Consider the following 57671-nt stretch of genomic DNA (forward strand, 5'->3'; position numbering starts at 1 on the left):
GCTGTTACTTCTTTTGTATCTACTACTTTACCGCTTTGTAAAAGATCTACTTTGATCATTTCCGGACGATCTTTCGCGTTATCGTCTTTCCATGTTTTCGTTCCTTCTACTTTTGTTTCGCCTACTTTTGTATTTGTGATATCATAACCATTGACTTTGGATTCGTATCCATCTACCGGTTGTTCTTTCACTTCATACTTGTATGCTTTTCCATTTGCATCGAACGCTACTAAATCTTTAAATTCATACTTCCAGCCTGTTTCTTTGCTGACTTCTTGTGTCGCAATCACTGTACCGTTTTGTAGTAAGTCTACTTTGATGGCTTTATGCTCTTCCTCTGTGCCACCTTTCCACGTCTTCGTTCCTGCAACTGATGTCTTGCCTACCTTTGTATTCGTGATATCATAACCATTGACTTTGGATTCGTATCCGTCTACTGCTTGTTCTTTCACTTCATACTTATATGCTTTTCCGTCTGCATTGGTTATCGCCAAATCTTTAAATTCATATTTCCAACCTGTTGCTTCGCTTACTTCTTGCGTCGCAATCACTGTACCGCTTTGTAGTAAGTCTACTTTAATCATCGTTGGACGACCTTCCGCATTTCCGTCCTTCCATGTTTTCGTTCCTTCTACTTTGGTTTTTTGTACCACTTTTGTATTTGTAATATCATAACCGTTTACTTCTGTTGTGTATCCATCTATCGGTTGTTCTTTTACTTCATACTTGTACGCTACTCCATTTGCATCATACGTTGCTAGGTTGTCGAATTTGTATTTCCAACCATCTGCCGCTGTTACTTCTTTCGTGTCTACTACTTTCTCATTTTGTAGTAATTCTACTTTGATTGAACTTGGACGATCTTTCTCGTTATCGTTTTTCCACGTCTTCGTCCCTGCAATAGATGTAGTTTTCACCTTATTCGAAATTGGCAACTTAACTCCATTTACAGCATCTGATTTAACTTCAAAAATTACTTTTGCTTGAGGATCGAAATCAACATAGTCTGGAGCTGAAACTTCTTTCACATAATATTTACCTGGTTGTAAATTAGGGATTTCAATTATCCCTTTTTCATCTGTTTTATATACATCTCCAACTTGTTCATCAGGCTCTTTATACAACTTAAACGAAACATTTGGGATTACTTTTTCTTCATCCCCTTCAATATGCTTCACAATTTTTAGTGTTCCTTTTGGAGTCACGTTACCTTCAGCACCACCGCCAGCTGTCATATTTTCGACTGGATGAGTACCCGATTCATTAACTGGTTCCTTGTTTAGAACTTGGTAATCAATCGTATAATCATTCTTAAAAAACTCTTGCTTCTTCCCAGCTTCCGTTATAGTAGATGTATAACCAATCGAAAAGGAGGCAAGACGCGCTTTATCCTTATTAAGCACAACTTTAAATGATTTGTCTCCAGTAAAGGTAATCGTTCCGTAACCTTGCTTTTCAAGCTCTTGTAGCGTTAAAGATCGACGACCTATATAATCATCTACAATTATATAGAAACTATCCTTATTAAGTGTTTGACCTTCCTGTAAATTATCAGTCACAACAATATCACGACTTAACTCTTCTTTAGCCAAGTTTATATTCAAGAACCAACGTACTTCATCGCTCTTACCTGAGTTCATATCACCAGTTTTATAAAAAAATGGTGGCTTTCCAGGATCTGTACCCCCACCACTGCTTGGGCCGGTAATTGTTACAGATTGCTTATCTACATTTGTACCGAAATTGGTTTCAATCTCTTTCTTTTCATCCGTTCCTACATTAGCAGCTTCCACAAAAAAGTTTAAATACCCTTTAATATTTTGATGTGTACTCACTTTATCATTAAATGTACATACCACAGTACCTGCAGTGACTTTACAAGTACCATAATCATCTAATAGAAACTCTGTATTTAATCCTTTTAATTCTGGAGGCAGTGTTAATGTTAGTGTGTCTCCAGACTTCAGCTTAAGACTATCTTTTTCACTGAAGTTTATAGTTACTTTAGTCCGTTGTCCGATAGAAAGATCTGTTTTATCAATCTTAAAACTATCCACAAGTCCTAATGTATTTAATTCTTGTGCGTTTGCTACTATAGGTAAAAGACTCTGACCTATAGTAAACATGAAAATCATTATAATCGAAAAAATAGAAGTTATTCTCTTTAAATACATACTTTATGTTAGCCTCCTCATAATTTAAAATATAAATAGTTTCTGGTACAAACATGTTATGATGAAAATTCTATTATCCAACTATTCCACCTACGTATTTTTAATAGCTATTATGATTTCTCTTCCCCCCTTCACTACTACTTAACAACTTGAAACTTGATTTTTTATAAGTGTATCTAACATTTTCGACACGCCTACAATTATGTACTTTTGACCTATATTTTTTAATAGGAACATAGATAAACTTTGACAAAAAAGTTTAAATAATAAATACATATAGGCGACAGATACTGGAATACATTTAAAATCAGGAAAAAATGATTTAAAATGCATTCCAGACGAAACTCATGACAACCATTCTTCTTTTTGTGCCTTAGGGATTATAAAATGATTATTCTATGTGTAAAAAATTTTAGTGCGGGCAAATATAGACTAACTACTTCACAGCAAATATGCATCCTATCAACTTCCATACTTATCGTTCTGAAAAATAACGAAAATTACGGATTATAGTCGCACTCAGCATACCAGCAAAAAAGCTTATAAATGTGGAACGAGTTAAAATACTCATATTTTACAGGATATCATTAGAAGATAAGCTTTCTGTCATCATAAGTACGGCTGACAATGTCCATGTATTAAAACATTTGATATTTAGTTAAATACCGAAATAAATTGATGCAAAAAACATTTTAACATCAGCGCTATATGATTAAAATATTACGGACGAAGTATTATTTGTCTATGAAGATAAAAGAAATATTCTCCAAATCTGAATAAAGTGAAACAAGTTTGGGGGTAACTAAAAACGATTGTGATTTTCAACTGATTTCATGTGAATTTTGCAGAAATACGGGAATCAGTCTTTTCATTTTTGGAGTATATAAATGGGTGTCGAGAAAAAGGGTTTCTCCTGATGGATCTGATTCTAGAGCTATGTCAAAAAATTAAAATAAACCTACATATCATCTATCCGCTAAAAATTTTTAATTTCTTTACGAATAATAAAATATTTATATATACTTATATAAGTTTATGTATTAATATATATATATATAAATGATGTTAAATCAAAAATAAGAGTTGTATTTCTCCTCATTATTTTTATCGAATCTAAAAAATCAAGTTGATTAGCACCAAATCCTTGACTCCTTAAATAAGAAGTTTTGAGGATTACCTACTCAGTTGTTAGATAGATTATAATTTTAAGTACACTTACCTTGATTGTAATAACATGATTTAAAGCAATTACAACATTCCCTATTAGCATTTCATCAATAAATAATACAGACATGCCTTTTTTCGTAATTCCCCCAAAAAACAACAAATTTTTTCCATAGTCTATTATTCTAGAATTGTTACCAAAAATCAATAGTTAATTGTTGCTCCCCATTTTTACTTCATTATTATAAGGCATCTTTAGGTTAACCAATTATCCTATTTTACATATCATATTCTGGCTAAGGTTGACCACCCTCATATAATTCTCCTTAATTTACACAACATTATATGTTTAGGTTTTTCAGAAAAAGCCACCTTTCTTTTAAAAGTGATAACATCTATATCCTCATTAAAAATATACAAATAATTCAGGTTGCACTTTTCTATTTCTCAATACAAATTAATTTTTTAAAAAAAACAGATATAAAGCCTTTATCCGTCTTCTTTTGTCAGTCCAAAAGAAAAAAACAATTAGTTATAACAAAAATCACCTACTTTAAAGTGGTGATTTTTTATTGAGAAAATACATATATGCATAAAAGCATATTTTCTCCTACTCCTTATCGTATAAAATATTAACTGTAACAAAAATGATTACAACTAATAAGGAGGTTTTTTCTACTATGAAAAAAATGATTTTAGCCAGTGCTTTAACTTTAGCAGGAATTACTGGCGCTACCGCTTTTATTCCTGAAACAAAAGTCGCTGCTGCCACTCAAGAACAAAGTTTTACAAAATTTTATTCTTTACAAACTGGAAGTAGTTCTGAACAAGAACCTATTTTCCTTCAAAAAGGACAGGAACTAACAATTCAACCTAACAGTAAAACTCCTAGTTACAGTGTTTATGACTCAAGTCATAACCTTATTGGGCGCTATTCTGATGGTTACGGCCGAATTTTCACTGCAAAAACAGATGGAAATATGTATGTTCAATTTCATGCACCTTTCGTTTACTATAGTCCTGTTAGCTTTTCCGTTACGTATACAATCCAATAAAATAAAGGGCCTTTCTCAAGGCCCTTTATTTTATTTCCCAATTCACTTTTACAAAACCATCTTTCACCAATACACCACTTATATTAAATACATACTTTTCATTTGCCTTTAATGTAGCTTTGAAAGTACCTTTTTTCGATTCACAGATCTCTTTTAACTCTCTTATACCTTCTCCTTGTCTTTCATACAAGCTAAAGCATAAATTCCCACGTTTTGCATCTGTCTCATAAGAAAATGTTACTTCTGTATCTTTCGCATACTCTAGTTCAATATCTTTCCCAGCAATATCCCATGATAAGAATTTTGCCTCGTAGCTGGTCTCCCCTTTCTTCTCATTTTCTAAATATATATCACCAGCTCTCCACATATCATCTAACGTTTGAACGAAAGCAAAGCCGCTCAGTAATACAAACATCGTACTTGCAAATATGACAACTAATGTTATCTTTTGTTTTTTCATAGCCTTCATCGTATGTTCTCCTTCTATTTTCTTGTTACTTCTTCGTATCATATATAACAAAACTCCAATAAAAAATGGTAATACAATCGCTATAACACTCCACCACTTACTTATCCCACGCGTTTTCACATCTGTATACACCCATGATGCTACACATACTAAAAGTGCTATAAAAGTTAAAAGCATTGTAATCCCAGCTATCTCAAATACTACAAATGGCTTAGCGAACTCTATCATGTAATTTATACTCCTTCTTTAAAAATGACTGTATGACAACATATATAGGAACGTATAGATGCATCATAATCACACTTGCTATCAACATAGGGACTTTATGATTCAAATGAGTGACAAACTGCTCCATAACAATTGTTAATAAAATAATCCAAATCGCATGAATACAAATAACCCATCTTTTCTCTAATTTTCGAGCATTTCGTACGCTCTGTTTCGTATTATTTATCAGCTCTTCGCTTGGAATCATGTCTTCAGCTAAGCTGCTCCTTATCTTCTGATCAAACTTATCTTCCGTCATAAACGAACCCCTCCAAATGTTCCCGCATTTGCTTCTTCGCATAATTAAGGCGGTATTTCACCGTACCAATCGGTATATTTAATATTTCGCTCATTTCTTTATAAGAGTATTGTTCATAATAGTAGAGTACGAGCACGGTTTTATATTTTTCATTCAATAGCTGTATAACTTCCCGTATCATTTCCGCTTCCACTTTTTGAATAAATTCTTCTGATATATTCACTTCATCTGCGAAATCGATTTCTCCACCATCCTCTTTATGAAACAAATCCAATACGCGATCTTTCCACCTTTTCTTCTTACGATAAAAATCATAAAACGCACGAACACAAATTGTAGTAATCCATTTTTTATAATTTTCCACGCAAGAAAGCTGGTGCCGAGAGGAAAAAACTTTTATCCAAGTCTCTTGAAAAATATCTTCTGCATCTTCTTTCGTTTTCGCTAATTTATAGCATAAAGAATATATTTGCTGCTTATATATATCAATTAATTCTTCTACCTTTTCTTCCATCGGAAACCTCCTGTCATTTATATAAGACGACGCAAATTCTCCTTTTGTTTGATAAAATTTTATTTTTTTATTATCTCCATACAAAAAGGCAATCACAACATCGTGTGATTGCCTTTTACTGAAAGCGAAAAATCGGCTTCGCTTTTCTTTATTGTCCAGCTCCAGCGGCTAGAATACTCGGTGGCTTCGCGCCTTCCTCCGAGGCAAAGTACGCCTCTCTGTCAGGAGCTCCATCCCCCTCCTATTCTAAACGAGCCGCTTCCGCTTTTCTTAATTACATTTTTTCTGGTGCAGATACTCCTACGATTGCTAATGCATTTTGAAGTGTAGTGCGTACTGCTTTCATTAACTCATAGCGAGCTTTACTTAATTCTAAGTTATCTTGGTTTAATACTTTTTCTGCATTATAGAAGCTGTGTAATGCTGCTGCTAATTCAAATGCATAGCTTGTAATGCGGTGTGGCAGACGTTTTTGTGCTGCATCCGCAACTACAGCTGGGAATTCACCAAGTTTTTTCAGTAACTCTACTTCTTTCTCCGAAGTAACAAGCTTGTAATTCACGTCTCCGCCTGCAGCTAGTCCTAACTCTTCACCTTGACGAAGGATACTGCATACGCGAGCATGAGCATACTGTGCATAGTATACTGGGTTTTCATTAGATTTTGATACAGCTAAGTCCATATCGAAGTCTAAATGAGAATCACCGCTACGCATTGCGAAGAAGTAACGCATTGCGTCCACGCCTACTTCTTCCATAAGCTCACGAAGTGTAACTGCTTTACCTGTACGCTTACTCATCTTCATTTTTTCACCATTTTGGTACAGTTGTACCATTTGGATGATTTCTACTTCAAGTGTTTCTTTATCGTAACCTAGCGCTTGAATAGCAGCTTTCATACGAGGAATGTAACCGTGGTGATCAGCACCCCAAATGTTGATTAACTTATCGAAACCACGCTCTAATTTATCACGATGGTAAGCGATATCTGGCGTTAAGTATGTGTAAGAACCGTCGTTTTTAATTAATACACGGTTTTTGTCGTCACCGTAAGTCATAGAACGGAACCAAGTTGCACCGCCTTCTTCAAAGATCTCGTCACGCTCTTTTAATACTGCAAGTGCAGCATCGATTTTTCCGTTTTTGTATAATGATGTTTCTGAGAACCATACATCAAACTTAACACGGAAGCTTTCTAAGTCTTTTTGAAGTTTTGCTAACTCATATTTTAAACCGTATGAACGATAGAACTCATAGCTTTCTTCAGCATCAGCTTTTGCATAACGATCGCCAAACTCTTCAGCTAAACGCTTACCGATTCCAATGATGTCCGCACCATGGTATCCGTCTTCTGGCATTTCTTTCTCTAGACCTAAAGCTTGCATGTAACGAGCTTCAACAGAAAGAGCTAAGTTATGAATTTGGTTACCAGCGTCATTAATGTAGTACTCACGAGATACATCGTATCCTGCTTTTGCTAATACGTTACATAAAGTGTCACCCACTGCCGCACCACGTGCATGTCCTAAGTGAAGGTCACCTGTTGGGTTCGCAGATACGAACTCAATTTGTACTTTTTCACCTTTACCAGTATTCGTTTCACCGTAAGCTTCGCCAGCGTTAACGATTGTTGGGATTAAGTCTGTTAAGTAGCTATTATCCATGTAGAAGTTAATGAAACCAGGTCCTGCGATTTCAATTTTTTCAATAGAAGCTTTTGCTTTATCGAAGTTTGCAACTAATTCTTCTGCAATCATACGAGGTGCTTTTTTCGCAACGCGTGCAAGTTGCATTGCCATATTTGTAGAGAAGTCACCATTTGTTTTATCTTTTGGAGATTCTAATACAACGTTTGGAATCTGTTCTTCTGTCGCTAATTCTGCCTTTAATACAGCAGCTTGAATTTCTTCTTTAATTAATCCTTTTACTTGTTCTAAAGAATTCATTATTTTGCCTCCTTCAAATTAAGTGTAATTGTATATCTGCCAGCTTCTTGTTCACTTAGAAGCAATGCGTACGTTAAGAAAAGTTGTCCTTTTTTCTTTTCATCCGACCATTTAAAAAGAACATTATCAGTTTTCGTTTGCAATGCAAACGTACCAAGTTCACTCGTATACGTACCAGTTGTCCATTCACCTTTCACATGCGTTTGACGCATTGAAACAGCACCTGAACGCATAATGAGAACTTGTTCATCTTGAATTTTAATAATTGTTTTCACTTCGCCCTGTTCGTTCGGCTCTTGGAATGTTACATATGTACCTTGACCTTTTACATAGTATTGACCATTTGCTTCAAAAGCAACGGTTTCCTTCCTCGCCCCTTCACGGATTTCTGTTACGAAATGAACGTGTACCGGCAAGCCTGCAAGTTGTTTCTCCACGTCTTGCACACCTTTCAAATGTTATAGATATTAAATACTACTTATAATAAATCACTTTTCCTATCATATCAAAAAAAACCTCTGTCTGTCTGCTGAAAAATCAGGAAAACTCCTTTTCAAAAGATAATTCACCTTCACCTTATTTCATATGATAAAATATTTTTTAAATCTAAATATTCTTTCATTTAAAGAGGTGAGTTATGTGCTACCAACAAAATTGAAAAAAGGTGATGAAATTAGAGTTATTTCACCCTCTTGTAGTTTAAGTATTGTCTCAAATACGAATCAAGAGCTTGCTATAAAAAGATTAACCGACATGGGCTTTCAAGTTACATTCTCAACATATGCTGATGAGATAGATCGATTTGCTTCCTCTTCTATTTCTTCACGCATTCAAGACCTCCACGAAGCATTTAGAGACCCGAATGTAAAAGCCATTTTAACGACACTTGGCGGATACAACTCTAATGGTTTATTGAAACATCTCGATTATAATTTAATTCGAGAAAATCCGAAGTTTTTCTGTGGCTATTCTGATATTACCGCTTTAAATAATGTCATCTACGCAAAAACAGGACTCGTTACATATTCAGGACCCCATTTCTCTTCATTTGGAATGGAGAAAGGACTCGAGTATACGACTGATTACTTTTTAAAATGCTTAACTTCTATTGAACCTATTGAAGTCTTGCCATCTGAAACGTGGAGTGATGATTCTTGGTATGTAGATCAAGAAAACCGAGAATTTATTAAAAATGATGGATATGTTTCAATTCATGAGGGCGAAGCAACTGGAGAGATTATCGGTGGTAATATGAGCACATTGAATTTACTACAAGGTACACCATATATGCCAAATTTACAGGATAAAATTTTATTTCTTGAAGAGGATAGTTTAACTGGAACAGCTACCCTTAAAACTTTTGATCGTTATTTACATTCTCTTATGCAGCAACCTAACTTTGAACATGTAAAAGGCATTGTTATAGGAAGAATGCAAAAAGGAGCAGAATGTACGATAGAAGACATTCAAGAAATGATTGCTTCAAAGCCTGAACTTACACATATCCCTATCATTGCAAACGCAAGTTTCGGGCATACAACCCCGATTTTCACTTTCCCAATTGGTGGACGTGCAAAAATCATTTCTAATAAAGAGAATTCAGCTATCACCATTTTAACGCACTAAAAAAGGAGCGAACGATTCGCTCCTTTTACGGTTTTTCTATTTTTTCCAACGCTTTTTGCGGAATTGATTCTTTTGGGATTTCAGCCCATCCTTTTCCTTGCATACCTTTTGCATAAATTTTTATAAACGCCCCCGTATGCAATTCACGGTTCATCATTCTTTTCACAACTTGTAACTTTCCGTCTTCTGTATACCCTTTAAATGTATACAAGTATTCACCGTCTTTTTTCTCACCTTTATTTATAACCGCATAATAATCTTGTATTTCTTTATTTGAAAAGAAGTTGTCTACAAAAGCATGCACACCTTCTGTTTTCGTGTTTAAATAGTACGCTGTTCCACCTAAAATAATGGCGAATACAGCTAAAACTTTAATTACCAATTTCATACATGCGCCTCCTGTTTGCACTTCTTTCTCACTAATCTTATTTCTATACCTGTATTATACGGAAAAAGGCATACTATACTCTATTGAAAAGTCTTACACTTTCCTTACATTATTGTAAGGGTTTTTCAACTTATAGCAATTTCCCAATAAAAAATTTTTCCGTTTCATGAACTTTTATATTATTATTGAATGATACAAATTTTTATTACAAAAATCAAAGGAGACAGTTTTCAAATGGCTATCTTGCAAGGTTTAGCACTATTACTTGTTGTACTTTGTCTATTTACACTTTTTAGTTACCGTGCTCCTTATGGAATGAAAGCAATGGGTGCTTTAGCTAATGCAGCAATCGCAAGTTTTCTTATTGAAGCATTTCACCGTTATATCGGTGGAGAGATGTTTCATAATGACTTTTTACAATCAGTAGGAGAAGCTTCTGGTAGTATGAGCGGTGTCGCAGCGGCAATTTTAGTCGCACTAGCAATCGGTGTTTCACCCGTATATGCTGTTTTAATCGGTATCGCTACTAGCGGATTCGGTATTTTACCAGGATTTTTCGCTGGATACGTTTGCGCTTTCGTCGTGAAATTTCTCGAAAAGAAATTACCGGCTGGTGTAGAGTTTTTAGCAATTTTATTTATTGCCGCACCAATCTCACGCGGAATGGCCATGCTTATGGATCCGCTCGTGAACGCAACGCTCGGTAAAATCGGTTCTATGATTTCAGTTGCAACTACAGAAAGTCCTATCATTATGGGTATTATGCTTGGTGGATTAATAACAGTTATTTCTACCTCTCCATTAAGTTCTATGGCACTAACTGCAATGCTAGGATTAACAGGTTTACCAATGGCAATTGGTAGTCTTGCCGTAGCAGCCTCAGCCCCAATGAACTTTATTTTCTTTAAACGACTAAAAATTTGTTCAAAAAAAGACACAATCGCTGTAGCAATCGAGCCTTTAACACAAGCCGATGTTGTTTCAGCAAATCCAATTCCAATTTATGCGACAAACTTCGTTGGCGGTGCCCTTGCTGGTATTATTACATCTCTGTTCCAGCTCGTTAATAATGCGCCAGGAACAGCATCACCAATCCCAGGACTTCTTGTCTTATTCGGATTTAATGACGTTGTAAAAGTAACAATTGCTGCTGTATTATGTGGAATCGTTACCACGATTGTTGGATACATCGGATCAATCGTGTTCCGTAAATATCCAATTCGTTCTGCTGATGAAATTCGCGGCATTACTTCGGAAGAGAAGGTTGCATAAGAAAAAGAGCTATTCTCATCGTTTGAGAATAGCTCTTTTTTATCCAGCTACAGCGGCTAGAATCTCCGGCCATTTCACACTCTCGGTCGAAGCCAAAGGTGCTTCTCGGTCGGGCGTTCCAATGACCTGCGATTCTGAGCGAGCTGCCTCCGCTTTTATTCTATCCAGTTACGCCTTCTAGACCCTTGCGTCTAAGCAGTCGGCTTCACTTTTATTTTATCTAGCTGCATCGGCTAGAATGATCGGTGGCTTCGCTTCTTCCTTCGAGGCAAAAAACGCCTCTATGTCTGAAGCTCCATCCCCCTCACATTCTAAGCGAGCCGATTCCGCTTTTACTTTACCCAACCGAGCAGCATTTCCCGCACGAATTTGCTTGCTGCGACTGGTGTTTGATCACTATGGTCGTAGACAGGAGCTACTTCTACTAAGTCTGCTCCAACTACATTTATATTTGAATTTGCAATTGCCACGATGGAATCTAATAATTCTTTAGATGTGATACCTCCAGCTTCTAACGTTCCTGTTCCTGGAGCGTGAGCTGGGTCTAATACGTCAATGTCGATTGTGACATAAACTGGGCGTCCTGCAAGTTTCGGTAATACTTCTTTTAACGGTTCTAATACGTCAAATTTATATAAGTTCATACCTACTTCTTTTGCCCATTCGAATTCTTCCTTCATTCCAGAACGAATACCGAAAGAATATACGTTTTCCGGACCAATTAAATCGCACACTTTACGAATAGGTGTAGAGTGGGATAAAGGCTCCCCTTCATACGATTCACGTAAATCAGTATGAGCATCCATATGGATGATTGCTAAATCCGGATATTTTTTTGCCATTGCCTTAAAAATTGGCCAAGACACTAAGTGCTCACCGCCGAGACCTAGTGGAAACTTATCGGCATCTAAAAGTTTTGATACATACTCTTCAATCATGTCTATGCTACGCTGTGGATTTCCAAATGGTAATGGAATATCACCCGCATCAAAATATTTTACCTCTTCTAGTTCACGATCTAAATATGGGCTATATTCTTCAAGACCGATTGACACTTCACGAATACGTGCAGGGCCAAAACGAGAACCTGGACGGTAGCTTACTGTCCAATCCATTGGCATCCCGTAAATAACTGCCTCTGACTCTTCAAAACTTGGATGACTTTTAATAAATACTTTACCTGAATAAGCTTCATCAAAACGCATACTCTTTTCCTCCTTGTGTGGAACTTAAGGTATCCCAACCTTTCATTATTTCTCAAATTTGGAGCGAGCTGCTCCTCTTTCTCGATTTACCTGTGCCTTCTTTTTCTTACAAGAAGACTACTTCATTTGTAGCAGTGTAAGTAACTAGCATGTTCAAGCCCTCTAGACAAACACCTTAAATGAGTAACTTACACTTTATTTATTTCAATTTAACGCTCTTACTTAATTAAATCGCCAACAAATTTCGGTAATGCGAATGCTGCATTGTGTAATTCTTTTGTGTAGTATTTCGTTTCGATTTCGTGGAAACGCTCTTCACTCACTTCTAATGGATCATGTTTTTTAGATCCAATTGTGAACGTCCAAAGACCACTTGGGTAAGTTGGAATGTTCGCTGTGTATAAACGAGTAATTGGGAAGATCTCCTTTACGTCTTTAAACACAGTTGTAATTAGTTCTGGTGTGAACCAAGGGTTGTCCGTTTGTGCAACGAAAATACCATCTTCTTTTAACGCTTTAGAGATTCCAGCGTAGAAGCCTTTTGTAAATAGATTTACTGCTGGTCCTACTGGCTCAGTAGAATCTACCATAATTACGTCATATTCATTTTCGCTTTCTGCAATGTGTAGGAAACCATCTCCTACTTTTACTTCTACACGCTCATTATCTAGTGCGCCTGCAATTGATGGTAAGTATTGTTTAGAGTACTCAATTACTTTTCCATCGATTTCAACAAGAGTTGCTTTCTTTACGCTTGGGTGTTTTAACACTTCACGAATAACACCGCCATCGCCACCACCTACAACTAATACGTTTTCAGGGTTTGGATGTGTAAATAAAGGTACGTGCGCTACCATTTCATGATAAACGAACTCATCTTTTTCTGTTGTCATAACCATGCCATCTAAAATAAGCATGTTTCCGAACTCTTCCGTTTCAACCATATCAAGTTTTTGGAATTCTGTTTGCTCCGTATGTAATGTGCGGTTAATACGCGCCGTAATCCCAAAATGTTTTGTTTGTTTTTCAGTGAACCATAGTTCCATCGTACAATCACGCCTTTCAATGCAAATTTATAATAGGGACATCATTAATGTCCCCTAACAAAAATAAAACAAAACATCCAAAAAGTATAGTTAAAAGTACAAAAATACCGAAAATATATTTTAGTCAGAGGGTTCTAACATATGTACGAAAAGGGATTGCCCTGTAATAGGAAAGAAAACCCTTTCTTAAGAAAGGGCTTTTGTCTCTACTTCTACCGGTTTTCGAACCGGAATTAAAATCATTACAAAACCGACTAACACAACAATTCCACCGACTAAAAACGGACTTTGCGGTGAAACAGTGTGGCCAATGATTCCTGATAAGATTGGAGCAATTGCGCCACCTAACCAACGAACGAAGTTATAAACACCTGATGTAACAGATCTTTCATAAGGTGAAATATCCATTACATAACTTGTAAATAATGCATTATTTAATCCAGATGCTAATCCCGATAGAACAATTAATACAATTTGTAACCACATAACTTTCACGAAGAATAGTGCGATTAAGAAAAGCGCAAATACGAGTAAACTACCTTTCAACAATGCTTTCGGTTCATATTTCCCTTCTAGCTTATGGGCCAAAATTGCAGAACCGTAAGCTAACGCTAATCCCCATCCGCAAAATACAAACCCTAATTGAATAGCAGATAAATGCATAATAAGTGGTGAATATGCTAGCACAACGAAAAATCCGTAGTAGTATAACATTCCTGAAATCGCACCTTGCATAAACGGTTTATATTTCACCAGGTTAAGTAATTCCCCTACGCCTGCCGCTTTACGTTTCACTTTTCGCTCCGGTTCTTTTACAAAAAAGAAAACTAAAATAAATGCTAAGAAAATTAAAATACTCGTCGCAAAAAATGGGTAACGCCAAGAATGTCCACCTAATATCCCGCCTAATAACGGTCCGCCTGCCATCCCTAAACCGATAGCTGCTTCATATAGTCCTACTGCTTCATGAACTTCTTTACTTAATGCAATCAATAATGTCATCGCCGTTGCGAAGAACATCGCATTTCCTAATCCCCACCCCGCGCGGAAAATAGATAATTGGGCAATCGTTTGCGATATACCGCATATAAACGCAAATACAGTTACAATCGCAAGACCGATCGTCATCATTCGTTTATCACCAAATCTTGATGCGAATATTCCAGCTGGTAACATCATAATTGCCATCGTTAAAATATATGCTGTAAATAACATCTCTACTTGCCAATGCGATGCACCAATTTGCTCAGCAATACTTGGTAAGATTGGGTCGACTACCCCTATACCCGAAAAGGCAAGGAAGGTAGCCACCACTGTAATCAATCTCCCTAATTTTTGTTTGCTCTCCATTTTGATCATTCTCCTTTTGTACTCTCTAAAAATGTCGCTGCACGATGTAGGCTATCTTCGAGTTCCGCCTTTACACGCTGCATTTGCTCCATTTTCTCGTCTAGCGTTTGCACTTGTTTTTCAAGCATCTCTTTAATTTCTTGAATCACTTCGCGGTCACGAGGATTCTCACTATTTCTTCTTTGCTCCATTCTTTCTTTTAACGATAAGAAATGTTGCATTTCTTGAAGCGTAATTCCTAACACTTCTTTCGCTTCTACAATCCTTTTAATTCTGGCGATGTCCTCGTCTGTATACAGGCGAATGTTCCCCTCACTACGTTCAGGGGGATGAATTAAGCCAATTTCCTCATAATAACGAAGTGTACGTTTTGTTAAACCAACTTGCTTTGTGACTTCATCAATTTTATACATGTTTATTCCTCCCTTCACTTGATTATTACATTTTACGTTAACGTTAACTTTTGTGCAACTGTTAGACTTTTGTAAATGTTTATCCCATTCAATTGTATTTTTCCAAAAGCAGTTTCATAATGAAAGAAAAGAAACGATAAGGAGATTTCCGTATGAATAAACCACTTATTTTCGCCCACCGCGGGGTAAAAGGAACACATCCAGAAAATACGATGATTGCTTTCCAAGAAGCAGAACGCATTGGTGCCCACGGAATTGAGCTTGATGTCCACCTATCAAAAGATGGTGAACTTGTCGTGATTCACGATGAAACAGTAGATCGCACAACAAATGGCATAGGTCTTGTTTCTGAAAAAACGGTAGCGGAATTACAAGCTTTAGATGCCGGTAGCCATAAAGACCCTTCTTTCCATGAAGCAAAAATTCCAACGTTACGCGAAGTATTCATTTGGTTATCTACGACAAATTTACAGCTCAACATTGAGTTGAAGACAGATGTTATCCACTATCCAACTATTGAAGAAAAAGCTATCGCTCTCGTTCGTGAATATCATCTATCTAATCAAATTGTATTCTCGTCATTTAACCACGACTCTGTTTCATTATTAGCAGAAATAGCTCCTGAAATCCCGAGAGCAATTTTATATGACACACCACTTGCTAATCCTATTGCTGAAGCAAAAAATAGAAACGCAACTGGTTTACACCCAAACTTTCAATTATTAACAAAAGAATTTGTCCAATTTGCACAAAATCAAGGGTACGCTTTCCGCCCTTATACAATTAACGAATACAAAGATTTACAAACTATGATTGACTACGGCGTAGATGTCATTATTACCGATTGGCCAGCGCGTGCCTTTGAGCTCCTTTCTTAATTAAAGGAGCTTTTTGTTTTCGAAATTTCATTGTTTAAAATAACCGAAAACCCTCAATACTAATACAATAATGTTTGTATTAGTATTGAGGGGCTGAAAAAGATGGATCAAACTATGAATCCGAAACTTAAAAAATATAAACGTCTTTTCTTCACCGTAATGTTTTCTTCTGTTCTTTTTTTCGTTTTTTCCTTTTTTGTTATTATTATAGTTGCAAAAATTATGGGACCTCCCCCTGTTGCTGTCCCGCAAACAAGTGTCTTTTACGCTAATGATGACACTGTTATCGGACAAAGTAATGAAATGCAAAAACGTTACAATGTATCTCTCAATGAAATCTCTCCTTATGTAAAAGAGGCGACACTATCTATCGAAGATCAACGATTCTACAAACATCATGGCTTTGATATGAAACGTATTGCTGGTGCTATTGTTGCCGATTTAAAAGCGATGGCAAAAGTCCAAGGTGCTAGTACGATTACACAACAGTATGCTCGTAACCTATACTTAGATCATGATAAAACGTGGAAACGTAAACTATTAGAAGCAATGTACACAATCCGCCTTGAAGTGAACTATAATAAAAATCATATTTTAGAAGGATATTTAAATACAATTTATTACGGGCATGGTGCTTACGGAATCGAAGCTGCATCTCGTCTATATTTCGATAAAACAGCAAAAGAATTAACATTAGCGGAAGCTAGTATGCTCGCAGGTATCCCGAAAGGACCTAGTGTCTACTCTCCCTTTTTAAAAGAGGATCGTGCGAAAGGACGACAATCTCTCATATTAGACGAAATGGTAGAACAAGGTTACATTACGAAGAAACAAGCAACGTCAGCAAAAAAAGAGCCACTAACTTTTGCCTCATTAGATACAAAAAAAGTGGCAGAGATTGCACCTTATTTCCAAGATGCTGTACAAGCTTCTCTTCTTCGTGATATCGGATTAGATGAACAAGCCTTACAAAAGGGTGGCCTGCGTATTTATACAACACTAGACCCTAAATTACAATCTGTTGCAGAGCAAGCTGTAAAAGATCACATACCTGACACAACAAACATACAAACTGCGCTCGTCTCTATGAATCCAAAAACAGGTGAAGTAGCTGCCCTTGTTGGTGGAACTGATTATAATACGAGTCAATTTAACAGGGCTACACAGGCCGCTCGACAGCCTGGATCTACGTTTAAGCCATTCCTGTATTACGCGGCATTAGAAAGAGGATTCACCCCTGCTACGCGCTTAAAAAGCGAATACACTGTGTTCACTTTAGGTGACGGTGTTTCAAAGTATAAACCGAAAAACTATAAAGACTATTATGCAGACGATTTTGTAACAATGGCGCAAGCTCTTGCGGTCTCTGATAACGTATATGCCGTGAAGACCAATTTATTTTTAGGCGAAGACATTCTTACAAAAACAGCGAAGCAATTCGGTATTACTACCGCATTAAAAGATGTTCCGTCTCTCGCTCTCGGTACATCTCCTGTAAAACCAATTGAAATGGTTAACGCTTATAGCATGTTCGCAAACGGTGGAAAAGAAGTAAAACCAATGTTTATTCGCCGCATTATGGACCATGAAGGAAATATGTTATACGATGCTCATTTGGAGAGTAAGCAAGTTCTTGATAAAAGCAAAGCATTTGTGATGGAAGAAATGATGACGGGTATGTTTAATAAAAAACTAAGCAGTTATGCTGCTGTAACTGGTCAATCGATGTTATCAAAGCTATCAAGAACATATGCTGGAAAGTCTGGTTCTACTGAAACGGATAGTTGGATGATTGGATTTACTCCGCAAATTGTAACTGGTGTATGGGTTGGATACGATCAACCTAAATCAATTTCAAATGTAGCCGAACAGGGATATGCAAAAAGAATATGGACCGATACGATGGAAAAAGGCTTAGATGGACAACCTAAAAAAGAGTTTAAACAACCAAATGACGTCGTTGCAGTCGATATTAACCCTGAAAACGGAAAAATCGCTACAAAAAATTGTCCCATTTCAGTTAAAATGTATTTCGCAAAAGGTACAGAACCAACTGAATATTGTATGGATCATGTCGATGACAAAGAGGAATTTGAAAAGACAACTGAAGAAAAGAAGAAAACAAGTTGGTGGAAAAAATATCTTCCTTGGTAAAAAAATAGCTGACGGGTATCCGTCAGCTATTTTTTATTCACTTAATAATGCACGGCGCAATTCTTCACTAGATTCGTTCCAAATCGCTTCATTATGTTCTTTCAAGAACGTACCAAGTACTTTTTTAGATGATTCATCCATATGGTCAACCATAATGTGACGCTTCATTGATTTATCCATTTTGTTTACATGCTCTGGAAGTGATTTATATCCGCGGCGAATTTCACGGTCAACTGTCATTTCACAAGCTGTTACACCTGCATAATAAGCACCTGTCGCCGTTCTTTCAATCGTTACCCACACAAGCCAAAATGGTTTTCCGTTTGGAACTTCATCTTTATTTGTTAAAAACTTAATACCTTTTTCGACTGTACTACGCGCATGCATTGCACCGATATCAACAAATGCTGTTTTCTCTAGTACATCGACAAATACAGGTGAAATGTTTTCTAGACTTAATGCTCCAACACCAAAACCACCATGTCCATCTGTTGAATCATTTTTCACGATATTAAAACCGATTTTTTTCTTTTTCTCTGTCATATGTAAATTCCTCCTCACTTAATGATTATAAAAGGCCAAAAATAGGCGAAATGATACTGTCTAAAAATACAAATACATATGGAATGACAACATTAAAAATAGGTTGAATTGTATAATTGCTAAGCGGTGTAATAACAAGAATTAATAACGCTATTGCTCCATACTTTTCATACTGTGTCATTTTCGCACGAATATTTGTTGGTGCTAGATCCTCCACAACTCGGTACCCATCAAGTGGCGGAATTGGCAATAAGTTAAATACAAGTAATACGATATTAAGCATAATAAAAATTCGGAAGAATTGAGCCAATGTATCCGCTACTGCAAATGGAATTGAGTCTAATACACCAAATGTTAATAGGCTATACCAAATGATTAAACCAATTGCACTTAAAATTAAGTTACTAATTGGGCCTGCAATTGAAACTAATATACCTGCAAGACGCGGCCTTTTAAAGTTATATGGGTTAACAGGAACAGGTCTTGCCCAACCAAAACCAAGAATTAATACAGCGATCATCCCAATAGGATCTAAGTGCGCCATCGGTGATAATGTTAAACGGCCTTGCTTCTTTGCTGTATCGTCTCCAAATTTATATGCAACATATGCATGCGCAAATTCATGCACTGATAACGCAATAATAATGGCCATTGCTACCAACGGAATTTGGTGCAACGGATATCTAAATAACTGATCCATGATTCATCTCCTCTTCAATCTGTCAAAAAAAGAAATTATTTGTTTTTTCGATTGTTCTTCCCCATAATCCGCTATAATAAGAGTGTAACTTACATAAAAGGAGCGATTATATATGCCATACGTAACAGTGAAAATGCTAGAAGGACGCACAGAGGAACAAAAGAAAGCTCTTGCTGAGAAAGTAACAGCAGCAGTAAGCGAAACAACTGGTGCTCCTGAAGAAAACATCGTTGTTTTCATCGAAGAAATGTCTAAAAACCATTATGCAGTTGGCGGAAAACGCTTAAGCGACAAATAATTTCAAGTTCTTTCATAAGAAGCAGCCCTTAGCTGCTTCTTATTTTTTTCCTTCTAGTAACTCGATGATTCTCTCTTTATATTTTCCTTTTCTTCCATCTTCATAGATTAAATCATGCGGATAGAATAATTTTTGATCCCTTCTCTTCTTACCAGTAATCGCCTCAACGATATCCGATTCACGTGAAAGCTCTCTAAGCTCTCCATTTGGCATAAGAAGTAAGATTGGCAGACGCTCTTCTTCTTCACCAGCACGGTAAAAGTCATACGGTAAGTCTGATGTTGAATCAACTACTAAATAGTATTCTGGATCAAGTCCAATCTTTTTGAATAAGCTACTTAATTCCATCCAATTATCTAAACCGTGCTTATCTGTAAACTCTACGTATTTAAATAGGTTTCGATTCATAAAACGGCGGCATAAGTCACTTAAAATTGGATCTTCTTCGTCTTGCCATACTTGGAAGTAATAATACATAACGTTCTCGTCTAACTTTAAATAATCCTCTACTGTTACTTCTTCTTCAAATAAAGAATAGAAATGAACCGGATGATTTTTAAATGTATAATACTTCTCGTGCAATGATTTTGCACGGTGTAAAATCTTCGTTAAAATAACTTCGGCACTGCGCGTTACCGGATGGAAATATACTTGCCAATACATTTGATAACGACTCATAATATAATGCTCAACAGCATGCATACCACTATTTTTAATGACTACTTGATTCCCATATGGACGCATGACACGTAGTATACGTTCCATATCAAAGTTTCCATACTTTACGCCAGTGAAATACGCATCTCTTAATAAATAGTCCATACGATCTGCATCAATTTGACTGGAAATCATGCTAATCGCTAATTTATTCGTAGATGTTTTGGCGATTACATCGGCTACCTTTTGCGGAAAGTCTTTATCCACACGACTTAATATGCGATTAATTTCCGTATCTCCAACGATAATCTTTTGCGTAAATTTCTCATGATCTAATGAAAATACTTTTTCAAACGAGTGAGAAAATGGGCCGTGACCGACATCATGAAGTAATGACGCACATAAACATAACAATCTATCTTCAGCATTCCAGTTCGGTCTGCCATCAAACACATCATCAATCATACGACGAATAATTTCATATACACCTAACGAATGAGTAAAGCGACTATGCTCTGCACCGTGAAATGTAAAAAATGTCGTTCCAAGCTGCTTAATACGGCGCAAGCGTTGAAATTCTTTCGTTCCGATTAAATCCCAAATAACACGATCGCGTACGTGCACATATTTATGTACCGGGTCTTTAAACACTTTTGTTTCGCTGAGTTTGTCGTTTAAATATACCACCTTCCGACATCCCCCTTTCTTTACTGCATTCTTACTATATATTATAAACGAAATAGGAAACAGAAAGAAATGAAAGACTATATTAATTGCCCTTATATAAAGAAAAAATCACTTTTACCGAAGTAAAAGTGATTTCTGTTTATACATTATTTCCCTAAAACGAATTCAGCAACTTCATCTAAGATCATTTCTTTACCTAGAGGGAAGTAACCTTTGTTTACGTCTTCGTTTTTAATTGTAAATACGTGGTTGTTTTTAACAGCGTTCATGTTTTTCCAAATTGATTCTTCTTGGAATTCTTTTAGACGTTGAGAACCGTCACCAGTTGTAAATACGAATAAGTAATCCGGGTTGTAATCGATTAAAGCTTCTTTTTGTACTTGTACTAGTGGTTTATCCGTTGGTGTACCTTTAACTGCTGGTAATTTTAAATCATTAAAGATTACGCTACCGTAACCGTAGTCACCGTATACGCGGAAAGCATTTGGATATGCAGCCATTTTCATAAATTTAGCATCGCCAGTTTTCGCAACGATTTTATCATGTAATTTGCTTGCTTTTTCATCATACTGTTTGAACCATTCTTTTGTTTCTTTCTCTTTACCGAAGATTTGACCTACTTCTTCGAATTTTGGACGCCATTGATCTAATGGAGTTTTTAACATAACTGTTGGTGCAATTTTAGATAATTGATCATAAATCTTTTCTTGACGATTGTTTACAAGAATTAAGTCTGGTTTTGCAGCAGCTACTGCTTCGATGTTAATTTTATCGCCCCAAGCAGAACCAACTGGTTTTACGTCTTTTAATTTCTTTTCAATATGTGTATCAATTTTTTCTTGCGATGTATTAGCAGTAATAATTGGTTTCATACCAAAAATTAATAATTCTTCTGTTGAACCACTAAGGTCAGCAATTTTCTTTGGATTTGCAGGGATTTTAATTTCCCCTTTTGCATGTTGTACAGTGCGCTCTTCAGTCTTCGCATCCTTCGCATCTGCTTTCTTCTCTTCTTTGTTAGAACAAGCTGCAAATAGTACAGAAGTAACAACTAGTACCATTGCTAATAACGCCATTTTAAAATTCTTCATGTTCCCACTCCTTCTAGCTGTATTTCTCTTATAAGTTACAATGAACTATAAGAAACAAGATTAACAATTAATAAATATATATTGATTAATTGTTACTTATGCCCCGTTCTAACGGGTGTTCAACTTCCTATTTACTAATAAGAAGCTCAACGTCCATTAGAAGCCCCCCTCTTTACGAGGGGGATTCTACTTATGCTTTTTTACGCAATTGATTACTAATCATCGCTAAATCATATGTTAAACAAATTGGTTTACAGTTTACTGGACACGGAACGATTTGAGCTTCAATCTCAAATACACTGCGAAGTGTTTCACTTGTCATCACTTCATCTGGCGTTCCTTGTTTCATTAACTTACCTGCTTTTAATGCAATCATATGATCTGAGAAACGAGAAGCATGGTTTAAGTCATGGATAACCATAACAATCGTTCTACCTTCTTCTTCATTTAACTTTTTCAATAAATTTAATACTTCTAATTGATGCGCCATATCTAAGTACGTTGTCGGTTCATCTAATACGAGTAATTCTGTTCCTTGTGCAAGGGCCATCGCAATCCATACACGTTGACGTTGCCCGCCTGATAACGCCTCTGCTGAACGATTTGCAAATTCTGTCATTCCCGTCACTTCAAGTGCCCAATGAATGTAACGATAATCCTCTTCTTTCAACGTTCCAAATCCTTTTTGATGAGGAAAACGTCCATATGAAACAAGTTCAAACACAGTAAGGCCAGTTGGCACTTCTGCAGTCTGTGGTAAAATCGCCATTTTCTTTGCGATTTCTTTCGTTGGTTGTTTCTCGATTGCTTTTCCGTCAAGATAAACAGTACCTTTTTTCGCCTTCAAAATACGAGAAGCCGTTTTTAATAATGTGGACTTCCCACAACCATTTGGTCCAATAATCGTTGTAATTTTCCCTTCCGGAATTTCAACTGTTAATCCATCAATAATTAACCCTTCATTATAGCCAACAGATACCGCATCAACTGCTAAAGTTGCCATACAAAAAGCCTCCCTTTATTTTGTCCTCATAAGTAAATATATGAAATATGGTGCACCAATTACAGAAATAACAAGACCGACCGGTATTTCTGAAGTTGTTAACACACTTCTTGAAATTACGTCTGCGAATAAGAGTAAAAACGTCCCTATTAGTGCAGCGGTAGGCAGCATAATTTGATGTTTACCACCAACAAGGCGCCTCGCTAAATGCGGAGCCATTAAACCGATAAAACCAATTCCTCCGGCAACAGCGACAGATGCACCAGCTAAGCAAACTGCAATAAATAATAATTTACGTCTTTCTTTTTCTACATTTAGACCAAGGCCAACAGCTGTGGAGTCACCTAGATTCATTACATTTAATATGTGTGCCTTACTAATAGCAAGTGGCAAGAAAATAACCATCCATGGAAGTACACTTAGCACGAACTTCCAATCTGTGCCCCATAGACTTCCTGCTAACCAAATCGTAGCAAAGCGGAAATCGTTAGATGTCATCTTCATAGAAAAAATTAAACTAACAGCACCAAACCCGGCTGCAACAGCGATACCAACTAGTATTAATCTCGTTGATGAAACGCCGTCTTTCCATGCTAGTAAATAAATAATAACCGCCGCTAATATTGCACCAACTAACGCGAAGAATGGAAGGATAAATACAGATAAAAATGTACCAGTCCCAACTTTTCCGAAGAAAAAGTAGACGAATATAACAACTGTTAATCCCGCTCCAGCGTTAATACCGATAATACCTGGATCAGCAAGTGGATTTCGTGATAATCCTTGCAAAATCGCACCTGACATCGCTAAAGCGGATCCGACTAATATAGCAATAACCATACGCGGCATACGGAATTCAAATAAAATAACAGACTGATCTTCAGCCCCAAGTCCAACCAATGACTTTAATACGTCCATTGGCGGTATTTTAAATGTCCCTGTATTTAAACTTACTAAAAATACAGTAACGATTAATCCTACTAAGATTGTTAAAACAGAAACGTTCTTTTTTGTTAAGACACTTGTCCTCACATTTTCCCTCTCCCTTCGTTACGTGCTAAGTAGAGGAAGAATGGAACCCCAATTAGCGCTGTAATTGCTCCAATTGGCGTTTCAAACGGCGGATTAATAACGCGAGATAACATATCTGCACATTCAATTAACAGCCCACCTAAGACCGCAGAACATGGAATAACCCATCTATAGTCTGAGCCTACAAGGAAACGAGTCATATGCGGGATTACAAGACCAACAAATCCAACCGATCCTGCCATAGAAACCGCAGAACCTGTTAACACAAGAACAAGTACTGTTCCGATAAATTTAATTAATGTCGTATTTTGACCAAGTCCAATCGCAATTTCTTCACCGAAGCTTAAAATTGTAATATACCTCGACATCATAATTGCAATAAAGAGACAAACAAGGCCAATTGGTACTAACATATTAATACTTTCCCATTTCACTCCCGCAACTCCGCCTGCATTCCACATACTCACCTCTTGGGCAAGGTTGAAATATAGCGCAATTCCAGATGAAATGGCCCCTAATAAAGCACTAATTGCTGCACCCGCTAAAGCTAACTTCACAGGTGTTAATCCACCTGGTGAAGAAGACCCAATTCCATATACAATGCTCGCTCCAAACGCAGCCCCAATAAAAGATGCGATAACGAACATTAAATAAGGTGAATTAGGGAAGAATGCATACATAATTGCAATTCCAAATACAGCTCCATCTGTAATTCCCATTAACGATGGTGAAGCAAGTGGATTTCGCGTCATACCTTGCATAATTGCCCCTGATACCGCTAAAAAGGCACCTGCAACTACGCCCCCTATTGCTCTAGGCATGCGAAGTTCTTGAATTACGTTATGATGCGTAATAGAACCGTCAAACTGAAACACAGCTTGCCATACAGTCTTTAAACTAATATCTGCAGCACCAAACGAAATAGAAACTGCCATGCTTAAAGCTAACAAAACTGTACCTGCTACTAAAATAATAGAAGCAACGAGCGGTCTGCTCTTAATCTCTTTGACATTCACATCTTGCTGTTCTATACTCCTTGCGCTCGCTTCCATACCTCAACCATCCTAACCAACAACATATATTTAATGAAATGAAATTTATTCTCAAATAGTAATAAAAAAATTAGGTTAATTGACCTTTTCTTGATAATGATTCTCAGAATCAGACACTTTCTATTTTACCTATCGCTTCAAAAGACTGTCAACCATTATTTTGAAATATAAATTTATATTTGAATGGATAGATGATGCCCCTCCTTCATTGAATGTTAATCTACTCAATTGTATTTTCGTAGAATAACTCATTCCTCGTATGGGCATAAAAAAAGAAGAGTAATCTGTTCACTCTTCTTTTTCTTACTTATTTAACTTTGCTTCAATTTTTACAATTAATTCATCTTCTGTTGGAGCCGCGACTGGACGATTATTTACAAATGCGAATGATTTTTTACGACCAGGACCACAGTAAGACTGACATGCAACTTCAATCGTTGCACATGAATCTACTTTTTTTAACTTTGGAATCAACGTTTTAACGTTCGTTGCCTGACAATCATCGCACACACGAAATTCGTTTCCCATTATATATAACACTTCCTCTATTTTAAACTTTTCACAAGTACATTTAAAAATAAACACTAAATGGTATTTTACCGCTCTTTGAAGCTCGTTGCAAGTGTCCTTACAACGCTCTTTCTTCATATAATGTTACATATTTATATGCTCTCCTTCATAAGCTCTCATCATTCATAGCAAAATTTATACCTTTCATCGAAATCTACCATATTTTTAAAAGCTTTGTATAAAAGCTCATTTTTTTGCCCATTATAAAAATAGGAAGTTCATAAAAAGAAAGGGAGTTGAATCTATGAAAGTAAGACAAGATGCTTGGACGGATGAGGATGATTTATTACTTGCTGAAACTGTACTTCGTCACGTTCGAGAAGGAAGTACTCAATTAAATGCATTTGAAGAAGTGGGTGATCAATTAAATCGTACATCGGCTGCCTGTGGTTTCCGTTGGAATGCTGTTGTTCGCTATAGCTATGAACAAGCTCTTCAACTAGCAAAAAAACATCGTAAAGATAAAATGCGTGCTGCAAGCGGTGAACAAGCGAAAAAACGTTTACTTTATACACCACCAGCTTCAGATTCGATAACTGACTATGAAGAATTCGTACAAGAGGAATCAATTGTGCAATATAAAGAAGCTATTCCATATCAAGAACCTACTGTTCCTGCTGCAAAAGGCTCTATGACAATGCAAGATGTTATTTATTTTTTACAAACGGTCGGATCTTCAAATATAAAAGTGACAGCTCTTGAAAACGAGAATACGAGATTGAAACAAGAAATTAAATCACAAATCCTTCGAAATGAAGAACTAGAAAAGAAACTAGAAAAATTAGAAAAACAATCTCATACTGTACAAGAAGATTACGAAACACTTATGAATATTATGAACCGTGCTCGTAAGCTGGCAGTCATGGATGACGAAGAACGTTCTCAAACATCTTTCCGAATGGATCGAAACGGTAATTTAGAAAAAATTGCAGAATAAAAAGGATGCATTGTATGCATCCTTTTTATCATTTCACCTTTAAACTTTCCCTTTATATATGAAAAAACCCGTTTCTACATTTTTTGCTATAATAGAGATTGTCATTTTAAAGATAAGGGGTTAGTTATATGAGCAATTCCCGTTCCATTTTATCTCAGCCAGAGTGGCGTATTGTAGATCAGTCTAGTTTGGGACCAACATTCCATGCATTGCAGTCATTCGCAATGGATGACACACTGTGCACAAGCATTGGAAATGGTCAATCAGCTGCAACAATGCGTTCTTGGGTTCATCACAATACAATTGTTCTTGGCATTCAAGATTCACGCCTACCACACTTGGAAGAAGGTATTTCCTTTTTACAAGAAAACAACTTCAATGTTATCGTTCGTAATTCCGGTGGACTTGCAGTCGTACTTGATGAAGGTGTTTTAAACATATCACTTTTATTCCAAGAGACAGAAAAAGGTATCGATATTGATCTTGGATACGATACAATGTGGCATTTAATTAAGGAAATGTTAAACGATTACGATGTTACAATCGAGGCAAAAGAAATTGTTGGCTCTTACTGTCCTGGTAGCTATGACTTAAGTATTCGCAATCAAAAATTTGCTGGCATTTCACAGCGACGTATTCGCGGCGGTGTCGCTGTCCAAATTTATCTTTGTGCTACAGGAAGTGGCTCTGAGCGTGCCGCACTCGTTCGTGATTTCTACAACCTAGCCATTCAAGGAGAAGAAACACGCTTTACGTATCCTGAAATTGTACCGAGTACGATGGCTTCACTTTCAGAATTACTTGGCGAAACCATTACAGTACAAGATTTAATGATGCGCCTTTTAAAAACATTGCAGCAATTCGCTCCAAAGTTAACACCATCTCAATTAACAATAGATGAAATACCTTTATATGAGACGAATTTACAACGTATTATTGATCGTAACAATAAAGCACTTGGCTTAGAAAAATAAAGACCGTCGCTATAATAGCGACGGTCTTTATTTCGATTCATTATAGAATTAAAGTGCTTGAGCTGCTGTAATTAAAGCTAACTTGTACACTTCTTCTTCGTTACATCCGCGAGATAAATCATTTACAGGCATATTTAAACCTTGTAAGATTGGTCCTACTGCTTCGAAGTTACCTAAACGTTGAGCGATTTTGTAGCCAATATTACCAGCTTCTAAGCTTGGGAATACGAATACGTTAGCATCACCTTTAATTGTAGAACCTGGAGCTTTTTTCTCGGCTACAGATGGTACGAATGCAGCATCGAATTGGAATTCTCCATCTAAAGTTAATTCCGGAGCCATTTCTTTTGCAATACGAGTTGCTTCTACAACTTTTTCTGTTTCTGGAGATTTCGCAGAACCTTTTGTAGAGAAGCTTAACATAGCAACGCGTGGATCAATACCGAATAGTTCAGCAGTTTTCGCACTCTCGATACCAATTTCAGCTAAATCTTGGCTGTTTGGTGCAATGTTAATTGCACAATCAGCGAATACATATTTCTCTTCTTCACGTACCATGATGAATACGCCAGAAGTTTTTGTAACGCCTGGTTTTGTTTTAATGATTTGAAGTGCTGGACGAACTGTATCAGCTGTAGAGTGAGCTGCACCACTTACTAAACCGTGTGCTTTGCCCATGTATACAAGCATTGTACCGAAGTAGTTTTCGTCTTTAAGGATTTTGCGAGCGTCTTCTTCAGTTGCTTTACCTTTACGGCGTTCAACGAAAGATGCTACCATTGCATCCATTTCTTCGTATGTAGCTGGGTCATAAATATCAACGCCTGCTAATGTTAAATTCATGCTAGCAGCTTTTGCGCTAATTTCTTCTTTATTACCAACTAAGATTGGTTGTACTAACTCTTCTTTTGCTAAACGCTCTGCAGCGCCTAAAATTCTTTCATCAGTTCCTTCAGGAAGTACGATAGAAATGCCTTTTCCTTGAACTTTTTCTTTTACTGTTGTAAATAAGTTGCTCACGAATAAACCCTCCTACTTATGTTAAAAAAACTCTATCTTTAAGAATACTGCTTTTCCTCTCTATTTTAAACTTATAGCTCCCAAAAAATAGATAAAATGAAAATGATTATATTTTCATAAAATTCAGCCTAGAAATAACGCCCCTTTAAGCCTTATCCTCTCCTATTTTCAAATAAACTTAAATGTGACAATTTTATGCGCCAAAGCTTTATATAGATGATTTTAAAACTATATATGCTATAGTTAACGTGTAAAACTATCATTAACTGAGGTGAATAGAATGAGTGAAGCAACAACAACGTTAGATGGCTGGTATTGTTTACATGATTTACGTTCTATTGATTGGGCTGCATGGAAAACATTATCTAGCGACGAACGCGGACAAGCTGTGTCTGAATTTTTAAATGTCGTTGAAAAATGGAACGAAGTAGCTAGTGCGAAAAAAGGCAGTCATGCAATGTATACAGTTGTTGGCCAAAAAGCTGATATTATGCTTATGATTTTACGTCCAACAATGGAAGAGTTAAATGAAATTGAGACAGAATTGAATAAAACAACATTAGCTGAATATATGGTTCCTGCATACTCTTACGTATCTGTTGTTGAACTAAGCAACTACCTTCCAGCTGATGAAGATCCATATCAAAACCCACAAATCTTAGCTCGCTTATATCCAGAACTACCAAAAGCAAATCACATTTGCTTCTACCCAATGGACAAGCGTCGCCAAGGTGATGACAACTGGTACATGCTTCCTATGGAAGAACGTAAGAAAATGATGTACAGTCATAGTAAAATTGGTCGCCAGTACGCAGGTAAGGTACGCCAAGTTATTTCAGGGTCAGTTGGATTCGACGATTTTGAGTGGGGCGTAACATTATTCGCTGACGATGTTCTTCAATTTAAAAAACTTATATATGAAATGCGCTTCGATGAAGTAAGTGCTCGTTATGGTGAATTCGGAACATTTTTCGTTGGAAACATTTTACCAGACGAAAAGGTAGAGAAATTTTTACACATATAAATCGTGAAAAAGGAACGAATTTCGTTCCTTTTTTTATTACCCTCTATATTTCTCCTCAAAATACTTCTTTTCTCTGCAAATTTGAACAAAAATGGACAAATTCTTTTCAATTTCCTTACAAAATTGTAACCTTTCTATATCCAAATTTATGCTAAAATGGTACGAGCTACATGCTAATAACGATGCGAAGGTGATAATCTATATGAAGAAAATCTTGTCTATTTTACTAGCGTTTTTATTGTCAATTTCTTCCTTAGGAGTAACAACATCCCATGCGGAAGAAAAAATACACATTGAGGCGGCAGCTGCACTTTTATTTGATGCAGATACAGGAAAAATACTGCATGAACAAAATCCAGATGAATTACTAGCTATTGCTAGTATGTCAAAATTAATTGTTGTTTATGCCGTATTAGAAGCAATTAAAGAAGGAAAAATTACTTGGGATACAAAGGTAAACATTTCTGATTATGCTTATGAAGTTTCACGTAATAATGAATTCTCTAACGTTCCGTTTGAAAAGGGACGTCAATATACTGTAAGAGAATTATATCATTCTATCGTTATCTTCTCTGCAAACGGATCTAGTATTGCCTTAGCAGAACTTCTTGCAGGAAGTGAGAAGAACTTCTTGAATCTTGCAAATGAACATGCAAAAAAACTAGGGTTAAAGAAATATAAATTTGTAAACGCTACTGGGTTAAATAACGCTGACTTAAAAGGAAAACACCCTGAGGGAACGGATCCGAATGGAGAAAATTCCATGTCAGCTCGCGATATGGGTATGCTTTCAAAAACAATGATTACAAAGTATCCAGAAATGCTAGAGGATACAAAACAAAGATTTAGAAATTTCCCAGATAATCATCCGAAACCAATTCGTATGGAAAACTGGAACTGGATGTTACCAGGTGCTGCTTTCTCTTATGAAGGAACAGATGGTTTAAAAACTGGTAGTTCTGATACCGCTGGATATGGATTCACTATTACTGCTAAACGTGGTGATGTACGTCTTATTTCAGTTATTATTAAAACAAAATCAATGGACGAGCGCTTCACAGAATCTCGTAAATTAATCGAATACGGGTTTAATAACTTCGAAAAACAAAAGCTAAAAGTTGATAAAAATAATACAATCTCTGTAGTAAAAGGTAAAGAAGATCAAGTAACTGTTGTACCGGAAAAAGAAATAACAGTAATCGCGAAAAAAGGTAGCAAAGATCCTTATAAAATTGAGACTGAAGTAGATAAATCTCTTGCTGAAGATGGACATTTAGTTGCTCCTATTAAGAAAGATGCCAAAGTAGGCTCAATTACTTTAGAATCAACTGATAAATATGGTTTCTTAGACGGTAGTAAAAGGATGAAAGTTACTGCAAAAACGACAGAAGAAGTTGAAAAGGCAAATTGGTTCGTATTAACAATGCGCTCTATCGGAGATTTCTTCTCAAACTTATGGTCTAAAGTATTTTAATGATGGAAAGCTAGCTCACGCTAGCTTTTTTTATTTTCCTCTCTCCATGTAAAACTTCGTTTGGTTGTCATATCTGAGTCCTTTTTCTCATACGTATGAACTAGTAATCGTTACACACTTCATCTAGAAATAAACCTCTTTCCACAAGGTATTCCAAAAAGAGAGGTGACACATAATGGGTGTTATTGCTTATAACGAAGAAGATGTAAAGTTATTAGCTAGACTGATGCGTGCTGAAGCTGAAGGAGAAGGACAACAAGGAATGTTAATGGTCGGAAACGTAGGGGTAAATCGTGTCCGCGGAAATTGTTTAGATTTTAAAAAAATACGTAATTTACGTCAAATGGTTTATCAAAATCCTGGCGGTTTTGAGGCAACGCAAAAAGGGTATTTTTATCAGCGTGCAAGAGAACAAGATATCGCATTAGCAAGGCGAACGATTCAAGGACAACGTTTTTGGCCTGCAAATTTCGCCTTATGGTTTTTTAGACCTGAAGGTCCTTGCCCACCAACTTGGTATGACCAACAAAACTCTGGACGTTTTAAAAAGCACTGCTTCTTCCAACCATCTGCCGGGGATTGCCCTAGCGTATATTAAGGAATGAAAACGAGGAGGGATTTTTGAATGGCACAGCAACAAAACCCTTATTATGGAACAGGTTTTTATCAACCATCTGGAACTTATGCACAACAGCAACAAATGACCCCACAGCAACAGCAACAACAGCAAGCGATGCAACAACAAGCTGCGCAAGCTCAATATGCCGTTTCTCAAGGCATGTTACCATTAGAACAGTCGTATATTGAAAATATTCTTCGCTTGAACAAAGGCAAGCAAGCCACCGTAGTAATGACTTATGAGCGTGGTAGTTCACTCGGTACACAATCTTATACAGGTATTATTGAGGCAGCTGGACGTGATCACATCGTTATTAGTGAACCGCAATCGGGGAAACGTTTTTTACTACTAATGATTTACTTAGATTATGTAGAATTCCCAGAAGAAATTATGTATTTACCTAGTCAACAAGCAACTTATGCTCCAAGACCATAAAAAAAGCTGGCATATGCCAGCTTTTGTTTTTTTATAAGCCTTTTACAACTGCAGTTCCGACTAAGATCCATGCCACGATAAACGCTACACCACCAAGAGGTGTAATTGGGCCAAAGAACTTAATACCTGTCGTACTTAATGCATACAAACTACCTGAAAACATAATAATCCCAGCTACCATAAGCCAGCCAGCAGTAGTTAAAAGTGATGATTGAATTTTATCCATTAATAAAGCAACTACGAATAGTCCACCTGCATGAAACATTTGATATGTAACGCCTGTTTTCCAAACTTCTAACATTTTTGCAGAAACTTTATTTTCTAAACCGTGTGCTCCAAAAGCCCCTAGCGCAACAGATAGCCCTGCCGCAATACAACCTAGTAAAAAGAAAATTTTCATCTTAATTCCCCTTTTTTTACCTTTATCATAAGCAATTTTTTCATATAAGCCAAACGATTTATCTTCTAAAAATCAAATAAAGAATTACCGTTTGCGCCTTCTTCTTTTATATACACAGGTTCTCCCGAAACCGGCATAACTGGTTGAACTGTCGTCATAGGCTGAGATCCAATTACTTGTGATGGAATCTCAGGTTCTCTATACATAGAAGGCTCAGCTTGTTCATCTAATAATAAATCACATAACGCTCGCACAACTAATAAATGCGCTTTTGATTGTTGCCCTTCACTGCTTTTTGCCTTTGCAATTTCATTCGCCATTTTATTTAAAATCTTATCGCTCGATATTTGCATTCCTTGTCACCTCTTACTTTGTAGTTCTTTCTCAAATTGTCCTAGCTTCTCTACTGAACCAAACACTATTATCATATCATGTTCTTGTAGTTTTTCCTGCCCCGTTGGATTATGTATAACATCCCCATTTCTCAAAATCGCTAAAATTGTTACATCAAATTGATTTCTCACATCACTCTCTAGTAACGATTTACTAGCTAAAATAGAACCCTTGCCGACTGCAATTTCTTCAATTACAAATGACTGTTCCATGCCATATAGTACTGTATCAATATAATGAACTGTTAGCGGATTCGCAATACCTTTTGCAATATGAATTCCTGCCATGCTAGATGGATTAATCACCTTATTTGCCCCAGCACGCTTTAATTTGTCTTCGGTTTCTGGTTTTTCCGCTCTTGCCACAATTTTAATTGCATCGTTTAGCCCTCTTGCCGTTAATGTAATAAATACATTTTCAGCATCATTTGCTACGATAGCAACTAAACCAGCTGCCTTTGAAATTCCAGCATGATGTAATACTTGGTCTTCCGTTGCATCTCCGTGTACAAATAAAAGCTTTTCCTGTTCCAATATACTCTCATCTTTATCAACAACGACAAATGGGATTTTCTTTTCTTGCAATTCATGTACAACTTGAAGCCCCACTCTACCGCAACCACATACGATAATATGATTTTGTAACTGTGCTATTTGTTTATCCATCTTCTTCCTCCGTACTGCATGAAATAAATTCCCTTCAATAATCATAGCTGCCACTACACCAATTGCATACGTAACAATACCGACACCAACAGGTATAATAAGGAGTGCAAATACTTTCCCCGCTTGCGTTACAGGAACGGCATCTCCGTATCCAACAGTCAATACAGTAATCATCGTCATCCAAAATGCTTGAAACAAACTAATCTCTTCAATCATCATAAATCCTAGCGTTCCTAGAATTACAACAAAAGTCATACATATAACTGCTATCCATAATTGCTTCCGTGCATTCATATTGCGCTTCAACTCTTTTCTCTATCTACAATCTTTGCCAGTGGAAATGAAATACATATATACTAGATACGGAATCTATGAAAGAGGTTGATATAATGAAAACATTTCTTTCCGCCTTACAATGGGCACTATTTATTTTAGCTGGAAGCCTTATTGTACCAATTAGCGTCGCAACTAATTATGGTCTCGATGGCGCTGAAGCTATTGCATTCGTACAAAGAACATTATTTGTTCTTGGCTTTGCTGGCCTACTGCAAGCTATATTTGGGCATAAACTTCCTATTCAAGAAGGTCCTGCTGGACTTTGGTGGGGTATTTTCTCCCTTTATGCAAGTTTAGGTGTCGTATTATTTGGATCCAGCAATGAAACGCTTAAAGTCCTTCAGTACGCTTTCCTATTAAGTGGTATCATTTGTATTATTCTTAGTGTTTTTGGACTAATCGATAAACTAGTCCGCTATTTTACACCGACAGTCATTGGAACATATTTATTTCTTCTTGTCGCGCAACTTAGCGGGTCCTTCTTAAAGGGAATGTTCGGTCTTGACGGACAACATACAGAGGTACAAGCTGACGTATTTATTCTTTCACTCATTGTTATTTTACTATCCTTTTTCATCATGAAGCTACCTATTATTGGACAATATTCCGTTCTTTTCAGTATCGTCTGCGGCTGGATATTATTCGCATGCTTCGGATTATCAAATCCAGTAACGCCTGTGACAGATATAATCCGTTTTCCGTCTCTATTTGTTTTCGGAATGCCTCGTATTGAATGGAACATGGCAATTACGGTAGTTTTCGTTACACTATTACTTCTAACAAATATGTTAGCAAGTATTCGCGTTGTGCAAAGGATTGTCTCTAAGTATGAAAAGAATGCAGCACCAGATCGTTTCAAACAAGCCGGTATTATAACAGGAATAAATCAATTACTAGGAGGCCTTTTTTCAGCTATTGGACCTGTTGCGATTTCTGGATCAGCAGGATTTATTGCAACGACTAATATTTATAAACGACTCCCATTTATGTTAGGGTCAAGCTTTATTATTTCTGTTAGTATATTCCCAAAGATTACTTCATTCTTTGCGGCGATACCTGTCGCAGTCGGATATGCTGCCATTTACCCTGTATTTGCAAGCATGATTGGTCTTGCCTTTCGCGAATACGAAACAGTACAAGATAAAGAACGGTTATTTAAAGTAGCAGGTCTTTCAATCTTTACAGGAGTCGGAGTTATGTTTGTTCCAGCAGGAGCATTTTCTACACTCCCGCCGTTTCTAGCATCGTTTTTAAGTAATGGTCTTGTTCTCGGATCTGTAATGGCAATTTTGCTCGAAATACTATTTTCTCGTTCTACAGAAAAACAACCATCGTAAATTGGAAAACTTCCATTATTGCACTCTATCTTTAGAGTTGTTACGATAATGATAAAGTTAAACTTTAATCAATGAGAGCTATTCATCTTTACTAATGATTAGCTCTCACCGATCGGGCATTAGCAGTATAAATTATCATGGGCAACGTGCTCGTGATAATTTATACTAAAAACACAGAACTTCTCCTAGCTTCACATAAAGAAGTTCGATGTCTTACTATATATTCCCCAATATCTTCATAAAACTTTATTTCTATTTCAACAAAGAGAGGAATTTTCAATATGACTTATAAAATGATTGTTTTAGACTTAGATGATACTTTATTACGTGACGACCATACCATTTCACCTCGTACGAAAGAGGCTCTAATGACTGCACAAGAGCAAGGTGTAAAAGTTGTACTTGCTTCTGGACGTCCAACGTTTGGTATGCGCAATGTAGCGAAAGAACTTCGTTTAGAAGAATACGGTAGTTTCATTCTATCTTTTAATGGCGCAAAAATTATTAACTGTAAAACAAACGAAGAAATCTTTAGTAGTACGCTATCTCCTGAAATCGTTCACAACCTATTTGAAATTAGTAAAAATGAAGATGTATGGATTCATACTTACATTGGCGATGCTATCGTAACGGAAGAAAATAATCCTTATACTGAAATTGAGGGCGATATTACTGGTATGCCAATTGTTGTAGTAGATGACTTTAAAGCTGCTGTTAAAGAGCCTGTAGTAAAAGTATTAATGAATAAAGAAGCTGAACGCCTTGTTGTAGTAGAAAAGAAACTACAAAAACAATTAGAAGGTCAATTAAGCGTTATGCGTTCGAAACCATTCTTCTTAGAATTTACTGAAGCTGGTGTTACAAAAGGAACGAGCTTAAACCAATTAATTCAAAAGCTAGACATTAAGCGTGAAGAAGTTATCGCAATGGGCGATAGCTATAACGACCAGGCAATGATTGAATTCGCTGGTCTTGGTGTTGCAATGGGCAATGCACCAGATGATATTAAAGAAATTGCAAACTACGTAACAGATACAAATATGAACGATGGTGTTGCAAAAGTTGTAGAGAAATTTGTATTAAAAAGAGAAGCGCTCGTTTAATATTTTCACCCATAAAACCTATTTGAAGTCAAACACTTCAAATAGGTTTTTATTTAAATTCTCATGTTTTTGTGACTATATTTTGAACTTTGCACTATTCTCGTAGTGTAAACTTTCTTTTTGTATATAATGAAACAAAATAGACTATTTTATTTTGAAAAAGAATACAAATTTACTATAAACAAGCATACGTTAAAGGAGGCTACTTTATGTTATCTACACCAATCGGACGATTAAGAGCAATCGGCTTAATTGAGGGGATTTCTTTCCTATTACTATTATTTGTAGCAATGCCATTAAAATATTTTGCAGGATTTGCAACAGCCGTTAAAATTACAGGTATGGCTCATGGTGTTTTATTTATTCTATTTATCTTTGCGGTAATTCAAGTAACAATCGTACACCGCAAATCAATTGCATGGGCACTTGGGGCATTTGTTTCATCAGTTATCCCATTCGGTACTTTTGTACTAGATGCAAAATTAAAGAACGAGCAACAATGATAACAAAAAGGTAGTTAACGACTGTTAACTACCTTTTTTATTTACAAATTTGGAATTTCCCAATCAATTTTCCTTTCACCCATATTAGCTAAAATCGTATTTACTTTAGAGTATGGTTTACTACCAAAGAAACCACGTCTTGCTGACAACGGGCTTGGATGTACAGATTCGATAATATGATGATTTGAATTTGTAATTAACTTTTTCTTCGCCTGTGCATGACGTCCCCACAATATGAAAATAACTGGCTTTTCACGTTCATTCAACAGTTCAATCACACGATCTGTGAAGTGTTCCCATCCTTTTCCCTTATGAGAATTTGCTTCACTTTGACGAACTGTTAATACTGTATTTAGTAGTAATACTCCTTGCTCTGCCCACTTTACTAAATAACCGTTATTCGGAATTTCATAACCATATTCATCTCGAAGTTCTTTATACATATTTAACAATGATGGTGGTGTTTTAACACCAGGTTGTACAGAAAAACTTAAACCATGCGCTTGATTCGGTCCATGATATGGATCTTGTCCTAAAATAACAACCTTTGTATTTTCATAACTTGTATACTGAAGAGCGTTAAAAATAGCTTCTACCTTCGGATAAACAACATGTGTACTATACTCTTCTTTCAAAAAATCAGCCAACTTGCGATAATATTCTTTCTCAAATTCTGGTGCCAATAATGGTCCCCAATCATTTTTTAAAACATTTTCCATACTTTCACTTCCTGTTCAATTAATTCACCATATCCTGCTTTGTAAATACTACAAATGAAATAATAAGAGATACAACTCCCCAAACAGTTAAATTCATTAAAGAAAATCCCATGGATAAACCTTGTAATGCAGGTAGTTTTCCTGATAAATAATCCGTTAATGATAAATTCACACTAAAAATATATTTCGCACCTTCCCAAGATGTTGCGAATGAGCTTAAAATACCACCTGCGATTAATGCGGCTAGCATAATGCCCATACCAGCTGGTGTATTTCGAATTAAAACAGAAACCATAAATGATATAGTTCCGACAACGATAGCAACGAACCAAGCTAATCCGTACGCCATTAAGATGTATTGCCACTGCGGAATAAGATGCACAAAGTTTGTATTTAACGTTTCCTTATCAATGACGAATCCTGTTAACACAGGTAAATTCCATCCTGAGTATCCAAATACAAGCCCTGATAATACGTAAGCAAACAGACCAACAAGAAACAGTATGAATGAAATGAAAAATAACATCGTCACGTACTTACTCAGGAGTATTTTCCAGCGCCGAATCGGCCGCGTGAGCAACATTTTCATCGTTCCATCACTTCTTTCTCCTGAAACAATGTCAATAGCGACAATCATGACAAGAAGCGGAATAAACAATGTAATTCCTTGCTCAATAAACGCCCTTACAAAAGTTGGTGCGCCCGGTGCCATCGGGTTAATATCATGATCTAAATAATATTGTTGCTGCTCCACTCTTACCTTTAGCCAATCACGCCATTCTTCTGGTAATCTAGAGTTATTCAAGCGGTTTTGAGAATCAACAATTTGTTGTTGTAATGAAACTTTCCAATCCGTTGTACCTAGTCTTTTCTGTGTCGTTTCTACTTCACGATACTGCGCATACACGAAAAGTGGAATCAAGATTGCTAAAATAAGCATGACAACAAAAATACGTTTCTTACGATAAATTTTTTCCGATTCATTTAAGACTAGATTCGCAAATTCACGCATGCTGCTCACCCCTTGTGAGTTCAATAAATAAATCTTCTAGCGTAAATACAAGCTCCTTAACACTATGCACATCTATCCCATTTTCTACAAAGTGTCTATTCCAACTACTTATAGATGAGATATCCATGCGGCATAGTAATCGGTCACCTTCTATACTCACTTCTCTTACTTCTTCAGCATCTTCTAGCATATCTTTTGCCTTAGAAATCGGTGTAACAATCCATTCTACACGATCACTTGCTGTTTTAATTAACTCTTCAACCTTGGCAACTGTTATCATTTTTCCTTTATGAATAATCGCAACCCGATCGCATATCATTTGTACTTCGCTTAGCAAGTGACTTGAAATAAACACACTCATATTTTCTTCTTTCACAAGCTTATGTATAAATTCCCTAAGTTCTCTAATTCCAGCTGGGTCTAAACCATTTGTTGGCTCATCTAATATGAGCAATTTTGGGTTTCCAAGAAGCGCTTGCGCAATGCCAAGGCGCTGTTTCATACCAAGTGAGTATGTTTTTACCTTATCGTGAATTCTTTCATCCAAATGAACCATTTGAGCAATTTCAATAATACGTTCATCTGATATATCACCCAGCATACGGGCAAATTGTTTTAAATTTTCCCATCCCGTTAAATATGTATACAGTTCTGGGTTTTCAACGATACTCCCAATTTGACGCATCGCTTCTCTGAAATTTTCCTTAATAGAATAACCACCGATAGAAATCGTACCTTCTGTTTCTTTAATCAATCCAACTAACATTCGAATGGTAGTCGTTTTCCCTGCGCCATTCGGTCCTAGGAAGCCAAACACTTCTCCTTGTTTTACATCGAAGGAAATATTCTCTACAATTGTCTTCTTTCCAATTACCTTCTTCACGTCTCGTACGGAAAGTATCGTCGTCATTTTACCCCTCCTTGTTCTAGTTTTAATTTACTCGTAACATTTTGAACTAATCGGTCCGCCATATATGTATACCCTACTTCATTCGGATGGAAATGATCGGAGTATAATAAATCTTTCCCTCGGTTTTGGAATAAATCAAATGTCGGTGTAATATACACATTTTTATTATTTATCGCCAATTTTTCTAAAGATGCATTCCAATCTACAACAATGTTTGAAGACCCTTTTAAATCTTCTACATCTTCAAAAGGATTATATAAACCTAGCCAAAAAATAGGGCTATCTGTATTTAACTTACGAATTTCTTCTATAATTTTCTTCGCTTCATTCTGGAATGTTTCTGTATCAGGACGGTATGTTTCTAAATCTATCTTTCCAAGCGATTCCCAACCTGGAAATAAATCATTTCCTCCAATCGTTAAAACGATTACATCTGCTTGCTTAATTGAATATTGAGCGCCACTACTCTCAATTTGTTTTAATAAGTCAGGCATTTTCGCACCACTAACCGCTAAGTTAGTTAAGGCAATCTTTTGCTTATAATCTTTTTGTAAATCTTCTTTCGTCCGTCCAATATAGCCAATTCCTTCTTTATCACCAACACCGCGTGTTAATGAATCACCTAAACTAACGATTTGTAATGTTCCTGTTTTCCTTTTCTCTTTTGCCACTACATCGGTCTTTTTAATTAAATTTGAAGCTTTCGGATTTAATACATCATTTACCCCTGAAACAAAACCATATGCAAATAAACAGAAAGATGCAATTGTAATGAGTAGAATTACTTTTACTACTTTTGATCTCATATCAAAACCCCTTTTAGCCCTCATAGATTGTCCATAATTATACCAAACGCAATTTTGAAAAGCGATTTTCACAACTTCTCTATTATGTTGTTTCCCTGTGTACTAATTCTGGTGATAACTCTACGTGCTTTACATCTATTTTCTCATCATTAATCTTTTCATATAATAATTCAAATGCCTTCACGCCAACATTTTTACTACAATACGAAATCGTCGTAATGCCTAAAATATCTGCGACATCTTGATCATCACAACCGATAATCGTAATATCTTCTGGAATACGAATTCCTTGTTTTTTTGCTTCCGTTACCATCCCCGCCGCAATATGATTGCAAGATACAAGAAATGCAGTTGGCTTTACCGACATATGGGCCCATTCCCTGATTACATTACGTCCATCTTCCACCGTAAAACAGCCCTTAAACTTCCAGGCTTCTATCGGTGTTACAGCAATCTGTTGAAGCGAATCCTCATATGCTTGTTTTCTTCTCTGACTATTAATGCTATTACTTCTTCCAATGCAATACCCAATACTTGTATGGCCGGCATCTATTAAGCTCTTCATACCGCGCGAAAAGACTTTATAGTAATCAATATGCACACTCGAAATGAAATTCGAGTCTATTTCTTCACACATAACAATTGGACCAAATTTCGTATATTCTTCAAGCTTTTCCTTACTATTTGCTCGAGAACATATAATAACCCCATCAAGCTTTTTCATTTTTAACATATTCAAAATTTCTAATTCTCTTTCCTCACTATAATTCGTCTGACAAAGCATCATATTATAGTTATTCTTTGCTGTTTCCTTTGATATTCCCTCGATAATAGCGCTATAATATTGATCATTTACGTGCGGTAATAAAACACCAATGACATTCGTTTTTCCTTTCACTAAATGAATTGCATTCACATTTTGCGTATAATTTAATTCTTCTATAATTGCTAAAATTTCTTTTCGTTTCTGTTCATTCACATATGGATGATTATTCAGTACACGTGAAACAGTTGAAACAGATACTCCAGCAAGTTCAGCAATCTTCCTTATATTCGTCATCTCATTTTCCCCTTCTCTGCAAAAATTCTCCCTTGACCTGGTAAGCTTTCCACAATATATCCTTTCCTAGCAAATACATGTTGAAAGGATATACAACTATGCTTCGATTCAAATTAGAATATATATTTTTCATTGGCGGTCTACTCACTCTCGCCATCGGTATTAATATGATGACGACAATTACTTCCTTTGGACTTAGCCCTTATGATTCCTTCTTTATTGCACTATATCAAAATTTTGGGATAAGTATCGGTTTTTGGATTTTCATAATTAATTTTGCATTTACACTTATCGTACTCTTTTGGAATAAAAAACAAATAACAATTGGTACAATTGTAACGATGGTTCTTATTTCGCTTTTTGTTGATTGGATTGGTTCCATTACCACTATTATGGACGCTATCCGCTCTCTTCCAAAATATATAACACTTATTTGTGGAAATCTATTTGTTGGAGCTGGAATCGGTCTTTACGTCTCTACAAACCTTTGCGCGGCGCCTCAAGAAGCTTTCGTTTTGACAGTTGCTGAGAAAAAGAAGTGGACGTTTAGAAGAACAGAAATTTCATTAGCGTTTTTATTTTTAACATTAAGCTTTTTATTAGATGGACCTATCTATTTTGGAACAATCATCTTATCCTTTACAACAGGCTGGATTATCCAAGCATTTATTCAAATTGGCACGCAGATTTTGAATAGAAAAAAACCTATTAAGCAAGCCGCTTAATAGGTTTTTTATTAGAGGAGATACTACTTAGCATCCCCTTCAATTCGATAGTTTGCTTTCAAACAATCTATTTCTTCATACCCTTGCAACGTATGTAGAATATAATCATAATCAGCAAGAGACGCACGATGCGTCACAATTACAATTTCAGCCTTCCCTTTCTCTTCAAGCGGCATTTGAATAATCTTTTCAAAGCTAACGCCACGCTCAGAGAATAATGAAGTAATTTTTGCAAATACACCAATTTCATCTTTTACATGAAGTCTTAAAAACTTCTTCACAACAATTTCGTCTGGCTCTTTTAATACCTTTTTATACTGCGGGGATACCGCACTATTTCCGTTTACACCTAATCGAATATTTTGCATTACAGCTACTAAATCTGAAACAACAGCTGTTGCTGTCGGTAAACTTCCTGCACCTGGTCCATAAAACATCGTTTCCCCGACCGCTTCACCGTACACATATACAGCGTTATATTCATTTTGCACGGCCGCAAGAGGATGTGTATTTGGAAGTAGCGTCGGTTCAACTGTAACCTCTAATTTTTCACCATCCCGCTTCGCAAGACCGATTAATTTAATCGTGTATCCTAAACTCTTACTGTATTCAATATCTTCCTCTGTAATAGAAGTAATCCCTTTTACCTTCACATCTCCAAGCTCTACATTTGTAGAGAAACCAAGGGTAGCCAAAATTGTCATTTTTCTTGCCGCATCTAAACCTTCCACATCTGATGTTGGATCTGCTTCTGCAAATCCAAGTTGCTGAGCTTCTTTTAACACGTCGTTATATGCTCTCCCTTCATCTGACATTTTCGTCAAAATAAAATTTGTCGTTCCATTTACAATTCCCATTACTTTCGTAATAAGATCTGAAGAAAGTCCTTCTACGATACTTCGTAAAATCGGAATCCCTCCAGCTACACTTGCTTCATAAAACAAATCAGCTTTATTATCTTTTGCTACCGCTAAGAGTTCCGCACCATGTAACGCCATTAAATCTTTATTGGCAGTCACAACATGCTTCCCACTTTGTAAAGCTTGCAAAATATATACTTTTGCATCATCAATGCCACCCATCACTTCAATGACAACGTCAATATTTGGATTATCTAAAATTTCATTTGCATCTTGTGTTAATAGAGTAGAAGGTACCTCTACCTCTCTCTCTTTTTCAATATTTTGTACTAGTACTTTCGTTACTTTTACAGGACAACCTACTTGGTGTATAAGTCGCTCTTGATGATCTGTAATGATACGAACTACACCACTACCAACTGTCCCAAGACCTAATAAACCAACTTGAATTTCTTTCATAATACTGTCCACCCCTCAAAAATTGTGTTTAGATGAAATTATATGAGTAAAAAATCTGAAAAACAATGTTTTTTGAACATTCAGAAAAATACAAGCTAATCTTTACAAAGAAAACGTTACCACGTGTTACACAATCTTTTTATAGTACATAAGGGGTTTCTTGATACACGTAATAATTCAGCCAATTAGAGAATAATAGATTCCCATGGCTCCTCCACCTTACAAGCGGTTTCTCATTTGGATTATTATGCTTAAAATAATTTTTCGGCACATCAATATTTAACCCTTTTTGGCGGTCCCGTTCATATTCTTGCTTTAGCGTATCACAACTATATTCACTATGCCCGAGCGCAAACACTTGTCTTCCTTCTTGCCCAATAACAAGGTGAACACCCGCTTCCTCAGAATTTGCTAATAATGTTAAGTCTGTCACCTCTCTAATATCACGCTCTCGTACTTCTGTATGACGAGAATGCGGGGCAAAAAACAATTCATCAAACCCTTGTAACAATTTCACATGTTGCTCACGAACTTCATGTTCAAATACACCGAACATTTTTTCCTTAAGAGGATACTTTGGAACACCATAATGATGATACAAGCCAGCCTGTGCCCCCCAGCAAATATGAAGCGTAGATGTTACATTCTTTTTTGAATACTCCATAATACGTTTAAGCTCTTCCCAATAATCTACCTCTTCAAAAGAAAGAGTTTCAACTGGTGCTCCTGTAATAATAAGTCCATCAAATTTCTCATTCTCAATATCACGAAATGTTTTATAGAAACTCGTTAAATGTTCCTGTGCTACATTACGGGACAAATGCGATTCCATATGAAGCAAATGAACATCTAATTGCAGCGGTGTGTTGCCAATTAAACGAAGTAATTGCGCTTCTGTTTCTTGCTTTGTAGGCATTAAATTTAAGATAGCAATTTTCAATGCCCGGATATCTTGTGTTTCTGCTCGCTCCTTCGTCATTACAAAAATATTTTCCTTCTGCAACACTTTGCGAGCTGGTAAATCTCTATCAATTATGATCGGCATGTTCTTTGCCTCCGACTAGCGCTGCTTCTAAATCTGCAATAATATCAGAAACATCTTCTATACCAACCGATAAACGAATTAAATCTGATGTAACGCCAGCTAGACGCTGATCTTCAGCACTTAATTGTCTATGCGTTGTGCTAGCAGGATGTATAACACAAGTTCGTGCATCCGCTACATGCGTTACGAGAGTTGCTAGTTTTACATTTGCGATAAATTCTTTCGCTGCTTCTAATCCGCCCTTAATGCCGAATGTTAAAACACCACTAGCACCTTTTTTCAAATACGTTTGTGCTAACGAGTAATTTTCATTACTATCTAATCCCGGATAATTCACCCACTCAATACGTTCATGGTTAGCAAGCCACTTAGCAACTGCGAGAGCATTTTCACTATGACGCTCCATTCTTAAATGCAGCGTTTCTAAGCCGATATTGCTAATATACGCATTGAATGGGCTCATACAGTTTCCGTAGTCTCTTAATAATTGAACACGCGCCTTCACAATATAAGCTGCTGCACCAAAATTTTGAACGTAACTTACGCCGTGATAACTTGGATCCGGTTCAACAAGTTCAGGATATTTCCCATTTGTCCAATCGAAGTTCCCTCCGTCAATGACAATACCGCCTAAAGAGCTTGCATGACCATCAATATATTTCGTCGTAGAATGAACGATAATATTTGCTCCGTGCTCAAATGCTTGGCATAAATAAGGAGTTGCTAATGTATTATCCACGATAAAAGGTACTTCTAACTCTTTCGCTGCATCTGAAAATTCTTTGAAATTTAAAACGTTCATCGCTGGATTTCCTAACGACTCCGCATAAACAAGTTTCGTCTTATCATTAGCAAGGGCCACAATTTCATCAGCACTTAAATTCGGATTAAAGAACGTAACGTCAATACCAAGCTTACGCAAACTCACTCCAAATAAATTAAACGTTCCGCCATAAACTGTGGAAGAACAAAGCAAGTGGTCTCCGCTACTACAAATATTTAAAACAGCAAGCATAATAGCAGCCTGCCCAGAAGCCGTTGCAACAGCTCCTACACCACCCTCTAAATCCGCTAACTTTTGCTCAAATGCAGCTAAAGTAGGGTTTCCAATACGCGTATATATATATCCTTCTGCCTCTAAATTAAATAGCGCTGCTAAATCATCTGAAGTATCGTATTTATACGTTGTACTTTGATAAAGTGGTAAAACACGCGGTTCACCATTCTTTGGTGTATAGCCACCTTGCACACAAATTGTTCCTTTTCCCCATGATTCTCCCATCTCTCATTCTCCTTTCTTTTATACAAAATAAAAAAACTGCTCCTTTCCTGAAAACAAGAAAGGAGCAGTTTGAAAACACGCTCTAAAGGCTCTTTCTTATCTTTCAGGATTATTACCTGCAGGATTTGGCACAATTCCGTTATACGGCTGTTGCCAAGGTTTCATCGGGCCTGTCCCTCCACCTTTTCTTGATAAGACTATGCAATTACCGTTGATTTTATAGCAATAATTTCCTAATGTCAATTAGTTTTTCTGAATGTTCTAAATTAAATACAAAGAATTTGACATGCATAACAAAAGAAATATATTCCATATTTATTTGAAAAAGACCTTTCAAAACCCACGATTACTATATAAAATTAAGTAAGTAGTTTAACTGTATACATTTCAAATTCTCACGAGACCTCAATATATTGAATAAGCCAACCTCTCAAAAAGATACTATACATATTCCTTTCACAGTAGCATATTTAATCCTTTCGACATTAAAACTTACATAACGGAGGTATCACATGACAAACACAAAGGACATGCACTATATAATCGTCCTATACGGCATTCTTTTAGGCTCTATAGTAGGAGCTACAGTCTGGCTATTTTTAGTTACAATAAATATCGGCATTCACTTTATTTGGGGATACTTACCTACTATTTTCTCTTCTCCCCCGTATTACACTATTTGTGTAACAACTATCGGTGGTATTCTCGTTGGTTTAACCCAAAAATACTTCGGCACATATCCACGTCTTATGCCGGAAGTGATGGGTGAATATAAAAAAACAGGTAGAATTGAATACCGTTTTATACATAAAGCTACTTTAACTGCGATTATCGTTTTAATATTTGGAGCTAGCTTAGGTCCCGAAGCAGCACTTGTTGGAATTATCGGTGGACTTTGTACATGGGTAGGAGATCGCTTTACATTTGCCTTAAAAGGAATGAATGAACTAACAGAGGTTGGAATTGGCGCTACTTTAAGTGTAATTTTTAACGCGCCATTATTCGGTTATTTAGCTCCAAATGAAAATGAGGGTGAGCAAATTAACGAATTTTCTAAAGGAAAAAAAGCAATTGTATATTTAGCTACCACTTTCGCTGGCTTTTCCGTTTATTTATTACTTAGTAAATTCGATAATCGCGGATCCTTTATCGTTAATTTTGGGGAAGGTTCCCTTTCTCTTAATGAATGGATTGCCTTTCTACCACTTGCTAGTATTGGTGCTATAGTTGGTTTCTTTTATTTCAAATTTGAATTCACATTAGAGAAATTAATCGATCCCTTCAGGGAATACAAACTATCGCTTGGAATTATCGGTGGTATTTTATTAGGAATTACAGGAACTTTTCTCCCGTACACGTTATTCTCAGGAGAACACCAATTAAAAGATTTAGTCGTTGAATGGAGTCACTTATCCTTCTGGGTACTACTTCTTTCAGGTGTTTTAAAATTATGTATTACTGCCGTTTGTTTAAATACAGGTTGGCGCGGTGGACATATTTTCCCAATTATATTTGCTGGATCTAGTATCGGATATGCTATAGCTTCCATTATCCCGATAGATCCAATCGCTTCGGTAGCCATCGTCACGACAGCAATCTCAAGCTATGCATTAAGAAAACCAATTGCTATAACATTACTATTACTCATGTTTTTCCCGCTCAATTTACTATTACCAATGCTTGGAGCGGCAGCGATTGGTAATGCATTTCCACTGCCTAAAAACAACGAAGTTACAAACGAATAAAAATAGGCAGTAGGGACAAAAGTTCCACTGCCTATTTTTATTACACACGTTGCTTCAATAACGCGTATAACTCTTCAAAATTTTGTACTTCATATGTTGGCACAATCTCGCTATTATTTGATTTCTTTTCTGGATTAAACCAACAAGTATCAATTCCCGCTACATATCCACCTTTCATATCAGCACTTAACGAATCCCCAATAATGAGCCCTTCTCTAGGAGAAAAATTAGGAATTCGTTCAAAAACATAATCAAAATACTCTTTCATCGGCTTTTGGAATCCTGTATCTTCAGAAACGAAAATATCTTTAAACAAGGCATGTAATCCTGCATTACGTAAACGTTTATCTTGCGTCTTAGAAACACCGTTTGTCACTATATATAAATTGTACTCACTTTGAATTTGATTTATAAATTCAAACGCACCTTGCATAAGTTGGTCTCCTTCTTCTAAGTAGCTACGATAACTATTTTCGAATAATATCCCATCTACCTCTTCCCCGTATTCTTTAAACAAAATCGAAAACCGTGTATTTACGACTTCATCACGGTTGATTTCACCTTCTTCAAAAGCATCCCAAAGACTTTTATTAATTTTTTTATACTGCACTTCAACCTCGCTAGTTAGAGGAATCCCTTTCTCTTCAAAAAGCATACGTAACGCCACTTTCTCCGCCTTTTGAAAATCTAACAATGTATCATCTACATCAAATAGCAATGTTTTATATTTTTTCATAAGCCCTTCACACACTCTTTTCTACAAAAATAAATTTACGTAAATCGTATCATTCCTTCTTGTAAAAATAATAGGAGATATCTCATACTAAACATGAGGTGAAAATATGAAAGTCAGCAAAAATAGCGACGAAATCTCTCATTACATGCAAACTTACAACTGCCATACTCTTTTTTCTTTTGATGTCTTACCTTACGCTGAACTACATTCCTTTCAAAAGAAAGAAAGGATATGTAATGAAGGCGTTGATGTTCCTTATCTTTATTACTTAATTTCCGGGAAAGCGAAAATATATATGAGTCACAAAAACGGGAAGGTCTCCTTAATTAACTTTATTCAAGCACCTTCGTTCATTGGAGAATTAGGATTAATTGGCGTAGAATCCGTTACGAAAACAGTGGCAGTGATTGAAGATTGTATGTGCTTAGCGCTTCCTCTTAAAGATTGTCAGCATCTTTTGTTGCAAGATGCTATATTTCTACAGAAATTATGCAAATTTATCGGCGAAAAAACAATTAGCCGAACAGAAAGTTACGCTAAAAACAATAGCTATCCGTTCGAAAATCGATTAGCGGCGTTTATTCTATTAACAGAACAAAACAACAGTTATACAGAAAAACATACCGAGGCTTCAGAATACTTAAATGTCAGCTACCGCCATCTTTTATACGTATTAAATCAGTTTTGCCAGCAAAATTACTTAACAAAAGACGGAAGAACCTATTACATACAAGATCGAATCCAATTAGAAAAACTGGCTGAGGAACTTAAAATATAAAAAAGTAGCATTAACGTTTATCTGTTAATGCTACTTTTTTTGAGTGACGATTCTATTTTTAATTAAAATTTGCTTGCTACTTTAGCTGCTTCTTCAAGACCAGCTGTAATGATCTCTTCTGCTTTATCTGGGAATTGGTTATGTCCTTCAATAACTACTGTTTCCATATTTGTTGCACCGAAGAAGCCCATCATGCTTGCTACATATTTAACAGCCATTTCTACTTCAGCTGCTGGACCTTCAGAATATACGCCGCCGCGCGCATTTAATAATGCAATCTTCTTATCTCCAATTAGACCAACTGGACCTTCTGGCGTATATTTAAACGTTTTGCCAGCTCGGTTTAAATAATCAATATATGTGTGTAGTACTGCTGGAATCGTTAAGTTCCATAATGGGAAACCGAAAACGACTTTATCAGCTTCTAAAAATTGATTTAAATACTTATCAGCAACTGCTACTGCTTTTGCTTCCTCTTCAGTTAAATCAAATCCTTTACCTGCTTTAAACGTACCATTAATCATATCTACGCCTACATATGGTAATTCTTCTTTATATAAATCAAGTTCTACTACTGTATCATTTGGATGTGCTTCTTTATAGTTTGCTAAAAATGCCTCGTATAATCTCACACTAACTGCTTGTTCCGCTGGGCGGTTGTTTGCTTTTACAAATAAAACTGTTGCCATTGTTTTTCCTCCTAGTACTCACTCTTCTGTTGTTATATGCTTTCAAAAAAGGTATCCCTTGTAATTGTTGTTTTGTTGCTTACAAACATATTTTATCTTTATATCAAGACAATTTCGTCCTCACATAGACGTATTTTTCCATAAAAAAAGTCCACCTTCTAAAGGCGAACTAGGTCTTACGACTTTTGTCTTATACAATTCCATTTTTCACTGCATATAATGCTGCTTGCGTGCGATCAGATAAATTCAACTTACTCAAAATACTACTTACATGCGCTTTTACCGTTTTTTCTGTAATAACTAAAACAGAAGCGATCTCTTTATTACTCATCCCTTTCGCTAATAGCTGCAACACTTCATTTTCTCTCGCCGTTAGCACATCCACTTGAATAGAAGGTTCTTCTTCCTTTTCTTCCACAGGTAATGTTTGAGAGAGAAGAGTATTTGCTATATCTGGATGTAACTGTATATTCCCTTTATACGCACTACGAATTGCCTCAACAAGTTGATCTGGTTCTACATCTTTTAAAATATACCCGCTTGCTCCCGCCCTTAACGCTGGTAAAACATGCGCCTGATCAGAAAAGCTTGTTAATACAATTACTTTCACATCAGAATATTCTTTTTTGATACACGCTGTCGCCTCAACGCCATCCATTTCGGGCATATATAAATCCATTAGTACAACATCAGGATTTGTTTCTCCTACTTTCACTAATGCTTCTTTCCCGTTATTTGCTTCTCCAACTAACTCTAAATCTTCCTGTGTACTTAAGAAAAATGCTAATCCTTTTAAAACGACTGTATGATCATCAACTAATAATACTTTTATTTTCACAAACTTCCCTCATTTTCACATCATAATGGTACATTTATTTTTATACTTGTTCGTTTTTTTTCACTTACAATTTTAATTGTTCCACCAATTAGTTCTACTCTTTCGCGCATCGTTGTCATGCCAAGTGACTTCTTCTCTTTTATGTCCTTTTCTATAAACCCATTACCTTGATCCACTATCTCTAATGATACATTGTTCTCAGTTACTTTAAAATAAATCGTCGCTTCCTTTACACCTGCATGCTTACTCACATTGTTTAGCGCCTCTTGTCCAATGCGCCACAGTGCTTCTTCTACTACACGAGGTAAGTCACGAACACCAGTAACTTGCTCCCTAATCTTCAATCCTAAGTTTTCACCGTACTGCTTTAGAGCAGGTAATAACCCTTTCTCTAATCCTGCCGGACGAAGCTGCCAAATTAATGTCCTCATTTCTTTTAAAGCTCCTTGTGCTAATTCACGCATCTCATGCAAAGATTGATCTACCTTTTCATTTTGACCTTTTAAAACTGCCTCAGCGCCTTTTGTCATAAAGGTTAACGAAAATAGCTTTTGTGAGACTGAGTCATGTAAATCTCTTGCCAACCGATTCCTTTCTTCCATTCGTACAAGTTCACGGCGCTGCTCATTTAATCTTAAATTCTCGATTATTAACGAGACATGATTCGATAGCGCTTGGATTACATCTATTGTGTTAACATCAAATTCTCCATTATTCAAACTAACACATAAAACACCAAATATATGATTTTGAATATGTATTGGTGTAGCAATAACAGCTCTATTTAGATGTACACTATGCCCAATTTGATGTTTTAGTAGCACCGGCTCATCTTGTTCTAACGCCTTCTTTGCCGCTTCTTTTACATCCTCTTGTAACTCTTCCTGACTATAGGACGCTCGCAAAGATAATTCCTTTTCTTCCCTAATAAAAAAAGCCACTTGATTCCATTGAAATACTTCACCTATATGATTTACCACTTTTTCAGGTAATACATTAAATTTATGAATCGTTTTTAAATCTTGAATAAAACGTTCCAATTTCACATAATAATGTGCTCTTCGCTTTTCATTTTCATATAATTTTGTTCGCTTTAAGGCCGTCCCAATTTGGAAAGCAACCGATTGAAGTAATACTAATTCTTCTTCCGAAAAATGCGTTTTACCAGGACTTGCTACATTTAACACACCAAACTTTTCTCCTCCAGCCTTTAAAGGAACCGTAGCATGATGAAGAATGCCTTCTGTATCTCCCCAACTATATTCAATTGCATTATTAATTCTTTTACATTCAATAATATTAACGGCTCTCTCCAATTTCCCATCCACAAAGCCACGTAAACACCAACATTCCCCTTCACACATCGGACGTTTATTTTCATATGTAAGTGCCTCTGGCAACTGGTAATCAATCAACTTCGTATACTTCCCATTTTCATCCGCAAGAAAAATCCATCCTGTCGTTAAACCTGTTACACTAAGCAATTTTTCTAGCACCGCTTGCAATACATGGTATGTATCATTTGATGTATTTAGTGTTTCTGCAATTTCTTTTAATATAACTAATTCATTTGTGCGATTATCTCGAAACATAATCAGTCTCCTACACGCAAAATTTTAAATAGCTCCTAAAATAAATCATCTACTTTTCACTTTGTACTTATTCGTAACATTGATATAATGGTGAAAACATAGTTTTCATTATATCACTTGAGGGGGCTTTCATAATGACATTAAATAAAGCACTTACTATCGCTGGTTCTGATACAAGTGGCGGTGCTGGTATACAAGCAGATTTAAAGACATTCCAAGAACTTGGTGTATACGGAATGACATCTCTTACGACAATCGTAACGATGGATCCACATAACGGTTGGGCACATAACGTATTCCCAATCCCAGCTTCTACATTAAAACCACAATTAGAAACAACAATTGACGGTGTTGGAGTAGATGCTTTAAAAACAGGTATGCTTGGATCAGTAGAAATTATTGAAATGGTTGCAGAAACAATCGAAAAGCATAATTTCAAAAATGTAGTAGTTGATCCTGTTATGGTATGTAAAGGTGCCGATGAAGCATTACATCCTGAAACAAATGACTGCTTACGTGACGTTCTTGTGCCAAAAGCATTAGTTGTAACGCCAAACTTATTTGAAGCTTACCAATTAAGTGGCGTAAAGATTAATTCTCTTGAAGACATGAAAGAAGCAGCGAAGAAAATCCATGCTTTAGGTGCGAAATATGTCCTAATTAAAGGCGGAAGCAAGCTTGGTACAGAAACTGCAATCGACGTCCTATATGATGGAGAAACATTCGATCTTCTAGAATCAGAAAAAATTGATACGACAAATACACACGGCGCAGGTTGTACATATTCTGCTGCTATCACAGCAGAACTTGCAAAAGGAAAATCCGTAAAAGAAGCAGTAAAAACTGCTAAAGAATTTATCACAGCGGCTATCCGCTATTCATTCAAAATTAATGAATACGTGGGCCCAACACATCACGGTGCATATCGTAAATTCGTTGTATCAAAAGAACTTGTCTAACATATGAATAAAAATACCCACAGAGTTCTTACATTGCCTCTGTGGGTATTTTTATGGGGCTTTACATCTTCTGGTCATCTTACCTTTAAGATGCAGAACTGACCTGATTTCTTCCATTTCTTTTAGAGTAATATAATGCATCATCAGCTGCTTGAATAAATTGATTTGGTGATGACTCAAACTCTGAAATCCCTACTGAAACCGTAATTTTTATTTTTGTTCCATCTAACAATTGAAATGAATGTTTTTCAACAGCTGTACGAATTTGCTCCCCCATACAAATCCCATAAGCTATTTCCCTCTTCGGTATCAAAAGTGCAAATTCCTCTCCACCCTTTCGAAAAGTCAAATCCGGAAATGTTGAAATTTCTCTTAAAATACGCCCTACTTGTTTTAATACTTCGTCTCCTGCAGGATGTCCATACGTATCATTTACATGCTTAAAGTGATCAATATCGATAAGTAGTAAACAAAGTGAATCATTTTTCATACGTTTATTACTAATATGACGATTCATCTCTAAATCAAATTGCCTTACGTTTCCTAGACCTGTTAATGCATCTATCGTTGCGTATTGCTTCATCGTTTGAAATAACTCATTAGATTGCAATACGTAATTTGCACTAAAAAACGTGATATATCCTGTAACAATACTAGAAAATAAATATAATCCCACTATGTGGATGTCTTTAATTAACCATATATATAGCGCTGGGATTAGAATAGATAAAATATATGTATGTAACCATGCCCACTTTTCTGCTAAAGAAAGCTTCATACGCGAAATAAAGATACTACCTATCCCTATCGCAATGATTGTATAAAAAGCTACTTGAGAAGCTAATGAATAATCCATAAATAATAATCTAGTTACTAAAATCATACTAACAGCTATAGTACTCGCTATTGGTCCTCCAATTATAACGGCTAGAATGACGGCTATGTAGCGTAAATCCAATAGGATAGTACCAACATGAACACCGAAATACATTAGTAATATACCTAATATTCCAGTAAAAACACCTACTACACATTTCTGCCAAAAAGAGAACCCTTCTTTTAATGGCTTGTCTCTTAAAAGCTGACCTCCAATAAAAATAAAGGAAAGAATAATTGTTGTGTTTATAAATAGATCCCTTAACATAAAATAATCTCCCTACTTTTCCATCTATCCCTTTCCTTATTTTATTGTATACGAAATCCCTATAATTCCCAAAGCTTTTATTTATTTTTTGCTGTTCCACGTGAAACAGCAAAAAACAAAAAAGGACGAAAGTTCGTCCTTTTTTGTTAACAGCAACGTGATATCTTTCCGCCTTTTGCATTAAACCTAGCTTCTTGCGCCTCAGCAAAAAATTGCTTTTGACATACAACCTCTTCTTCTGGATGATGCTTTTTCATATGCTCTACATATGTTTCATAGCTTGGTACCCCAACGAGTAAACTAATAAAGTGTTTCCTTTTTCCCCATACTTTCCGTAGTCGTTTAAGCATAGTTCCTCGACTCACTTTCATCTCTAGAAATATATGGCGCCTCTTTTAACGGCATCGGCTTATTTCTTAATACTTGAATCCAAATTCGAATTGCAGAAATTAATACAGCGATTACAACTATCATAAAAATCCCACAAAGCGCTGCATCAATATAATCATTGAAAATAATTTGTTTCATTTGAGCGACATTTTTAGCTGGTGCTAACACTTTTCCCTCATCTAATGCTCCCTGAAACACCTTTGCATGAGATAGAAATCCTATTTTAGGGTTTTCATGAAATAGCTTTTGATAACCCGCCGTCATCGTTACAATAAGCAATCCGACAGTTGGAATAAGTGTCACCCAAACATATGCCTTTTTCCCCATTTTGAACAAAATTGTCGTTCCAAGTAATAATGCAATACCTGCTAACATTTGATTTGCAATACCGAAAAGTGGCCATAATGTATTAATTCCACCAAGCGGATCAACTACCCCTTGGTATAAGAAATAACCCCATCCTAATACGCATAACGTTGTAGCTATCACATTCGCTAATGTAGAATCTGTTTTCCCAAATGGCTTATATACATGTCCTAAAATATCTTGAATCATAAATCGGCCTACACGCGTTCCAGCATCAATTGTCGTTAAAATGAATAGAGCTTCAAAAAGGATTGCAAAATGATACCAAAAGGCCATCATGGCTGTTCCACCTATTACTTGTGAGAAAATATACGCCATACCTATCGCTAACGTTGGTGCACCACCTGTGCGTGATAAAATCGTTTGCTCTCCAACGTTTACAGCGAGATCTTTTAGTTCATTTGGTGTAATAGCAAATCCCCATGAGGAAATAACTTGAGCTGCCTGCGAGACATCCGTACCGATAAGTGCTGCGGGACTATTAATCGCAAAATAAGTTCCTGGTGTTAATACACAAGCTGCAATCATCGCCATCGCGGCTACAAATGATTCCATTAACATTGCCCCATAACCGATTGGCTGTGCGTGTCCCTCTTGTTCAATCATCTTTGGTGTCGTACCTGATGAAACGAGAGCATGGAATCCAGACACCGCACCACAAGCAATTGTAATAAATAAGAATGGGAATAAGTTTCCAGAGAAAACAGGACCTGTTCCATCGATAAATTTCGAAACTGCTGGCATTTGTAAATCTGGTGCTACAATTAAAATACCAATTGCTAATCCAACAATTGTTCCGACTTTTAAAAATGTGCTTAAATAATCACGTGGTGCTAAAAGCATCCAAACTGGTAAGGCCGATGCGATAAATCCATATACAATAAGCATAATAGCAATCGTTTCACCGCTAAACGTGAACATGCTTGCAAGCGTTGGATGCTCTGCTACATACTGTCCTCCAATAAGAGACAGTATAAGTAGAATAATTCCGATTACTGACCCTTCTCCAACACGGCCAGGCCTAATGTAGCGCATGTACACTCCCATTAAAATAGCAATAGGAATCGTTGCTGCTATCGTAAACATTCCCCAAGGACTTCCGACAAGCGCCTTTACTACCACTAATGCTAATACCGCTAATAAAATAATCATAATGCCTAAAATGCCTATCATTGCAATAAGCCCTGTAACAGGACCGATCTCATCTTTAATCATTTCTCCTAAAGATTTACCATTCCGTCTCATCGAAGCAAATAAAATTACAAAATCTTGTACAGCTCCAGCGACAACTACCCCAACAATAATCCATATTGTCCCTGGTAAATATCCCATTTGCGCTGCCAAAATCGGTCCTACTAAAGGGCCTGCCCCAGCAATTGCTGCAAAATGGTGCCCAAATAATACCCACTTATTTGTCGGAACATAATCTTTTCCATCGTTTAATGTATGGGCTGGCGTTTGCCTATTATTATCTAAACCAAATACCTTTCTCGCTATAAATCTACTATAAAAGCGGTAAGCAACTGCATACACACATACCGCAGCTACTAAGAGCCACACGGCATTAATAGTTTCACCTTGTGATAAAGCTATTACACCAAAAGCACCTGCGCCTACTGCTGCAATAACTCCCCATAGTAAAATCGACTTCAATGTTTTCACATACAATCCCCCCAATACTATCGCTTAGTGGGATTGTACTAAATTTTCTGAATATTTAATTTGAATCCTCCTTATCATGAAGGATTTTTAGTTTATCATGTTAAAAAATTCGCATTACCTACTATAATTCAATCTTATTTCGAAGTCGTTTCACATAATTACGACTAACTGGAATCGGTTGCTCATCATATTTATCTAAATACAGATTATATGTGCCATTATAATAAGGTTTTAGTTCTTGTACATATGACATATTAATTAAATAACTTTTATGCACACGTAAAAAATCATATACATTTAGCTTATTTTCCAGCTCCTGAAGTGTATATGTTGAAATATACTGATTATTTGTTGTATAAATTGAAACCGTTTTGTTTTCCTTATTTTTGCTTACATATACAATATCTTCAGGGAAAATATACCGAATTCCCTCTTGACCTTCTATCGGTAGTTTTCGCAAATAACTCTTTGCTTTCTCGCCTTGCTCTTTACACATTCTATATAAAAGGAATTGCAAATCTTCCTCACGAAATGGGCGTAGTAAATAATAAAATGCTTGAAAACGAAATGCCGTAATCGACTCTTCTATATCTTCACCCATAAAAATCAATTTCGTATAACAATTTACTTCCCTTAATAAACTCGCATATTCAAAACCAGTTCCATCTAGTAATTTTGAATTCAAGAAAACAAAATCTGGTGTATGCTTTTTCATGATAAATAATGATTCTGCTCCCGTATTCGCTTCAAAACATTCTACATTCCTTATATTTTCAGTAAATTTTTCAGCTAAACTTCTTCGCTCTTCTGCTTCTTCCATGATCAGTAAAATTTTCATTTCTTCAACCACCTAATTCTTTTG

The 57671-nt window shown here is 36.3% G+C and carries 58 protein-coding genes and 1 riboswitch; of the genes, 19 read left to right on the forward strand and 39 right to left on the reverse strand.

What is annotated here, in order from left to right:
• A partial coding sequence (locus JDS82_RS19085) for a Cna B-type domain-containing protein (protein ID WP_199713765.1) occupies nucleotides 1–2174 on the reverse strand: 2174 nt, incomplete at its 3' end.
• Nucleotides 2175–4018: 1844 nt separating this feature from the next.
• Between JDS82_RS19085 and JDS82_RS19090 the strand changes: the two genes are divergently transcribed.
• Nucleotides 4019–4393, forward strand: coding sequence for a hypothetical protein (locus tag JDS82_RS19090; RefSeq protein WP_000738236.1), 375 nt, complete (start codon nucleotides 4019–4021; stop codon nucleotides 4391–4393).
• Between the two features lie 25 nt (nucleotides 4394–4418).
• Here the strand turns inward: JDS82_RS19090 and JDS82_RS19095 are convergent, their stop codons facing one another.
• From JDS82_RS19095 to JDS82_RS19115, 5 genes are all read right to left on the reverse strand, one after another.
• On the reverse strand, nucleotides 4419–5090 hold the full coding sequence (locus JDS82_RS19095; RefSeq protein ID WP_199713766.1) for an anti-sigma factor: 672 nt from the start codon (nucleotides 5088–5090) through the stop codon (nucleotides 4419–4421).
• Nucleotides 5074–5388, reverse strand: a complete 315-nt coding sequence (locus JDS82_RS19100; RefSeq protein WP_000133818.1) for a hypothetical protein — start codon at nucleotides 5386–5388, stop codon at nucleotides 5074–5076. Before JDS82_RS19100 ends, JDS82_RS19095 begins: the two co-directional genes overlap by 17 nt.
• The gene (locus JDS82_RS19105) at nucleotides 5375–5902 is read right to left on the reverse strand and encodes an RNA polymerase sigma factor (protein ID WP_000391645.1); all 528 of its coding nucleotides are present in this window, start codon (nucleotides 5900–5902) and stop codon (nucleotides 5375–5377) included. The genes JDS82_RS19100 and JDS82_RS19105 overlap by 14 nt, the downstream gene beginning before the upstream one ends.
• Nucleotides 5903–6176: 274 nt before the next feature.
• Nucleotides 6177–7847, reverse strand: a complete 1671-nt coding sequence (argS, locus tag JDS82_RS19110) for an arginine--tRNA ligase (RefSeq protein WP_001086442.1) — start codon at nucleotides 7845–7847, stop codon at nucleotides 6177–6179.
• A complete protein-coding gene (locus JDS82_RS19115) occupies nucleotides 7847–8284 on the reverse strand; it encodes a YwiB family protein (protein WP_000414868.1) in 438 nt (145 codons plus the stop codon). Before JDS82_RS19115 ends, argS begins: the two co-directional genes overlap by 1 nt.
• 148 nt (nucleotides 8285–8432) lie before the next feature.
• On the opposite strand from JDS82_RS19115, the gene JDS82_RS19120 reads away from it, so the two are divergent.
• Nucleotides 8433–9473, forward strand: a complete 1041-nt coding sequence (locus JDS82_RS19120) for a S66 family peptidase (protein WP_199713767.1) — start codon at nucleotides 8433–8435, stop codon at nucleotides 9471–9473.
• Nucleotides 9474–9498: 25 nt separating this feature from the next.
• On the opposite strand, the gene JDS82_RS19125 is transcribed toward JDS82_RS19120, so the two are convergent.
• Nucleotides 9499–9861: a YxeA family protein gene (locus tag JDS82_RS19125; protein ID WP_000779928.1), complete on the reverse strand. Its 363-nt coding sequence runs from the start codon at nucleotides 9859–9861 to the stop codon at nucleotides 9499–9501.
• A 234-nt stretch (nucleotides 9862–10095) separates the two neighbouring features.
• On the opposite strand from JDS82_RS19125, the gene JDS82_RS19130 reads away from it, so the two are divergent.
• Complete coding sequence (locus JDS82_RS19130) at nucleotides 10096–11133, forward strand: PTS sugar transporter subunit IIC (RefSeq protein ID WP_000996323.1); 1038 nt, start codon at nucleotides 10096–10098, stop codon at nucleotides 11131–11133.
• Nucleotides 11134–11465: 332 nt separating this feature from the next.
• Here the strand turns inward: JDS82_RS19130 and speB are convergent, their stop codons facing one another.
• From speB to JDS82_RS19150, 4 genes are all read right to left on the reverse strand, one after another.
• Nucleotides 11466–12338 carry an agmatinase gene (speB, locus tag JDS82_RS19135; protein WP_001209823.1) on the reverse strand — a complete coding sequence of 291 codons (873 nt, stop codon included), beginning with the start codon at nucleotides 12336–12338 and terminating at the stop codon, nucleotides 11466–11468.
• A gap of 218 nt (nucleotides 12339–12556) precedes the next feature.
• Nucleotides 12557–13384, reverse strand: coding sequence for a polyamine aminopropyltransferase (speE, locus tag JDS82_RS19140; RefSeq protein ID WP_000424696.1), 828 nt, complete (start codon nucleotides 13382–13384; stop codon nucleotides 12557–12559).
• Nucleotides 13385–13570: 186 nt separating this feature from the next.
• A complete protein-coding gene (locus JDS82_RS19145) occupies nucleotides 13571–14734 on the reverse strand; it encodes an MFS transporter (RefSeq protein WP_000444245.1) in 1164 nt (387 codons plus the stop codon).
• Between the two features lie 5 nt (nucleotides 14735–14739).
• A complete protein-coding gene (locus JDS82_RS19150; protein WP_000276564.1) occupies nucleotides 14740–15147 on the reverse strand; it encodes a MerR family transcriptional regulator in 408 nt (135 codons plus the stop codon).
• A gap of 152 nt (nucleotides 15148–15299) precedes the next feature.
• On the opposite strand from JDS82_RS19150, the gene JDS82_RS19155 reads away from it, so the two are divergent.
• Entirely contained in the window at nucleotides 15300–16025 is a 726-nt protein-coding gene (locus tag JDS82_RS19155; protein WP_199713768.1) for a glycerophosphodiester phosphodiesterase, read from the forward strand.
• Nucleotides 16026–16127: 102 nt separating this feature from the next.
• The gene (locus tag JDS82_RS19160) at nucleotides 16128–18179 is read left to right on the forward strand and encodes a transglycosylase domain-containing protein (RefSeq protein WP_000372976.1); all 2052 of its coding nucleotides are present in this window, start codon (nucleotides 16128–16130) and stop codon (nucleotides 18177–18179) included.
• Nucleotides 18180–18212: 33 nt separating this feature from the next.
• On the opposite strand, the gene JDS82_RS19165 is transcribed toward JDS82_RS19160, so the two are convergent.
• Nucleotides 18213–18722 (reverse strand): YwhD family protein, encoded by a 510-nt coding sequence (locus JDS82_RS19165; RefSeq protein ID WP_000136683.1) that lies wholly within the window; start codon nucleotides 18720–18722, stop codon nucleotides 18213–18215.
• 25 nt (nucleotides 18723–18747) lie between these two features.
• A complete protein-coding gene (locus JDS82_RS19170; RefSeq protein ID WP_000372449.1) occupies nucleotides 18748–19422 on the reverse strand; it encodes a site-2 protease family protein in 675 nt (224 codons plus the stop codon).
• A gap of 112 nt (nucleotides 19423–19534) precedes the next feature.
• Here JDS82_RS19170 and JDS82_RS19175 point away from each other — a divergent pair, with 112 nt between their 5' ends.
• The gene (locus JDS82_RS19175; RefSeq protein WP_001147171.1) at nucleotides 19535–19720 is read left to right on the forward strand and encodes a 2-hydroxymuconate tautomerase; all 186 of its coding nucleotides are present in this window, start codon (nucleotides 19535–19537) and stop codon (nucleotides 19718–19720) included.
• Between the two features lie 39 nt (nucleotides 19721–19759).
• Here JDS82_RS19175 and JDS82_RS19180 read toward each other — a convergent pair whose 3' ends face one another.
• From JDS82_RS19180 to JDS82_RS19205, 6 genes are all read right to left on the reverse strand, one after another.
• Complete coding sequence (locus JDS82_RS19180; RefSeq protein WP_000262747.1) at nucleotides 19760–21064, reverse strand: HD domain-containing protein; 1305 nt, start codon at nucleotides 21062–21064, stop codon at nucleotides 19760–19762.
• Between the two features lie 146 nt (nucleotides 21065–21210).
• Nucleotides 21211–22155 carry an ABC transporter substrate-binding protein gene (locus tag JDS82_RS19185; RefSeq protein ID WP_000787744.1) on the reverse strand — a complete coding sequence of 315 codons (945 nt, stop codon included), beginning with the start codon at nucleotides 22153–22155 and terminating at the stop codon, nucleotides 21211–21213.
• A 190-nt stretch (nucleotides 22156–22345) separates the two neighbouring features.
• A complete protein-coding gene (locus tag JDS82_RS19190; RefSeq protein ID WP_000212066.1) occupies nucleotides 22346–23158 on the reverse strand; it encodes an ABC transporter ATP-binding protein in 813 nt (270 codons plus the stop codon).
• Nucleotides 23159–23173: 15 nt separating this feature from the next.
• A complete protein-coding gene (locus JDS82_RS19195; RefSeq protein WP_001260774.1) occupies nucleotides 23174–24190 on the reverse strand; it encodes a FecCD family ABC transporter permease in 1017 nt (338 codons plus the stop codon).
• Nucleotides 24187–25242 carry a FecCD family ABC transporter permease gene (locus JDS82_RS19200; protein ID WP_000388283.1) on the reverse strand — a complete coding sequence of 352 codons (1056 nt, stop codon included), beginning with the start codon at nucleotides 25240–25242 and terminating at the stop codon, nucleotides 24187–24189. Before JDS82_RS19200 ends, JDS82_RS19195 begins: the two co-directional genes overlap by 4 nt.
• Nucleotides 25243–25545: 303 nt before the next feature.
• Nucleotides 25546–25770, reverse strand: a complete 225-nt coding sequence (locus JDS82_RS19205; RefSeq protein ID WP_000526075.1) for a YuzB family protein — start codon at nucleotides 25768–25770, stop codon at nucleotides 25546–25548.
• Nucleotides 25771–26056: 286 nt separating this feature from the next.
• On the opposite strand from JDS82_RS19205, the gene JDS82_RS19210 reads away from it, so the two are divergent.
• Together JDS82_RS19210 and lipL are read left to right on the forward strand one after the other, a co-directional pair.
• Nucleotides 26057–26749 carry an RsfA family transcriptional regulator gene (locus JDS82_RS19210; RefSeq protein ID WP_000868353.1) on the forward strand — a complete coding sequence of 231 codons (693 nt, stop codon included), beginning with the start codon at nucleotides 26057–26059 and terminating at the stop codon, nucleotides 26747–26749.
• Between the two features lie 128 nt (nucleotides 26750–26877).
• Nucleotides 26878–27723 (forward strand): octanoyl-[GcvH]:protein N-octanoyltransferase, encoded by an 846-nt coding sequence (gene lipL, locus JDS82_RS19215; RefSeq protein WP_000071958.1) that lies wholly within the window; start codon nucleotides 26878–26880, stop codon nucleotides 27721–27723.
• A gap of 48 nt (nucleotides 27724–27771) precedes the next feature.
• On the opposite strand, the gene pta is transcribed toward lipL, so the two are convergent.
• Nucleotides 27772–28743, reverse strand: coding sequence for a phosphate acetyltransferase (gene pta / locus JDS82_RS19220; RefSeq protein WP_000067226.1), 972 nt, complete (start codon nucleotides 28741–28743; stop codon nucleotides 27772–27774).
• A 280-nt stretch (nucleotides 28744–29023) separates the two neighbouring features.
• Between pta and hemQ the strand changes: the two genes are divergently transcribed.
• The 4 genes from hemQ to gerQ all read left to right on the forward strand — a co-directional run bounded on the left by hemQ (nucleotide 29024) and on the right by gerQ (nucleotide 32295).
• On the forward strand, nucleotides 29024–29767 hold the full coding sequence (gene hemQ / locus JDS82_RS19225; RefSeq protein WP_001287590.1) for a hydrogen peroxide-dependent heme synthase: 744 nt from the start codon (nucleotides 29024–29026) through the stop codon (nucleotides 29765–29767).
• Between the two features lie 202 nt (nucleotides 29768–29969).
• Nucleotides 29970–31241: a serine hydrolase gene (locus tag JDS82_RS19230; RefSeq protein WP_199713769.1), complete on the forward strand. Its 1272-nt coding sequence runs from the start codon at nucleotides 29970–29972 to the stop codon at nucleotides 31239–31241.
• Nucleotides 31242–31416: 175 nt separating this feature from the next.
• Nucleotides 31417–31839, forward strand: a complete 423-nt coding sequence (gene cwlJ, locus JDS82_RS19235) for a cell wall hydrolase CwlJ (RefSeq protein ID WP_000538157.1) — start codon at nucleotides 31417–31419, stop codon at nucleotides 31837–31839.
• A gap of 27 nt (nucleotides 31840–31866) precedes the next feature.
• Entirely contained in the window at nucleotides 31867–32295 is a 429-nt protein-coding gene (gerQ, locus tag JDS82_RS19240; RefSeq protein ID WP_000068635.1) for a spore coat protein GerQ, read from the forward strand.
• Between the two features lie 31 nt (nucleotides 32296–32326).
• On the opposite strand, the gene JDS82_RS19245 is transcribed toward gerQ, so the two are convergent.
• The 3 genes from JDS82_RS19245 to JDS82_RS19255 form a co-directional block, all read right to left on the reverse strand.
• A complete protein-coding gene (locus tag JDS82_RS19245) occupies nucleotides 32327–32695 on the reverse strand; it encodes a DUF423 domain-containing protein (protein WP_000688322.1) in 369 nt (122 codons plus the stop codon).
• Nucleotides 32696–32760: 65 nt separating this feature from the next.
• Nucleotides 32761–33048: a YwdI family protein gene (locus tag JDS82_RS19250; RefSeq protein WP_001167358.1), complete on the reverse strand. Its 288-nt coding sequence runs from the start codon at nucleotides 33046–33048 to the stop codon at nucleotides 32761–32763.
• 6 nt (nucleotides 33049–33054) lie between these two features.
• Nucleotides 33055–34047 carry a potassium channel family protein gene (locus JDS82_RS19255; RefSeq protein ID WP_000993991.1) on the reverse strand — a complete coding sequence of 331 codons (993 nt, stop codon included), beginning with the start codon at nucleotides 34045–34047 and terminating at the stop codon, nucleotides 33055–33057.
• 95 nt (nucleotides 34048–34142) lie between these two features.
• Here JDS82_RS19255 and JDS82_RS19260 point away from each other — a divergent pair, with 95 nt between their 5' ends.
• From JDS82_RS19260 to JDS82_RS19270, 3 genes are all read left to right on the forward strand, one after another.
• A complete protein-coding gene (locus JDS82_RS19260; RefSeq protein ID WP_048566730.1) occupies nucleotides 34143–35426 on the forward strand; it encodes a purine/pyrimidine permease in 1284 nt (427 codons plus the stop codon).
• A gap of 281 nt (nucleotides 35427–35707) precedes the next feature.
• Nucleotides 35708–36529: a Cof-type HAD-IIB family hydrolase gene (locus tag JDS82_RS19265; protein ID WP_048566731.1), complete on the forward strand. Its 822-nt coding sequence runs from the start codon at nucleotides 35708–35710 to the stop codon at nucleotides 36527–36529.
• Nucleotides 36530–36738: 209 nt separating this feature from the next.
• On the forward strand, nucleotides 36739–37032 hold the full coding sequence (locus tag JDS82_RS19270) for a DUF3817 domain-containing protein (protein WP_000953389.1): 294 nt from the start codon (nucleotides 36739–36741) through the stop codon (nucleotides 37030–37032).
• A gap of 41 nt (nucleotides 37033–37073) precedes the next feature.
• Here the strand turns inward: JDS82_RS19270 and JDS82_RS19275 are convergent, their stop codons facing one another.
• Genes JDS82_RS19275 through JDS82_RS19295 form a run of 5 tightly spaced genes read right to left on the reverse strand, consistent with a single transcriptional unit; the run spans nucleotide 37074 to nucleotide 41539 of the window.
• Nucleotides 37074–37751: a uracil-DNA glycosylase gene (locus JDS82_RS19275; protein WP_000432536.1), complete on the reverse strand. Its 678-nt coding sequence runs from the start codon at nucleotides 37749–37751 to the stop codon at nucleotides 37074–37076.
• A gap of 19 nt (nucleotides 37752–37770) precedes the next feature.
• A complete protein-coding gene (locus JDS82_RS19280) occupies nucleotides 37771–38763 on the reverse strand; it encodes an ABC transporter permease subunit (RefSeq protein ID WP_048566732.1) in 993 nt (330 codons plus the stop codon).
• The gene (locus JDS82_RS19285; protein WP_000207734.1) at nucleotides 38756–39673 is read right to left on the reverse strand and encodes an ABC transporter ATP-binding protein; all 918 of its coding nucleotides are present in this window, start codon (nucleotides 39671–39673) and stop codon (nucleotides 38756–38758) included. Before JDS82_RS19285 ends, JDS82_RS19280 begins: the two co-directional genes overlap by 8 nt.
• A complete protein-coding gene (locus JDS82_RS19290) occupies nucleotides 39670–40551 on the reverse strand; it encodes an SGNH/GDSL hydrolase family protein (RefSeq protein WP_170771082.1) in 882 nt (293 codons plus the stop codon). Before JDS82_RS19290 ends, JDS82_RS19285 begins: the two co-directional genes overlap by 4 nt.
• A 10-nt stretch (nucleotides 40552–40561) precedes the next feature.
• A complete protein-coding gene (locus tag JDS82_RS19295) occupies nucleotides 40562–41539 on the reverse strand; it encodes a LacI family DNA-binding transcriptional regulator (protein ID WP_000181971.1) in 978 nt (325 codons plus the stop codon).
• 98 nt (nucleotides 41540–41637) lie between these two features.
• On the opposite strand from JDS82_RS19295, the gene JDS82_RS19300 reads away from it, so the two are divergent.
• Complete coding sequence (locus tag JDS82_RS19300; protein ID WP_064449091.1) at nucleotides 41638–42264, forward strand: YczE/YyaS/YitT family protein; 627 nt, start codon at nucleotides 41638–41640, stop codon at nucleotides 42262–42264.
• A gap of 23 nt (nucleotides 42265–42287) precedes the next feature.
• On the opposite strand, the gene JDS82_RS19305 is transcribed toward JDS82_RS19300, so the two are convergent.
• From JDS82_RS19305 to JDS82_RS19315, 3 genes are all read right to left on the reverse strand, one after another.
• Nucleotides 42288–43583 carry a homoserine dehydrogenase gene (locus JDS82_RS19305; protein WP_000659111.1) on the reverse strand — a complete coding sequence of 432 codons (1296 nt, stop codon included), beginning with the start codon at nucleotides 43581–43583 and terminating at the stop codon, nucleotides 42288–42290.
• A 139-nt stretch (nucleotides 43584–43722) separates the two neighbouring features.
• Nucleotides 43723–44628, reverse strand: a complete 906-nt coding sequence (gene metA, locus JDS82_RS19310; RefSeq protein ID WP_001121552.1) for a homoserine O-acetyltransferase MetA — start codon at nucleotides 44626–44628, stop codon at nucleotides 43723–43725.
• On the reverse strand, nucleotides 44612–45910 hold the full coding sequence (locus tag JDS82_RS19315) for a bifunctional O-acetylhomoserine aminocarboxypropyltransferase/cysteine synthase (RefSeq protein ID WP_000504750.1): 1299 nt from the start codon (nucleotides 45908–45910) through the stop codon (nucleotides 44612–44614). Before JDS82_RS19315 ends, metA begins: the two co-directional genes overlap by 17 nt.
• A 93-nt stretch (nucleotides 45911–46003) precedes the next feature.
• Nucleotides 46004–46108, reverse strand: a riboswitch (SAM riboswitch).
• A gap of 314 nt (nucleotides 46109–46422) precedes the next feature.
• Between JDS82_RS19315 and JDS82_RS19320 the strand changes: the two genes are divergently transcribed.
• On the forward strand, nucleotides 46423–47655 hold the full coding sequence (locus JDS82_RS19320; RefSeq protein ID WP_048560457.1) for a chloride channel protein: 1233 nt from the start codon (nucleotides 46423–46425) through the stop codon (nucleotides 47653–47655).
• A gap of 40 nt (nucleotides 47656–47695) precedes the next feature.
• Here the strand turns inward: JDS82_RS19320 and JDS82_RS19325 are convergent, their stop codons facing one another.
• Nucleotides 47696–48391, reverse strand: a complete 696-nt coding sequence (locus JDS82_RS19325; protein WP_199713770.1) for a YjjG family noncanonical pyrimidine nucleotidase — start codon at nucleotides 48389–48391, stop codon at nucleotides 47696–47698.
• 106 nt (nucleotides 48392–48497) lie between these two features.
• Here JDS82_RS19325 and JDS82_RS19330 point away from each other — a divergent pair, with 106 nt between their 5' ends.
• On the forward strand, nucleotides 48498–49169 hold the full coding sequence (locus JDS82_RS19330) for a transcriptional regulator YeiL (RefSeq protein WP_199713771.1): 672 nt from the start codon (nucleotides 48498–48500) through the stop codon (nucleotides 49167–49169).
• A 62-nt stretch (nucleotides 49170–49231) separates the two neighbouring features.
• On the opposite strand, the gene JDS82_RS19335 is transcribed toward JDS82_RS19330, so the two are convergent.
• From JDS82_RS19335 to JDS82_RS19345, 3 genes are all read right to left on the reverse strand, one after another.
• The gene (locus JDS82_RS19335) at nucleotides 49232–49858 is read right to left on the reverse strand and encodes an FMN-dependent NADH-azoreductase (RefSeq protein ID WP_199713772.1); all 627 of its coding nucleotides are present in this window, start codon (nucleotides 49856–49858) and stop codon (nucleotides 49232–49234) included.
• Between the two features lie 190 nt (nucleotides 49859–50048).
• A complete protein-coding gene (locus JDS82_RS19340) occupies nucleotides 50049–50696 on the reverse strand; it encodes a response regulator (RefSeq protein ID WP_000695805.1) in 648 nt (215 codons plus the stop codon).
• Nucleotides 50697–50716: 20 nt separating this feature from the next.
• Entirely contained in the window at nucleotides 50717–52288 is a 1572-nt protein-coding gene (locus JDS82_RS19345; protein ID WP_000488146.1) for a GAF domain-containing sensor histidine kinase, read from the reverse strand.
• A gap of 134 nt (nucleotides 52289–52422) precedes the next feature.
• On the opposite strand from JDS82_RS19345, the gene pdxK reads away from it, so the two are divergent.
• A complete protein-coding gene (pdxK, locus tag JDS82_RS19350; protein ID WP_000174240.1) occupies nucleotides 52423–53247 on the forward strand; it encodes a pyridoxine/pyridoxal/pyridoxamine kinase in 825 nt (274 codons plus the stop codon).
• Nucleotides 53248–53332: 85 nt separating this feature from the next.
• On the opposite strand, the gene JDS82_RS19355 is transcribed toward pdxK, so the two are convergent.
• The 4 genes from JDS82_RS19355 to JDS82_RS19370 all read right to left on the reverse strand — a co-directional run bounded on the left by JDS82_RS19355 (nucleotide 53333) and on the right by JDS82_RS19370 (nucleotide 57647).
• Nucleotides 53333–54391 carry a GGDEF domain-containing protein gene (locus tag JDS82_RS19355; RefSeq protein WP_199713773.1) on the reverse strand — a complete coding sequence of 353 codons (1059 nt, stop codon included), beginning with the start codon at nucleotides 54389–54391 and terminating at the stop codon, nucleotides 53333–53335.
• Nucleotides 54392–54537: 146 nt separating this feature from the next.
• Nucleotides 54538–54741, reverse strand: a complete 204-nt coding sequence (locus tag JDS82_RS19360) for a YbdD/YjiX family protein (RefSeq protein WP_000919820.1) — start codon at nucleotides 54739–54741, stop codon at nucleotides 54538–54540.
• Nucleotides 54734–56809 carry a carbon starvation protein CstA gene (gene cstA, locus JDS82_RS19365; protein ID WP_046958589.1) on the reverse strand — a complete coding sequence of 692 codons (2076 nt, stop codon included), beginning with the start codon at nucleotides 56807–56809 and terminating at the stop codon, nucleotides 54734–54736. Before cstA ends, JDS82_RS19360 begins: the two co-directional genes overlap by 8 nt.
• A 121-nt stretch (nucleotides 56810–56930) precedes the next feature.
• Nucleotides 56931–57647, reverse strand: a complete 717-nt coding sequence (locus tag JDS82_RS19370) for a LytR/AlgR family response regulator transcription factor (RefSeq protein ID WP_000698269.1) — start codon at nucleotides 57645–57647, stop codon at nucleotides 56931–56933.
• Nucleotides 57648–57671: the final 24 nt, after the last annotated feature.

Origin of the sequence: Bacillus cereus group sp. N14 (genome assembly GCF_016483555.1) — a bacterium.
GTDB classification, from domain to species: Bacteria; Bacillota; Bacilli; order Bacillales; family Bacillaceae_G; genus Bacillus_A; species Bacillus_A wiedmannii.

Coding starts and splice junctions, on each gene's coding strand:
- JDS82_RS19090 (WP_000738236.1), top strand. CDS start 4,019: ATGAAAAAAATGATTTTAGCCAGTGCTTTAACTTTAGCAGGAATTACT.
- JDS82_RS19095 (WP_199713766.1), bottom strand. CDS start 5,090: ATGATAGAGTTCGCTAAGCCATTTGTAGTATTTGAGATAGCTGGGATT.
- JDS82_RS19100 (WP_000133818.1), bottom strand. CDS start 5,388: ATGACGGAAGATAAGTTTGATCAGAAGATAAGGAGCAGCTTAGCTGAA.
- JDS82_RS19105 (WP_000391645.1), bottom strand. CDS start 5,902: ATGGAAGAAAAGGTAGAAGAATTAATTGATATATATAAGCAGCAAATA.
- argS (WP_001086442.1), bottom strand. CDS start 7,847: ATGAATTCTTTAGAACAAGTAAAAGGATTAATTAAAGAAGAAATTCAA.
- JDS82_RS19120 (WP_199713767.1), top strand. CDS start 8,433: ATGATAAAATATTTTTTAAATCTAAATATTCTTTCATTTAAAGAGGTG.
- JDS82_RS19125 (WP_000779928.1), bottom strand. CDS start 9,861: ATGAAATTGGTAATTAAAGTTTTAGCTGTATTCGCCATTATTTTAGGT.
- JDS82_RS19130 (WP_000996323.1), top strand. CDS start 10,096: ATGGCTATCTTGCAAGGTTTAGCACTATTACTTGTTGTACTTTGTCTA.
- speB (WP_001209823.1), bottom strand. CDS start 12,338: ATGCGTTTTGATGAAGCTTATTCAGGTAAAGTATTTATTAAAAGTCAT.
- speE (WP_000424696.1), bottom strand. CDS start 13,384: ATGGAACTATGGTTCACTGAAAAACAAACAAAACATTTTGGGATTACG.
- JDS82_RS19145 (WP_000444245.1), bottom strand. CDS start 14,734: ATGGAGAGCAAACAAAAATTAGGGAGATTGATTACAGTGGTGGCTACC.
- JDS82_RS19150 (WP_000276564.1), bottom strand. CDS start 15,147: ATGTATAAAATTGATGAAGTCACAAAGCAAGTTGGTTTAACAAAACGT.
- JDS82_RS19155 (WP_199713768.1), top strand. CDS start 15,300: ATGAATAAACCACTTATTTTCGCCCACCGCGGGGTAAAAGGAACACAT.
- JDS82_RS19160 (WP_000372976.1), top strand. CDS start 16,128: ATGGATCAAACTATGAATCCGAAACTTAAAAAATATAAACGTCTTTTC.
- JDS82_RS19165 (WP_000136683.1), bottom strand. CDS start 18,722: ATGACAGAGAAAAAGAAAAAAATCGGTTTTAATATCGTGAAAAATGAT.
- JDS82_RS19170 (WP_000372449.1), bottom strand. CDS start 19,422: ATGGATCAGTTATTTAGATATCCGTTGCACCAAATTCCGTTGGTAGCA.
- JDS82_RS19175 (WP_001147171.1), top strand. CDS start 19,535: ATGCCATACGTAACAGTGAAAATGCTAGAAGGACGCACAGAGGAACAA.
- JDS82_RS19185 (WP_000787744.1), bottom strand. CDS start 22,155: ATGAAGAATTTTAAAATGGCGTTATTAGCAATGGTACTAGTTGTTACT.
- JDS82_RS19190 (WP_000212066.1), bottom strand. CDS start 23,158: ATGGCAACTTTAGCAGTTGATGCGGTATCTGTTGGCTATAATGAAGGG.
- JDS82_RS19200 (WP_000388283.1), bottom strand. CDS start 25,242: ATGGAAGCGAGCGCAAGGAGTATAGAACAGCAAGATGTGAATGTCAAA.
- JDS82_RS19205 (WP_000526075.1), bottom strand. CDS start 25,770: ATGGGAAACGAATTTCGTGTGTGCGATGATTGTCAGGCAACGAACGTT.
- JDS82_RS19210 (WP_000868353.1), top strand. CDS start 26,057: ATGAAAGTAAGACAAGATGCTTGGACGGATGAGGATGATTTATTACTT.
- lipL (WP_000071958.1), top strand. CDS start 26,878: ATGAGCAATTCCCGTTCCATTTTATCTCAGCCAGAGTGGCGTATTGTA.
- hemQ (WP_001287590.1), top strand. CDS start 29,024: ATGAGTGAAGCAACAACAACGTTAGATGGCTGGTATTGTTTACATGAT.
- JDS82_RS19230 (WP_199713769.1), top strand. CDS start 29,970: ATGAAGAAAATCTTGTCTATTTTACTAGCGTTTTTATTGTCAATTTCT.
- cwlJ (WP_000538157.1), top strand. CDS start 31,417: ATGGGTGTTATTGCTTATAACGAAGAAGATGTAAAGTTATTAGCTAGA.
- gerQ (WP_000068635.1), top strand. CDS start 31,867: ATGGCACAGCAACAAAACCCTTATTATGGAACAGGTTTTTATCAACCA.
- JDS82_RS19245 (WP_000688322.1), bottom strand. CDS start 32,695: ATGAAAATTTTCTTTTTACTAGGTTGTATTGCGGCAGGGCTATCTGTT.
- JDS82_RS19250 (WP_001167358.1), bottom strand. CDS start 33,048: ATGCAAATATCGAGCGATAAGATTTTAAATAAAATGGCGAATGAAATT.
- JDS82_RS19255 (WP_000993991.1), bottom strand. CDS start 34,047: ATGAATGCACGGAAGCAATTATGGATAGCAGTTATATGTATGACTTTT.
- JDS82_RS19260 (WP_048566730.1), top strand. CDS start 34,143: ATGAAAACATTTCTTTCCGCCTTACAATGGGCACTATTTATTTTAGCT.
- JDS82_RS19265 (WP_048566731.1), top strand. CDS start 35,708: ATGACTTATAAAATGATTGTTTTAGACTTAGATGATACTTTATTACGT.
- JDS82_RS19270 (WP_000953389.1), top strand. CDS start 36,739: ATGTTATCTACACCAATCGGACGATTAAGAGCAATCGGCTTAATTGAG.
- JDS82_RS19275 (WP_000432536.1), bottom strand. CDS start 37,751: ATGGAAAATGTTTTAAAAAATGATTGGGGACCATTATTGGCACCAGAA.
- JDS82_RS19280 (WP_048566732.1), bottom strand. CDS start 38,763: ATGCGTGAATTTGCGAATCTAGTCTTAAATGAATCGGAAAAAATTTAT.
- JDS82_RS19285 (WP_000207734.1), bottom strand. CDS start 39,673: ATGACGACGATACTTTCCGTACGAGACGTGAAGAAGGTAATTGGAAAG.
- JDS82_RS19295 (WP_000181971.1), bottom strand. CDS start 41,539: ATGACGAATATAAGGAAGATTGCTGAACTTGCTGGAGTATCTGTTTCA.
- JDS82_RS19300 (WP_064449091.1), top strand. CDS start 41,638: ATGCTTCGATTCAAATTAGAATATATATTTTTCATTGGCGGTCTACTC.
- JDS82_RS19305 (WP_000659111.1), bottom strand. CDS start 43,583: ATGAAAGAAATTCAAGTTGGTTTATTAGGTCTTGGGACAGTTGGTAGT.
- metA (WP_001121552.1), bottom strand. CDS start 44,628: ATGCCGATCATAATTGATAGAGATTTACCAGCTCGCAAAGTGTTGCAG.
- JDS82_RS19315 (WP_000504750.1), bottom strand. CDS start 45,910: ATGGGAGAATCATGGGGAAAAGGAACAATTTGTGTGCAAGGTGGCTAT.
- JDS82_RS19320 (WP_048560457.1), top strand. CDS start 46,423: ATGACAAACACAAAGGACATGCACTATATAATCGTCCTATACGGCATT.
- JDS82_RS19325 (WP_199713770.1), bottom strand. CDS start 48,391: ATGAAAAAATATAAAACATTGCTATTTGATGTAGATGATACATTGTTA.
- JDS82_RS19330 (WP_199713771.1), top strand. CDS start 48,498: ATGAAAGTCAGCAAAAATAGCGACGAAATCTCTCATTACATGCAAACT.
- JDS82_RS19335 (WP_199713772.1), bottom strand. CDS start 49,858: ATGGCAACAGTTTTATTTGTAAAAGCAAACAACCGCCCAGCGGAACAA.
- JDS82_RS19345 (WP_000488146.1), bottom strand. CDS start 52,288: ATGTTTCGAGATAATCGCACAAATGAATTAGTTATATTAAAAGAAATT.
- pdxK (WP_000174240.1), top strand. CDS start 52,423: ATGACATTAAATAAAGCACTTACTATCGCTGGTTCTGATACAAGTGGC.
- JDS82_RS19355 (WP_199713773.1), bottom strand. CDS start 54,391: ATGTTAAGGGATCTATTTATAAACACAACAATTATTCTTTCCTTTATT.
- JDS82_RS19360 (WP_000919820.1), bottom strand. CDS start 54,741: ATGCTTAAACGACTACGGAAAGTATGGGGAAAAAGGAAACACTTTATT.
- JDS82_RS19370 (WP_000698269.1), bottom strand. CDS start 57,647: ATGAAAATTTTACTGATCATGGAAGAAGCAGAAGAGCGAAGAAGTTTA.